General features: G+C 61.0%; 54 protein-coding genes and 1 other RNA gene (2 of these 55 only partly in view). 24 read left to right on the top strand and 31 right to left on the bottom strand.

Annotation, left to right across the window (positions count from 1 at the left end):
• The 5 genes from ssuE to argE form a co-directional block, all read right to left on the bottom strand.
• Positions 1-214 carry the 5' end (the start) of an NADPH-dependent FMN reductase gene (gene ssuE, locus G7025_RS02715; protein ID WP_181076421.1) on the bottom strand. The gene continues 380 nt to the left of window position 1, outside the view, so 214 of the gene's 594 nt are visible here — the first part of the coding sequence; it begins with the start codon at positions 212-214; the stop codon falls past the left edge of the window.
• A 258-nt stretch (positions 215-472) separates the two neighbouring features.
• Entirely contained in the window at positions 473-1,111 is a 639-nt protein-coding gene (locus G7025_RS02710) for a peroxiredoxin (RefSeq protein ID WP_181076420.1), read from the bottom strand.
• Between the two features lie 269 nt (positions 1,112-1,380).
• The gene (locus G7025_RS02705; protein ID WP_034139726.1) at positions 1,381-2,751 is read right to left on the bottom strand and encodes an OprD family porin; all 1,371 of its coding nucleotides are present in this window, start codon (positions 2,749-2,751) and stop codon (positions 1,381-1,383) included.
• 620 nt (positions 2,752-3,371) lie between these two features.
• On the bottom strand, positions 3,372-4,673 hold the full coding sequence (gene argA, locus G7025_RS02700; RefSeq protein ID WP_034101368.1) for an amino-acid N-acetyltransferase: 1,302 nt from the start codon (positions 4,671-4,673) through the stop codon (positions 3,372-3,374).
• A 135-nt stretch (positions 4,674-4,808) separates the two neighbouring features.
• Positions 4,809-5,957 carry an acetylornithine deacetylase gene (gene argE / locus G7025_RS02695; RefSeq protein WP_181076419.1) on the bottom strand — a complete coding sequence of 383 codons (1,149 nt, stop codon included), beginning with the start codon at positions 5,955-5,957 and terminating at the stop codon, positions 4,809-4,811.
• Between the two features lie 158 nt (positions 5,958-6,115).
• Here argE and G7025_RS02690 point away from each other — a divergent pair, with 158 nt between their 5' ends.
• Positions 6,116-7,483: a CYTH domain-containing protein gene (locus G7025_RS02690; protein WP_181076417.1), complete on the top strand. Its 1,368-nt coding sequence runs from the start codon at positions 6,116-6,118 to the stop codon at positions 7,481-7,483.
• Between the two features lie 173 nt (positions 7,484-7,656).
• Here the strand turns inward: G7025_RS02690 and G7025_RS02685 are convergent, their stop codons facing one another.
• Complete coding sequence (locus G7025_RS02685) at positions 7,657-8,127, bottom strand: Lrp/AsnC family transcriptional regulator (protein WP_181076415.1); 471 nt, start codon at positions 8,125-8,127, stop codon at positions 7,657-7,659.
• A 126-nt stretch (positions 8,128-8,253) separates the two neighbouring features.
• Between G7025_RS02685 and G7025_RS02680 the strand changes: the two genes are divergently transcribed.
• The 6 genes from G7025_RS02680 (at position 8,254) to G7025_RS02655 (ending at position 13,498) form a co-directional block, all read left to right on the top strand.
• Positions 8,254-8,592 (top strand): hypothetical protein, encoded by a 339-nt coding sequence (locus G7025_RS02680; RefSeq protein ID WP_181076414.1) that lies wholly within the window; start codon positions 8,254-8,256, stop codon positions 8,590-8,592.
• 82 nt (positions 8,593-8,674) lie between these two features.
• On the top strand, positions 8,675-10,339 hold the full coding sequence (locus G7025_RS02675; protein WP_181076413.1) for a GspE/PulE family protein: 1,665 nt from the start codon (positions 8,675-8,677) through the stop codon (positions 10,337-10,339).
• A 92-nt stretch (positions 10,340-10,431) separates the two neighbouring features.
• Positions 10,432-11,352 (top strand): SPFH domain-containing protein, encoded by a 921-nt coding sequence (locus tag G7025_RS02670; RefSeq protein ID WP_181076412.1) that lies wholly within the window; start codon positions 10,432-10,434, stop codon positions 11,350-11,352.
• A gap of 10 nt (positions 11,353-11,362) precedes the next feature.
• Positions 11,363-11,809, top strand: a complete 447-nt coding sequence (locus G7025_RS02665; protein WP_181076411.1) for an NfeD family protein — start codon at positions 11,363-11,365, stop codon at positions 11,807-11,809.
• A 69-nt stretch (positions 11,810-11,878) separates the two neighbouring features.
• Entirely contained in the window at positions 11,879-12,193 is a 315-nt protein-coding gene (locus G7025_RS02660; RefSeq protein ID WP_003176799.1) for a DUF2388 domain-containing protein, read from the top strand.
• A 162-nt stretch (positions 12,194-12,355) separates the two neighbouring features.
• Positions 12,356-13,498, top strand: a complete 1,143-nt coding sequence (locus tag G7025_RS02655; protein WP_181076410.1) for a DegT/DnrJ/EryC1/StrS family aminotransferase — start codon at positions 12,356-12,358, stop codon at positions 13,496-13,498.
• 55 nt (positions 13,499-13,553) lie between these two features.
• Here G7025_RS02655 and gcvH read toward each other — a convergent pair whose 3' ends face one another.
• From gcvH to G7025_RS02610, 9 genes are all read right to left on the bottom strand, one after another.
• Positions 13,554-13,937: a glycine cleavage system protein GcvH gene (gene gcvH, locus G7025_RS02650; protein WP_181076409.1), complete on the bottom strand. Its 384-nt coding sequence runs from the start codon at positions 13,935-13,937 to the stop codon at positions 13,554-13,556.
• 51 nt (positions 13,938-13,988) lie between these two features.
• A complete protein-coding gene (gcvT, locus tag G7025_RS02645) occupies positions 13,989-15,071 on the bottom strand; it encodes a glycine cleavage system aminomethyltransferase GcvT (RefSeq protein WP_181076408.1) in 1,083 nt (360 codons plus the stop codon).
• Between the two features lie 156 nt (positions 15,072-15,227).
• A complete protein-coding gene (locus G7025_RS02640) occupies positions 15,228-16,844 on the bottom strand; it encodes an ABC transporter permease (RefSeq protein WP_181076406.1) in 1,617 nt (538 codons plus the stop codon).
• 164 nt (positions 16,845-17,008) lie between these two features.
• Positions 17,009-18,013 (bottom strand): extracellular solute-binding protein, encoded by a 1,005-nt coding sequence (locus tag G7025_RS02635; RefSeq protein ID WP_181076405.1) that lies wholly within the window; start codon positions 18,011-18,013, stop codon positions 17,009-17,011.
• Between the two features lie 93 nt (positions 18,014-18,106).
• A complete protein-coding gene (locus G7025_RS02630; protein WP_181076583.1) occupies positions 18,107-19,324 on the bottom strand; it encodes a 2-octaprenyl-3-methyl-6-methoxy-1,4-benzoquinol hydroxylase in 1,218 nt (405 codons plus the stop codon).
• A gap of 9 nt (positions 19,325-19,333) precedes the next feature.
• Positions 19,334-19,819, bottom strand: a complete 486-nt coding sequence (locus G7025_RS02625) for a DUF4442 domain-containing protein (protein WP_181076403.1) — start codon at positions 19,817-19,819, stop codon at positions 19,334-19,336.
• Positions 19,812-20,999 carry a 2-octaprenyl-6-methoxyphenyl hydroxylase gene (ubiH, locus tag G7025_RS02620; protein ID WP_181076402.1) on the bottom strand — a complete coding sequence of 396 codons (1,188 nt, stop codon included), beginning with the start codon at positions 20,997-20,999 and terminating at the stop codon, positions 19,812-19,814. The genes G7025_RS02625 and ubiH overlap by 8 nt, the downstream gene beginning before the upstream one ends.
• Entirely contained in the window at positions 20,996-22,318 is a 1,323-nt protein-coding gene (gene pepP, locus G7025_RS02615) for a Xaa-Pro aminopeptidase (RefSeq protein WP_181076401.1), read from the bottom strand. Before pepP ends, ubiH begins: the two co-directional genes overlap by 4 nt.
• A gap of 20 nt (positions 22,319-22,338) precedes the next feature.
• Positions 22,339-22,896: a YecA/YgfB family protein gene (locus G7025_RS02610; RefSeq protein WP_181076400.1), complete on the bottom strand. Its 558-nt coding sequence runs from the start codon at positions 22,894-22,896 to the stop codon at positions 22,339-22,341.
• A gap of 137 nt (positions 22,897-23,033) precedes the next feature.
• Between G7025_RS02610 and G7025_RS02605 the strand changes: the two genes are divergently transcribed.
• The 4 genes from G7025_RS02605 (at position 23,034) to G7025_RS02590 (ending at position 24,454) form a co-directional block, all read left to right on the top strand.
• Entirely contained in the window at positions 23,034-23,243 is a 210-nt protein-coding gene (locus tag G7025_RS02605; protein WP_007982902.1) for a TIGR02449 family protein, read from the top strand.
• Positions 23,240-23,557 carry a cell division protein ZapA gene (locus G7025_RS02600; protein WP_181076399.1) on the top strand — a complete coding sequence of 106 codons (318 nt, stop codon included), beginning with the start codon at positions 23,240-23,242 and terminating at the stop codon, positions 23,555-23,557. The genes G7025_RS02605 and G7025_RS02600 overlap by 4 nt, the downstream gene beginning before the upstream one ends.
• A 30-nt stretch (positions 23,558-23,587) precedes the next feature.
• A non-coding RNA gene (gene ssrS / locus G7025_RS02595) (6S RNA) lies at positions 23,588-23,766 on the top strand.
• 58 nt (positions 23,767-23,824) lie between these two features.
• Positions 23,825-24,454 carry a 5-formyltetrahydrofolate cyclo-ligase gene (locus G7025_RS02590; RefSeq protein ID WP_181076581.1) on the top strand — a complete coding sequence of 210 codons (630 nt, stop codon included), beginning with the start codon at positions 23,825-23,827 and terminating at the stop codon, positions 24,452-24,454.
• Between the two features lie 7 nt (positions 24,455-24,461).
• Here G7025_RS02590 and G7025_RS02585 read toward each other — a convergent pair whose 3' ends face one another.
• Entirely contained in the window at positions 24,462-24,608 is a 147-nt protein-coding gene (locus tag G7025_RS02585) for a hypothetical protein (RefSeq protein ID WP_181076398.1), read from the bottom strand.
• A gap of 195 nt (positions 24,609-24,803) precedes the next feature.
• Here G7025_RS02585 and G7025_RS02580 point away from each other — a divergent pair, with 195 nt between their 5' ends.
• The 4 genes from G7025_RS02580 to G7025_RS02565 all read left to right on the top strand — a co-directional run bounded on the left by G7025_RS02580 (position 24,804) and on the right by G7025_RS02565 (position 30,189).
• Positions 24,804-25,253: an EVE domain-containing protein gene (locus G7025_RS02580; protein ID WP_181076397.1), complete on the top strand. Its 450-nt coding sequence runs from the start codon at positions 24,804-24,806 to the stop codon at positions 25,251-25,253.
• A 138-nt stretch (positions 25,254-25,391) separates the two neighbouring features.
• Positions 25,392-26,357 (top strand): HlyD family secretion protein, encoded by a 966-nt coding sequence (locus G7025_RS02575; protein WP_181076395.1) that lies wholly within the window; start codon positions 25,392-25,394, stop codon positions 26,355-26,357.
• Positions 26,354-29,071 (top strand): ribosome-associated ATPase/putative transporter RbbA, encoded by a 2,718-nt coding sequence (rbbA, locus tag G7025_RS02570; RefSeq protein WP_181076394.1) that lies wholly within the window; start codon positions 26,354-26,356, stop codon positions 29,069-29,071. The genes G7025_RS02575 and rbbA overlap by 4 nt, the downstream gene beginning before the upstream one ends.
• Complete coding sequence (locus G7025_RS02565; protein WP_181076392.1) at positions 29,071-30,189, top strand: ABC transporter permease; 1,119 nt, start codon at positions 29,071-29,073, stop codon at positions 30,187-30,189. The genes rbbA and G7025_RS02565 overlap by 1 nt, the downstream gene beginning before the upstream one ends.
• Positions 30,190-30,208: 19 nt before the next feature.
• Here G7025_RS02565 and G7025_RS02560 read toward each other — a convergent pair whose 3' ends face one another.
• The gene (locus G7025_RS02560; RefSeq protein ID WP_034101391.1) at positions 30,209-30,625 is read right to left on the bottom strand and encodes a flagellar basal body-associated FliL family protein; all 417 of its coding nucleotides are present in this window, start codon (positions 30,623-30,625) and stop codon (positions 30,209-30,211) included.
• Positions 30,626-30,774: 149 nt separating this feature from the next.
• Here G7025_RS02560 and G7025_RS02555 point away from each other — a divergent pair, with 149 nt between their 5' ends.
• The gene (locus tag G7025_RS02555) at positions 30,775-31,752 is read left to right on the top strand and encodes an NADPH:quinone oxidoreductase family protein (protein ID WP_181076390.1); all 978 of its coding nucleotides are present in this window, start codon (positions 30,775-30,777) and stop codon (positions 31,750-31,752) included.
• A gap of 184 nt (positions 31,753-31,936) precedes the next feature.
• On the top strand, positions 31,937-33,274 hold the full coding sequence (gene glpT / locus G7025_RS02550) for a glycerol-3-phosphate transporter (protein ID WP_181076389.1): 1,338 nt from the start codon (positions 31,937-31,939) through the stop codon (positions 33,272-33,274).
• Here glpT and G7025_RS02545 read toward each other — a convergent pair.
• Positions 33,258-33,923, bottom strand: a complete 666-nt coding sequence (locus G7025_RS02545; protein WP_181076387.1) for a gamma-glutamylcyclotransferase — start codon at positions 33,921-33,923, stop codon at positions 33,258-33,260. The genes glpT and G7025_RS02545 overlap by 17 nt on opposite strands.
• A gap of 324 nt (positions 33,924-34,247) precedes the next feature.
• Here G7025_RS02545 and G7025_RS02540 point away from each other — a divergent pair, with 324 nt between their 5' ends.
• Positions 34,248-34,730, top strand: a complete 483-nt coding sequence (locus G7025_RS02540; protein ID WP_181076386.1) for a sn-glycerol-3-phosphate transporter — start codon at positions 34,248-34,250, stop codon at positions 34,728-34,730.
• A gap of 22 nt (positions 34,731-34,752) precedes the next feature.
• On the opposite strand, the gene G7025_RS02535 is transcribed toward G7025_RS02540, so the two are convergent.
• The 6 genes from G7025_RS02535 to G7025_RS02510 form a co-directional block, all read right to left on the bottom strand.
• Positions 34,753-35,721, bottom strand: a complete 969-nt coding sequence (locus G7025_RS02535) for a CDP-6-deoxy-delta-3,4-glucoseen reductase (RefSeq protein ID WP_181076384.1) — start codon at positions 35,719-35,721, stop codon at positions 34,753-34,755.
• Positions 35,721-37,187 (bottom strand): 4-hydroxy-3-polyprenylbenzoate decarboxylase, encoded by a 1,467-nt coding sequence (gene ubiD, locus G7025_RS02530; protein WP_181076382.1) that lies wholly within the window; start codon positions 37,185-37,187, stop codon positions 35,721-35,723. The genes G7025_RS02535 and ubiD overlap by 1 nt, the downstream gene beginning before the upstream one ends.
• Before the next feature lie 59 nt (positions 37,188-37,246).
• Entirely contained in the window at positions 37,247-39,229 is a 1,983-nt protein-coding gene (locus G7025_RS02525; protein WP_181076381.1) for an acyltransferase family protein, read from the bottom strand.
• 156 nt (positions 39,230-39,385) lie between these two features.
• On the bottom strand, positions 39,386-40,645 hold the full coding sequence (gene rho, locus G7025_RS02520) for a transcription termination factor Rho (RefSeq protein ID WP_003176825.1): 1,260 nt from the start codon (positions 40,643-40,645) through the stop codon (positions 39,386-39,388).
• 232 nt (positions 40,646-40,877) lie between these two features.
• Positions 40,878-41,207, bottom strand: a complete 330-nt coding sequence (gene trxA, locus G7025_RS02515) for a thioredoxin TrxA (protein WP_124379888.1) — start codon at positions 41,205-41,207, stop codon at positions 40,878-40,880.
• Positions 41,208-41,331: 124 nt separating this feature from the next.
• Positions 41,332-42,024 (bottom strand): FadR/GntR family transcriptional regulator, encoded by a 693-nt coding sequence (locus G7025_RS02510; protein WP_181076379.1) that lies wholly within the window; start codon positions 42,022-42,024, stop codon positions 41,332-41,334.
• Between the two features lie 260 nt (positions 42,025-42,284).
• On the opposite strand from G7025_RS02510, the gene G7025_RS02505 reads away from it, so the two are divergent.
• The 4 genes from G7025_RS02505 to G7025_RS02490 are packed head-to-tail and all read left to right on the top strand — an operon-like array spanning position 42,285 to position 45,127.
• Positions 42,285-43,070 (top strand): transporter substrate-binding domain-containing protein, encoded by a 786-nt coding sequence (locus tag G7025_RS02505; RefSeq protein WP_181076378.1) that lies wholly within the window; start codon positions 42,285-42,287, stop codon positions 43,068-43,070.
• Positions 43,071-43,087: 17 nt separating this feature from the next.
• Positions 43,088-43,756: an amino acid ABC transporter permease gene (locus G7025_RS02500; RefSeq protein ID WP_181076376.1), complete on the top strand. Its 669-nt coding sequence runs from the start codon at positions 43,088-43,090 to the stop codon at positions 43,754-43,756.
• Positions 43,753-44,403, top strand: coding sequence for an amino acid ABC transporter permease (locus tag G7025_RS02495; protein WP_181076375.1), 651 nt, complete (start codon positions 43,753-43,755; stop codon positions 44,401-44,403). The genes G7025_RS02500 and G7025_RS02495 overlap by 4 nt, the downstream gene beginning before the upstream one ends.
• Complete coding sequence (locus G7025_RS02490) at positions 44,390-45,127, top strand: amino acid ABC transporter ATP-binding protein (RefSeq protein WP_181076373.1); 738 nt, start codon at positions 44,390-44,392, stop codon at positions 45,125-45,127. The genes G7025_RS02495 and G7025_RS02490 overlap by 14 nt, the downstream gene beginning before the upstream one ends.
• Here G7025_RS02490 and G7025_RS02485 read toward each other — a convergent pair.
• The 4 genes from G7025_RS02485 to G7025_RS02470 form a co-directional block, all read right to left on the bottom strand.
• Positions 45,099-45,611, bottom strand: coding sequence for a hypothetical protein (locus G7025_RS02485; protein ID WP_181076372.1), 513 nt, complete (start codon positions 45,609-45,611; stop codon positions 45,099-45,101). The two genes, G7025_RS02490 and G7025_RS02485, sit on opposite strands and share 29 nt — an antisense overlap.
• Entirely contained in the window at positions 45,601-48,102 is a 2,502-nt protein-coding gene (locus tag G7025_RS02480) for a fimbria/pilus outer membrane usher protein (RefSeq protein WP_181076370.1), read from the bottom strand. The genes G7025_RS02485 and G7025_RS02480 overlap by 11 nt, the downstream gene beginning before the upstream one ends.
• A gap of 7 nt (positions 48,103-48,109) precedes the next feature.
• On the bottom strand, positions 48,110-48,793 hold the full coding sequence (locus G7025_RS02475) for a fimbria/pilus chaperone family protein (RefSeq protein WP_308811951.1): 684 nt from the start codon (positions 48,791-48,793) through the stop codon (positions 48,110-48,112).
• Between the two features lie 142 nt (positions 48,794-48,935).
• On the bottom strand, positions 48,936-49,595 hold the full coding sequence (locus G7025_RS02470; protein ID WP_181076367.1) for a DUF1120 domain-containing protein: 660 nt from the start codon (positions 49,593-49,595) through the stop codon (positions 48,936-48,938).
• Positions 49,596-50,040: 445 nt separating this feature from the next.
• On the opposite strand from G7025_RS02470, the gene ppx reads away from it, so the two are divergent.
• Complete coding sequence (gene ppx / locus G7025_RS02465) at positions 50,041-51,543, top strand: exopolyphosphatase (protein WP_181076365.1); 1,503 nt, start codon at positions 50,041-50,043, stop codon at positions 51,541-51,543.
• A gap of 65 nt (positions 51,544-51,608) precedes the next feature.
• Here ppx and ppk1 read toward each other — a convergent pair whose 3' ends face one another.
• Both ppk1 and hemB read right to left on the bottom strand, forming a co-directional pair.
• Positions 51,609-53,831 (bottom strand): polyphosphate kinase 1, encoded by a 2,223-nt coding sequence (gene ppk1, locus G7025_RS02460; protein WP_181076364.1) that lies wholly within the window; start codon positions 53,829-53,831, stop codon positions 51,609-51,611.
• 18 nt (positions 53,832-53,849) lie between these two features.
• A complete protein-coding gene (gene hemB / locus G7025_RS02455; RefSeq protein WP_181076362.1) occupies positions 53,850-54,863 on the bottom strand; it encodes a porphobilinogen synthase in 1,014 nt (337 codons plus the stop codon).
• A 207-nt stretch (positions 54,864-55,070) separates the two neighbouring features.
• On the opposite strand from hemB, the gene G7025_RS02450 reads away from it, so the two are divergent.
• Entirely contained in the window at positions 55,071-55,706 is a 636-nt protein-coding gene (locus tag G7025_RS02450) for a DedA family protein (protein WP_181076361.1), read from the top strand.
• Here the strand turns inward: G7025_RS02450 and G7025_RS02445 are convergent.
• Positions 55,687-56,034: the final stretch of a sterol desaturase family protein gene (locus tag G7025_RS02445; protein WP_181076359.1), read on the bottom strand. It continues 888 nt past the right edge of the window; 348 of the gene's 1,236 nt are visible here — the last part of the coding sequence; its start codon lies beyond the right edge, outside the window; the stop codon is at positions 55,687-55,689. The genes G7025_RS02450 and G7025_RS02445 overlap by 20 nt on opposite strands.

Below are 56,034 nucleotides of genomic sequence, written 5' to 3'. Positions count from 1 at the left end.
TCACCAGACCGTCGGCATTGGCTACCTGCTCCAGCAGGTCGATGACCTTGGGGCTGTCGAACCGCGCGTGCAGCAGGTCTTCAGCCGGGAAGTCCCGTATCTGGTAACTCACTACTTCCACGCCTTTGTGTTGCAGCCACTGACGGGTTTTTTCCAGCAAGACCCCGGAGCGGGAGCGCTGGCTGGGACTGCCTCCTAGTGTTACGACCAACATGCAGGAATTCCTTGAGCAGGTGTCGGCGGTTCGCTGTGTGGCGATGGCGCCAAGATGGAACAGACCTTATCAGCTGATTTATATATCTATAAATCTTATTTTTTCATTTGTTTATTCCATAAAAATATATTGGCCCTATCAATCGCCAGGCGAAAAAAAAGGCCGTGGAAACGGCCTGAAAACCCCTGCTTTGATTCAGTTACAGATGCGGTGCATCGACGGTGGGAGGGGGGGCTTGCCCCCGAGGCGATATCCGCGTTAACGATTGGGCTGCGGGGTAAGCCGCAGGTACGGCTTCACTGCGCGATAGCCTTTTGGAAAGCGTTTCTTGATCTCGTCTTCGTCCTTGAGCGACGGCACGATCACCACTTCATCACCGTCCTGCCAGTTGGCGGGGGTGGCGACCTTGTGGTTGTCGGTCAGCTGCAGCGAGTCGATTACCCGCAGGATTTCATGGAAGTTGCGCCCGGTACTGGCCGGGTACGTGATGGTCAGGCGAATCTTTTTGTTCGGGTCGATGACAAACAACGAGCGCACGGTGAGGGTGTCGCTGGCATTGGGGTGGATCAAATCGTAGAGGTCAGAGACCTTCCGGTCGGCGTCGGCCAGGATCGGGAAGTTGACGGTGGTGTGCTGGGTTTCGTTGATGTCTTCGATCCACTTGTGGTGTGAGTCCACCGGGTCGACCGACAGCGCGATGGCTTTGACGCCGCGCTGGGCGAACTCGTCCTTGAGCTTGGCGGTAAAACCCAGCTCGGTGGTGCATACCGGCGTGAAGTCGGCCGGGTGGGAAAACAACACACCCCAGCTATCGCCCAGCCACTCGTGGAAACGAATCTTGCCGGCGCTGGAATCCTGCTCGAAGTCGGGGGCGATATCGCCCAGTCTTAGGCTCATGGTGTGGCTCCTGATGAGTGCTTATGGAGGCCACTGTGCATGGGTTGTGAATATTTTAAAAAGAATAAATATCGATTTATCTAGACGATAAAGGAATATTAAAAATCGTTCATTGGACGCTGAACCGGGCGCAGGGCACCATCGGTTTCAAGGTTCGAGAAGGCCTTGAGACGCTGTAAAAGAGGGGTTCAGGAAGGGCTTACGGGGGTGAGCCCGACTTGAAAGGCAACACACCTTGCCCGGCGTTGCGCCGGGCAAGGTTTACGCAGTTACTTGAACGCGTAGGTGTAGCTGACGATTACACGGTTTTCGTCCTGGTCGCGCGCGGCGGCAACATCGTTGCGCCACATAGCGTTTTTCCAGGCCACGCCGACGTTCTTGAACGGGCCTTCCGGCACCACGTAGGCAACAGTGATATCGCGCTCCCACTCGGACTGGCCGGTGAACTCTGCACGGCTACCGTTAACGGTGTCGATGTCAGTACCTTTGAGGTACACGACGCCCGCTGTCAGGCCAGGCACGCCGACCTTGGCGAAGTCATACGCGTAGCGAGCCTGCCAGGTGCGCTCGCCGGCACGGGCGAACTTGGCGATCTGCATGTCGGTGGTGATGTAAGCCGACGAACCGTCGCCCTGGTTCAGCCAAGGGAAGTCGCTGCTACCGTTGCTGACCTGATAACCACCACCGAAGGTGTGACCACCCAGGGTGTACAGGAACAGGCCGCTGTACAGGTTGTTATCGACCTTGCCGCGACCGGAGTTCACGCCGCTGTAGTTGCCCGAGGAGAAATAGGCCGACTCGTTGCCGTTCTTGCCGTCATCGGTGCTGTGGAAGTAGCGCAGGTCGGATTTCAACACGCCCGGGCCGATTGCCCAGTTGTGAGTCAGACCCAGGAAGTGCTGCTTGTAGAAGTCTTCCAGATTGCCGTAGTAGTACTGGGCAGTCAGGTCCTTGGTGATCTTGTAGTCACCACCGGCGTAGTAGAACTTGTTGCTGTCACGCCAGTTGGCGCCACGGGAGTTGGCACCGGAGATCGACAGGTTGTCGACGTTGCTGGAGTTACGACCTTTGGCTTTTTCGATCTGACCGGCAACCAGAGTCAAATCCTTGATGTCGTTGGTGGTGATCTGGCCACCCTGGAAGGTCTGCGGCAGCAGACGACCGTCGTTGGTCACGATGACCGGCAGCTTGGGCTGCAGAGTACCCAGCTTCAGTTCGGTCTGGGAAATCTTGGCCTTGGCGGTCAGGCCCAGGCTCGAGTAGTTATCAACGGCTTCGCCGTTGGACTTGCTCGGGAACACAGTGCCACCGTAGGAAGAGGCAGTAGCACCGTTGGTGCCGCCACCGGAATCCAGGCGAACGCCCAGCAGGCCGATAGCATCAAGACCGAAGCCTACGGTGCCTTGGGTGTAACCGGAGATGAAACGCAGGTCGAAGCCTTGGCCCCATTCTTCCTGCTTGCTTTGAACACCGGCGCGCTTGTTGGCAGCAGAGCCAGCAGCCGAATCACGGTTGTCGGTGTTGATGTAAAAGTTACGCAGCCCCAGGGTTACTTTACTGTCATCGATGAAACCAGCAGCGCCTGCTTGCTGAGCGATTGCGCCCAGGGCTACAGCCAGTGCCAAGGTGGACTTCTTCATGTACCGCTCCTCTCGTTTCTAATTTTTGTAGTTCTTAGGTCTCGGGTCTGACGCCCTCGATCCACAGATGCGCGATTAGCGCCAGATAGTGACTACCAAGTCAATCGTAACCTAGTGTGTCTACTACCTTCGTCTAACCACCGTTGATTTGGTCCCTGCAGGGTAATGAGTTTTTCATACACCCAAAAAGAATTGTTTCATTCTTTTTCATACAATTTCGGAATAAGCCATTACGTAGATCGGGCAGGTCAGGATAGACGAACCTCCCTAAAAGCTAATTCCTAAAGGGTATTTGTTTTCCACTTTTTAGATCATCGAATGCAGGTCTAAAGCCGCATACGTCACGTACGATCAAAAAAGCGACGCCATGATGGCCAAACGCATATCCTCCCGTCAATTTGTTACAGTTTTTGTATCGGAATAGTTTCTTTTGATGACAAGCCTGCCAAGGCTCATAGGCTGATGCCCCTGCCGTCACGCGCTCTACCCCTGCTCGCGCTCAGCGTATCGGCCTGATTCAACGGTTCTGAAGGGGGTGGTGTCGTTTGCCGGAGCACAAACAGGACGGGGAACAGGAAAAGGGTAGGAGCGCGTTCGCTCCTACCTTGGGAGAGGATTAGCTAGAGGGCCTTTTCGAAAATCTTCGAATTACGCTGGTAGTTGTACAACGAGGCGCGGGCGGACGGCAGGCGATCGACGCTGCTCGGCACAAAGCCCCGTTCACGAAACCAGTGGGCGGTGCGAGTGGTGAGCACGAACAAGGTCTTCAAACCCTGCGCCCGGGCCCGGGTTTCGATGCGCTCAAGCAGCTCATCACCGCGCCCGCCGTGGCGGTACTCGGGGTTCACCGCCAGGCACGCCAGCTCACCGGCATCCGAATCGGCGATCTGATACAGCGCCGCGCAGGCGATGATCATGCCTTCGCGCTCCACCACGCTGAACTGCTCTATTTCACGCTCCAGCACTTCCCGCGAACGACGCACCAGAATGCCCTGCTCTTCCAACGGGCTGATCAAATCGAGCAAGCCGCCGACGTCTTCAATCGCCGCCTCGCGTACCAGTTCGAATTGCTCCTGAGCCACCAGCGTACCGCCACCGTCTCGGGTGAACAGCTCGGTGAGCAACGCGCCATCTTCGGCATAGCTGACGATATGGCTGCGCCCTACCCCGCCCCGACAAGCCTGCGCCGCTGCGTCGAGCAACTCGGCCTGGTAGTTGCTGCTGCCCAGACGCTGCAAATGCGCCGGCACTTGCTGCGGGCGCAACTCACGCACCAGGCGCCCATGTTCGTCGATCAATCCAAGATCGGCACCGAACAGCAGCAACTTATCCGCCCCCAGGTCGATGGCGGCGCGGGTAGCGACATCTTCACAGGCCAGGTTGAAGATCTCCCCGGTCGGCGAGTAACCCAGCGGCGAGAGCAATACGATCGAGCGCTCGTCGAGCAGCCGATTGATGCCCTTGCGGTCGACCCGGCGCACTTCGCCGGTATGGTGGTAGTCCACGCCTTCGAGCACGCCGATGGGACGCGCGGTCACCAGGTTGCCGCTGGCCACGCGCAGGCGCGAGCCCTGCATGGGCGATGAGGCCATGTCCATCGACAGGCGCGCTTCGATGGCGATACGCAGATGACCGACCGCATCGATCACGCACTCCAGGGTGGCGGCATCGGTGATGCGCATACCTTCGTGGTATGCCGGGGTAAGGCCGCGCGCTTCAAGGCGCGCCTCGATCTGTGGGCGCGAACCGTGCACCAGCACCAGACGCACGCCCAGGCTGTGGAGCAGCACCAGGTCGTGGACGATATTGCCGAAGTTGGGATGGTCCACACCGTCGCCAGGCAACATGACCACAAAGGTGCAGTCACGATGGGCATTGATGTAAGGGGAAGCATGACGAAGCCAATTGACGTATTCGGGCATAACACCTGGGCCTGTAATAAAAAGCAGCCAAAAAAGGATGAATCGTGAAAGCGCACGGCGGGCTGATGGTTATCGTCGGAACAGGCTTGGCGACACGCTCACTCTCCTTCTATGTACGAACAGGCAGGGGTTAATTTATGCAGGATTGAGGCAGTAATGTTCGATCAATCCGCGCAATAGACGCACTGTAGGCGTCAAGCGTGACATTTCGAGGTATTCGCCCGGCTGGTGCGCACAGGCGATATCGCCAGGGCCGAGCACCAGGGTTTCACAACCAAGGCGCTGAAGATAAGGCGCTTCGGTGCCGAACGCTACTGCTTCGGCACGATGACCGGTCAAACGTTCCGCGACCCGCACCAGCTCGGCGTCTTCCGGCTGCTCGAATGGCGGCACGGCGGGAAACAGCGGCGCATAGTCGATCTTGACCTGATGGCGCTCGGCCAGGGGTTGGAGCTTCTGCCGGATGGCGTTGCGCAACACCTCAGGGTCCATGCCGGGCAGGGGTCGCAGGTCGAACTCCAGGGAGCACTGGCCACAGATGCGGTTGGGGTTGTCACCGCCGTGGATACAGCCGAAGTTCAGGGTCGGTTGCGGCACGCTGAATTGCGCGTTGCGGTATTCGCGCTGCCAGGCCAGGCGCAGGCCGCGCAATTCACCGATGGCATCGTGCATGGCCTCGAGGGCGCTGTGACCGAGACTGGGGTCCGACGAATGACCGCTGCGACCGAGGATGTCGATGCGCTCCATCATCACGCCTTTATGCAGGCGGATCGGCTTGAGACCGGTCGGCTCGCCGATCACCGCTACACGACCCAGGGGGCGACCGGCTTCGGCCAGCGCTCGCGCACCGGACATGGAGCTTTCTTCATCGCAGGTGGCGAGGATCAGCAATGGCTGCCTGAACGGTTGATCCAGCAGTGGCAACACAGCCTCAATGATCAGAGCGAAAAAGCCCTTCATGTCGCAACTGCCCAATCCTACCCAGCGGCCGTCAACTTCTGTCAGCGTGAGCGGGTCGGTTTTCCACAACGCGGGGTCATATGGCACGGTGTCGCTATGACCGGCCAGCACCAGGCCGCCGGGGCCGCTGCCGAAACTGGCAAGCAGGTTGAATTTGCCGGGGCTGACGGTCTGGATGTCGATGGCGAAACCCAGGTCGCCCAGCCAGCCGGCAAGCAGATCGATTACCGGGCGGTTGGTCTGATCCAGGGACGCCTGGGTGCAACTGACCGACGGCGCGGCGATCAACGCGGCGAACTGCTCTTTCATGGACGGCAACGGCATACACGGTCTCCCCACTTCCCGGATGAGCCTCACTATAGAGGCATCTGCACGACACAATAAACCGTTGCGGCGCGTTGCCGGGCTCAGTCCTGTACACTGCACGACCTTGGCAGCCACTCTTTTCCCCGGCTGCGCTCCCGATCCTGGATTTTCCGGCCATGCAGAAAGAAACCGAAATCAAGCTCCGCGTCAGCCGCGAAACACTCGCCGCGCTGCGTGAGCACCCGCTACTGAAAAAACGCAACAAAAGTGGCTGGGAACGCCGTGAGTTGATGAACCAGTATTTCGACACCCCCGAGCGCGACCTGGCCCAGGCCAAAGTCGCCCTGCGTCTGCGCAAGGACGGTGACGACATCATTCAGACCCTCAAGACCCGCGGCCAGAGCGTCGCCGGCTTGTCGGAACGCAATGAGTACAACTGGGACTTGCCCAAAGCCAAGCTCGACGTGAAGAAACTCGACGGCGAGTGCTGGCCCGAGCAATTGGCCGAGCTGGACAAAAAGACCCTCAAGCCAATCTTCACCACCGATTTCGTGCGCGAGCGCGCCGAAATCGCCTGGGGCCGTGGCAAGGCCAAAGTGGTGATCGAAGCCGCCCTGGACCTGGGCCACGTAGTGGTCGGCAAGCAGAAAGAAGAGATCTGTGAGCTGGAACTGGAGCTGCGCGAAGGCGAACCGGCGGCGCTGCTGGAACTGGCCGCCGAGCTGGCCGCCACCCTGGCACTGATGCCGTGTGACATCAGCAAGGCCGAGCGCGGCTATCGTCTCTACGACGCCAGCAGTTACTCCCTGAGCCTGCCGGCACCGCAGTTGCACGCCGAAATGCCCTTGGACGACGCCTTTGCCGCCATCCTGTGGCACCTGCTCGGCAGCAGCCAGCGCCTGGCTGAGCAGTACCGCTTCAATGGCCATTGGCGCCTGCTGCAGGAATGGGTCGACAACCTCGGCGAACTGCGCGCCCTGGTCGGCAGCCTCGGCCAGGCTGCGCCCCGCCAATCCACCAGCGAACTGCGCACTGCGCTGGATGCGCTGTTGGAAGACTGGCGCCCGCTGGTACAAGCCGGCGACGACGATGAAGACATCCGCAAGGCCGCGCCGGAGCAATTCGCCGAAGAATTGGACGACGTACGCTGGGGCCTGTTTTCACTCAACACCTCGCGCTGGCTGATGGCCCGCACCTGGACCGCCAACCGCAACGTGCGTGGCAACCGCCAGGGCGCCGCGCAAATCGCCAATTGGCTGCCGCGCCTGCTGGCCGACGACGCCGTCGCCTTGCAACTGCAGCGCTACCAGCAGCAGCCGGAAGACTTGGCCGAGCAACTGCCGCGCATCGAACGCATCCAGGCCTGGCTGCACCACGCCCGCCATGTGCTGGATATTCCGGAACTGGATCGTTTGTACGGCGAGCTGAACAAGCTGGCGCAACTGGCCAATCAGCCGATCACCGATGAATCGCTGGATGCGCGGATGCACCAGGCGATTGCGGTGTATCAGAACCGCGCGTGGAAGACCCTGTTGCGCCTGTAGTCAGCAAAGGCCCGATAAGCTCTACGCACATCTTGAAAGCTGAAAATAACTCCGTGGTGAGCAGGCTTGCCTCGCGCTGGGCAAGCCTGCTCATCACAAGTATGCAAAACCAGCCGATCTTGATCCTGCTGGTGTAAGCGCTGGATACCTCTGCCTCGATAGGGCGAGGCCGGTCAGCGCAATACTGGCAGGCTGGTGGTCGATTTGATTTCAGACAGCGCCACAATCGAATTGACCTCCTGGATCCCCGGTACCATCGACAGCTTCTCGAAGAAAAACCGCTCGTACGCCTCGATATCCGACGTCACGATGCGCAGCAGGAAATCCACCGCCCCCATCAGCACGTAACACTCCAGCACTTCGGGAAAGCCGCGAATCGACTCGGTGAATTCAGTGAAGTTGGAGCGGCCGTGGGCGTTGAGTTTGACCTCGGCGAATATCTGCGTGTTAAGGCCGATTTTCTTGCGGTCCAGCAACGTCACCTGGCTGCGGATTACTCCTTCCTCCTTAAGCCGTTGAATGCGCCGCCAGCACGGCGACTGGGACAAGCCCACCTGTTCGGCAATCTGCGCGCTGGAGAGCGAAGCGTCCTCTTGCAGCAACGCCAGAATGCGTCGGTCGTAGACATCCAGTTCATTTTGCATAGAAATACCTGATTCACCGCCATTCTTGAATTGATCTCGCTTAATAGTCGGCAGTAACCCGTATCTTAGATAAGAAATCTCCGTTAACGCATGTAAAAATTTCTGCGTCGAATCTGGAGCGAGAGCATGCACACCATCGAAGCCACCCCCTCGCTTACCCGCGTCGATGCATGGGCCGCCAACAGCCCCCACTGCCGCGCCCATTACCAGATCGTTGCCGAGGCTGAACCCGATGTGTTGTGCCGGGTGCTCAACTACTATGCCCTGCAGTTTCTGACGCCGGCGCAGGTCACGGTGAGTCGAGAAAAAGAGCTGCTGAATATCGAGATCGTGCTGGATGGCCTGAGCTGGCATCGGGCCCAGGTGATCGGTGAAAAGATTCGAAACCTGATCAGCGTCTGTTCGCTGGATGTATGGGCCATTGATGCCACGGGCCCCGGCGTACAGGTGGCGGTTGCCGGGTAAAAACCTGCAACACAGGCGGGCGGGAAGAAAGTCAGGGGCTGACTAGCCTGGGAGAACATCCAAGGTTGCCCAGGAACCCCTCATGGCTATTGATCACCGATTGAAGCTGCATTCGTTGCTGCCGGCCTTGCTCGAACGAGGGCTGATCTCGCCCGATATCGCGCGTCGCTTGTCGGCGCTGCCAGACGATAATGCCCAGCATCCCTTGGAACGCATCGCGGAACATGGCCCGGGCCTGGAGCTTTTGACCCAGTGGCTGGCCGAGCAGGCCGGGCAAGCCTATCTGCGCATCGACCCACTGAAGATCGATGTCGCGACAGTCGTGCCGCTGATGTCCCATACGTTTGCCCAGCGCCACGGCATCCTGGCCGTGGCCATGGATGGGCTGACGGTCACCGTCGCCAGCGCGCAGCCCTACGTGACTTGTTGGGAGGCGGGGCTGGCACAGGTGCTCAAGCGTTCGATTACCCGCGTTGTCGCCAACCCTCAGGCAATTCAACGGTATATAGGCGAGTTCTATCGACTGACGAAGTCGGTGAGCAGGGCTGATCAAAACGTCATCGGGCCTGCCCCTTTCGATCTGCTCAACCTCGGCGCCAGCGATCAGGAGCCGGACGCCAACGATGCGCACATCGTCACGATCGTCGATTGGCTTTTGCAGTACGCCTTTGCCCAGCGGGCCAGCGATATCCATATCGAGCCGTGTCGGGATCAGGGCCGGGTACGCTTTCGCATTGACGGGCTGCTGCATGATGTCTATCAATTCCCGCCACAGGTCGCGGTGGCCGTGGTCAGCCGCCTCAAGAGCCTTGGCCGCATGAATGTGGCGGAAAAACGTAAACCCCAGGATGGTCGGGTAAAAACCAAAAGCCCGGCGGGTACCGAAATCGAGCTGCGCCTGTCGACTTTGCCCACGGCCTTCGGCGAAAAACTGGTGATGCGGATTTTCGATCCCCAGGTGCTGCTCAAGGATTTTGACCAGTTGGGCCTATCGGATGAAGACCAGCGGCGCTGGCACGCCATGACACGCCAGACCAGCGGGATCATCCTGGTCACGGGCCCTACGGGCTCGGGCAAGACCAGCACCCTCTACACCACGCTCAAACAACTGGCGACCCGAGCAATCAACCTGTGCACGGTTGAAGACCCGATCGAGATGGTGGAGCCGGCGTTCAACCAGATGCAGGTCCGGCACAATATCGACCTGACCTTTGCCAGCGGTATTCGCGCCTTGCTGCGTCAGGACCCGGACATCATCATGATCGGTGAGATCCGCGACCACGAAACCGCGGAAATGGCCATCCAGGCCGCGTTGACCGGGCATCTTGTGCTGTCCACCCTGCACACCAACGACGCGCCCAGCGCCATCAGCCGGCTGCAGGAGTTGGGCGTTGCACACTATTTGATCAAGGCCACCTTGCTTGGGGCGATGGCGCAGCGCCTGGTACGGGTGTTATGCCCCCAGTGCAAGCGCGTGGAACATGACCGCCATGAAGCCGTGGGGTGTGCGGACTGCCGCCACAGCGGCTACCACGGGCGCGCCGGGATCTACGAGATCATGGTGCTGGATGAATCGCTCAAAACGCTTATTACCCCCGAAGCCGACGTGCTGGCGCTGCGCCGTGCAGCGATAGGGCAAGGAATGTGCAGCTTGCGCATGGCTGGCATGCAGAAGGTCATGAGCGGCCACACAACGCTGGCTGAGGTGCTGCGGGTAACGCCAGCAGATTCAGTAACAAATCCCTAATGGGTAACGCCGGGAAACCGTTCTTATCGGTGACAACCCCGTTACAATCGGCCGTAAGTCGCGCCACTGACATCATCAGATAGGGAATCGCCATGCAAATCGGAACCGTACTGCTGCTTTTTGTAGGATTGGCCATCGCCATTCTGTTCATGGGCTTCAAGGTCGTGCCCCAGGGCTATCAATGGACAGTCGAGCGTTTCGGTCGCTATACCAATACTCTCAAGCCCGGCCTGAATATCATCATTCCGGTCATGGATCGCATCGGCCGCAAGATCAACGTGATGGAGAGCGTGCTGGATATCCCGCCGCAGGAAGTCATCACCGCCGACAACGCCACCGTGCAGATCGATGCCCTGTGCTTTTTCCAGGTGGTCAATACGGCCCAGGCGGCTTACGAGGTCAACAACCTCGAACATGCCATTCGTAACCTGCTGCAAACCAATATCCGTACCGTACTCGGCTCGATGGAACTCGACGCCATGCTCAGCCAACGCGACGGCATCAATGAAAAACTGCTGAAGACCGTGGACGAAGCCACCGCGCCCTGGGGCATCAAGATCACCCGCATCGAAATCAAGGACATCAGCCCGCCTGCCGACCTGATGGCCGCGATGTCCGGCCAGATGAAAGCCGAGCGGATCAAGCGCGCGCAAATTCTTGAGGCCGAAGGGTTGCGAGCATCGGCGATCCTCACCGCAGAAGGTAAAAAGCAGGCCCAGATCCTGGAAGCCGAAGGTAGCCGGCAAGCGGCATTCCTTGAATCCGAAGCCCGCGAACGTCAGGCCGAAGCGGAAGCACGGGCAACCCAAGTGGTGTCGGAGGCCATCGCCTCGGGCAACGTGCAGGCGGTCAACTACTTCGTCGCGCAAAAGTACATCGACGCCCTGGGCAAACTGGCCTCGGCCAACAACAGCAAAGTCATCCTGATGCCACTTGAAGCCAGCCAGGTGATCGGTGCGGTCGGCGGCATCGGCGAGATCGTCAAAGCAACGTTCGATAACAAAAAGGGCTGAGGCCATCGCCATGTGGGATTTCCTGCTGCACCTGTCGTTTTGGGATTGGCTGGCTTTGGGCACAGTGCTGTTGATTCTTGAAGTTTTCGGCGCCGGCGGGTACCTGTTGTGGATGGGCATCGCAGCGGCTGCCGTGGGCGTAATCAAGTTTTTGATTCCGCCGCTGGGCCTGGAATGGCAATTGCTGCTGTTTGCCGTGTTGTCGATATTGACCGCTGTTTACTGGTGGAAACGCCAACGCAGCAGCGCCAAGGCCAGCGACCAACCGGGATTGAATGAGCGCGGCTCAGAACTGGTCGGTCGCACGTTCGTGGTACACCAGGCGATTGTGGATGGACGAGGCAAGGTGAAAGTCGGGGATGGCGTGTGGATGGTGAGCGGCCCCGATTGCCCTGTAGGCACTCAAGTGCGCGTGATTGCCCAGGAAGGCGTGGTGTTGAAGGTTGAAACTGTTTAGTCAGTGACGGAACTCGTTTGGATAAATTACGATCCAAACGTACAGATCACCCACCCGGAGTCACCCATCATGCGTCTCAAATATGCTGTCGCAACCCTCGCTGTGCTTTCCCTCCCTGTCGGTTCAGCCATGGCCGACAGTTTCTGGCGCAACGTCATCTCCTCAGGTGCTACCACCGGCTCGACGTACCTGACCTTCAAGGATCACAAGCTGGTGGTCGCCGCGCAAGACGATGCTGGTAGCTTTGTTGCGAGCGACGGCGGTATCCGTGGCCCGTATCTGGAAGCCGCAATGCAGAAAGTCCGCGCCGACAACCCAGGCCTGCAAGCCACGGATATGGAACTGGCCAACGCCATCCTCGCGAAGAATGCCGTCACCGAGTAATAGCCTCTCGCTGAAAAATGCCGCTTTTGAAGCGGCATTTTTTTGCCCGCACGGTGACGATTCATTCACAGGCGACAGGCTATATTCAGTCGAGCCGTGCCACCATGCCCGTGCTGACAAGCCTCACCACCATCGCCAATTTGAACGGATGCCATCATCGTCATGAGCCAACAGCCTTTCCTGCCGTTTTCCAAGCCCACCATCGATGAGGCCACCATCTCGGCGGTAGGCGACGTCCTGCGCTCGGGCTGGATCACCAGCGGGCCGAAGGTGCAGGCGTTCGAGGCGCAGCTGTCGGAATACTTTGGCGGCCGACCGGTGCGCACGTTCAACTCCGGCACCTGCACCATGGAGATTGCCTTGCGCATCGCCGGCATCGGGCCGGGCGATGAAGTTATCACCACGCCGATCTCCTGGGTCGCCACGGCCAACGTTATTCTGGAAGTCGGCGCCACACCGGTGTTTGCCGATATAGACCCTGTCACCCGTAATATCGACCTGGCCCAAGTGGAAGCCGCCATCACCCCACGCACCAAGGCGATCATTCCTGTCTACCTGGCCGGCCTGCCGCTGGACATGCCGATGCTTTACGCACTGGCCAACAAGTACAACCTGCGCATCGTCGAAGACGCCGCCCAGGCGTTGGGTTCCAGCTGGGACGGCGAGCGCATTGGCGCCACCGGGGATTTCGTGTCGTTCAGTTTCCAGGCAAACAAGAACATCACCTCTTCCGAGGGCGGTTGCCTGGTGTTGAACAATGCCGAAGAGGCGCGTCTGGCCGAAAAATACCGCCTGCAAGGCGTTACGCGTACTGGCTTCGACGGCCTGGACGTGGACGTGCTGGGCGGTAAATTCAATATGACTGACATTGCCGCCGCCATTGGGCTGGGACAATTCGCTCATATCGAGCAGATCACTGCCCATCGCCAGAATCTTGCGCGTCACTACTTCAACTGTTTTGGCAGTGACTTCGAAGAAAAGTACGGCGCTCAACTGCCGCCGGCCGACTTCGAAAACAGCAACTGGCACCTGTTCCAACTCGTACTGCCAGAACGCCAGGACGGTTTGCCCGCCCGCGCCACGTTCATGGAAAAAATGCAGGCTCTGGGCGTCGGCATTGGCTACCACTACCCGCCGATCCACCTGCTGAGCCTGTATCGGGCGCAGGGATTCAAGGAAGGCATGTTCCCGGTGGCGGAAAAGGTCGGGCGCTTGATCGTGTCGCTGCCGATGTTCACGGCGATGACGGAGGCGGATGTGGAGCGGTCGGTGGCGGCGGTAAAAGCAGTGTTGACGGCGAGCTGAACACTTGCGGTTCAATGTGGGAGGGAGCAAGCCCGCTCCCACATGGGCCTCGCGTTTATTCCCCGATGGCGGCTTTGTAGCCGGCAGCATCCAGCAGCTTGTCCAACTCAGCCGCGCTGCTTGGCTTGAGCTTGAAGATCCAGGCACCGTATGGGTCAGAGTTCAGCAGTTCAGGGCTACCGCTCAATTCCTCATTGACGGCGATTACTTCACCTGCAATCGGGGCGTAGATATCCGAAGCCGCTTTCACAGACTCAACCACCCCAGCCTGGTCTCCTGCCCCGAACGTGGCGCCGACCTCAGCCAACTCAACAAACACCACATCTCCCAACGCTTCCTGGGCATGATCGGAAATCCCGACGGTAACAGTACCGTCAGCTTCCAGACGGGCCCATTCATGACTTTCGGCAAAACGCAGGTCGGCTGGGATATTGCTCATTGTCTGTGTCCTCAAGAAGAAATGTCAGCGGCCATTAGCCCGCCGGAATAGTTAGATCAAGGTTTTGCCATGACGCACGAAGGTCGGTTTGACCACTCGAACCGGGTACCACTTGCCGCGGATTTCCACTTCGGCCCGATCGGCAGTCGCCGCCGGTACACGCGCCAGGGCAATGGATTTGCTCAGCGTAGGAGAGAAACTACCACTGGTGATCTCCCCTTCGCCAACATTGGCGATACGAACCACCTGATGAGCGCGTAAAACCCCACGTTCCTCCAGCACCAGCCCCACCAGTTTGGACTGCACACCCGCCGCCAGCTCTGCTTGCAGCGCAGTACGGCCGATGAAATCGCGCTCGGCAGGCTCCCAGGCGATGCTCCAGGCCATGTTGGCCGCCAGGGGCGAAACATTTTGGTGGATATCCTGGCCGTACAGGTTCATGCCAGCCTCCAGACGCAGGGTGTCCCGAGCGCCCAGACCGATAGGTGAAATACCGGCGCCCACCAGGTCGTTGAAAAAACCCGGCGCCTGATCGGCAGGCAGGACAATTTCCAGGCCGTCTTCGCCGGTATACCCAGTGCGAGCGATAAACCAATCGCCGTCGGCCTGGCCTTCAAAAGGCATGAGTTGATGGATCAGGGTGCCGCGCGACTGGGTTACCAACTCTGCAATCTTGTGGCGCGCATTGGGGCCCTGGATGGCCAACATCGCCAGTTCCGGGCGCTCATTGAGGTGCGCCTGATAGTTACCCAGTTGTGCCTGCATCCAGGCCATGTCCTGGTCGCGGGTGGCGGCGTTGACCACCAGCCGGTAACCGGCCTGGGTGCGGTAGACGATCATGTCGTCCACCACCCCGCCCTGCTCATTGAGCATGGCGCTGTACAACGCACGGCCGCAGCCATGCAAACGATCGACGTCATTGGCCAGCAGATGCTGGAGCCATTCCTTGGCCTCGGGGCCTGTGACATCGATCACGGTCATATGAGATACATCGAACACCCCGCAGTCGCGTCGCACCTGATGGTGTTCTTCAACTTGCGAGCCGTAATGCAAAGGCATATCCCAACCGCCAAAATCGACCATTTTCGCGCCGAGGGCGAGATGCAGGTCATACAGAGGCGTACGCTGTCCCATGGGTTTCTCCTTCCGGGCTTGGCGAAGGTGCGCAGCGTTGCCAAACGCGCTGGAAGCCTTGAATGACAAGGACTGCAGTCACGCTAAGCGCGCCGATCCGAAGGATGGACCGCACCGAATGCCGCGCATTGTAGCCGCAAGCCGTAGGACTGGCACCTAACCGATTTGTCGCGCCGAGCGTCGGATCAGCCCGATGACCGGCAGCAACCCCACCAGTACCAGCGTCAATGCCGGCAGGGAGGCGCGCGCCCACTCCCCTTCGCTGGTCATTTCAAAGATCCGCACCGCCAACGTATCCCAGCCGAACGGGCGCATCAGCAGGGTGGCGGGCATTTCCTTGAGCACATCGACAAACACCAGCAGCGCCGCGCTCAAGGCGCCGGGAAGCAACAGAGGCAGATACACTTTGCAAAACAGTCGCGGACCGCTCACGCCCAGACTGCGGGCGGCCTCCGGCAAAGATGGGCGGATTTGCCCTAGACTGTTTTCCAGCGGCCCATACGCGACCGCCAGGAATCGCACCAGATACGCCAACACCAACGCCAGCAGGCTGCCCAGCAGCAGCGGCTTGCCCGCGCCGCCCAGCCAGCCCGACAGCGGCACCACCAGTTCGCGGTCCAGGTAGCTGAACGCCAACATGATCGACACTGCCAGCACCGATCCCGGCAAGGCATAGCCAACATTGGCCAGGCCGATCCCGGAGCGAATCGCTCGGGTCGGCGACAGGCGGTTGGCGAAAGCGAGCACTAATGCCACGGCTACGGTGATCAACGCCGCGATACCGCCGAGATACAGAGTGTGAACGATCAAGCCGGCGTAGCGCTCATCGAGGTCGAAGCGGCCGCGCTGCCAGAACCAGGCCACCAGTTGCAGTACCGGAATCACAAAGGCGCAGGCGAACACCAGGCCGCACCACGCGCTCGCGGCCGCCGCCTTGAACCCACGCAGGTGATACAACGCCTTACCTCGCGGTCGCTCGTTGCCGGGGCGGCTCGCGCCTCGCGCACGGCGCTCGCCGTAAAGCACCAGCATCACCACCAGCAGCAACAGGCTCGCCAACTGGGCTGCGCTGGACAGGCTGAAAAAGCCGTACCAGGTCTTGTAGATGGCCGTGGTGAAAGTATCGAAGTTGAACACCGAGACAGCACCGAAATCCGCCAGGGTCTCCATCAATGCCAAGGCCACACCTGCACCGATCGCCGGGCGCGCCATGGGAAGGGCTACGCGCCAGAACGCTTGCCAGGGCGACTGGCCCAGCACCCGTGCGGCTTCCATCAAGCCCTTGCCCTGGGACAGGAACGCCGTACGTGCCAGCAGGTAGACGTAGGGATAGAACACCAGCACCAACACGACAATCACGCCACCGGTCGAACGCACCCGTGGCAGGCGCAACCCCATACCGAACCACTCGCGCAGCAGCGTCTGCACGGGGCCGGAAAAGTCCAGCAGGCCGACGAACACGAAGGCCAGCACGTACGCCGGGATGGCGAAGGGCAGCATCAACGCCCAGTCGAGCCAGCGCCGGCCAGGGAACTCACAGAGGCTGGTCAGCCAGGCCAGGCTGACGCCCAGCAGCGTTACGCCCACGCCGACACCCAGCACCAACGTCAGGGTATTGCCCAGCAGACGGGGCATCTGGGTGTCCCAGAGATGGGACCAGATTTGCGCGTCGATACTTTGCCAGGACAACACCAGCACGCTCAGCGGCAGCAGCACCAGGGCGGCAACGGTGAAGACCGGCAGGTACCAGCGACGTTGGGCAGGGTGGGCCAAAGGTGGGTTCTCGGTAATGAATATCTTGAAATCACCGCAACCCAATGTGGGAGGGGGCTTGCCCCCGATGGCAGCGGATCAGTCACTGATCAGTAGACTGACACTCTGACATCGGGGGCAAGCCCCCTCCCACAGTTAGATCTGCGGCGTCCTACAAATTGTACTTAGTTCCAGCCGGCGCGATCCATCAACCGAATGGCCTCTGCCTGACGCTTGCCCGCGACCTCCACCGGCAGGGTATCCGCGACGAACTTGCCCCAGGTCGCCACTTCGGCCGACGGCGGCACTGCGGGGTTGGCCGGGAACTCCTGGTTCACATCAGCGAAGATCTTCTGCGCTTCTGGGGTGGTCATCCACTCCACCAGGGCCTTGGCGGCTTCCGGGTGTGGCGCGTATTTGGTCAGGCCGATGCCCGACAGATTCACGTGAACACCACGGTCGCCCTGGTTGGGCCAGAACAGCTTTACCGGCAGGTCCGGCTTCTTTTTGTGCAGCCGGCCGTAGTAGTAGGTGTTGACGATGCCCACATCGCACTGGCCGGCGTTGATAGCTTCCAGTACCGCAATGTCATCGGAGAACACGTCGGTGGAAAGGTTATTGACCCAGCCCTTGATGATTTCTTCGGTCCTGGCCGCGCCGTGGGTTTCGATCAGGGTAGCGGTCAGCGATTGGTTGTAGACCTTTTTCGCCGTGCGCAGGCACAGGCGGCCTTCCCACTGCTTGTCGGCCAGGGCTTCATAGGTGGTCAGGTCGGAGGGTTTGACCCGGTCGGTGGAGTAGGCGATGGTCCGCGCGCGCAGGCTCAAGCCGGTCCAGGCATGGGCCGATGAGCGGTATTGAAGGGGGATGTTCTTGTCGATCACCGCAGAGGTGAACGGTTGCAGGATGCCCATTTGCTCGGCTTGCCAGAGGTTACCGGCGTCGACGGTGAGCAGCAGGTCGGCGGTGGCGTTGTCGCCCTCGGCCTTGATGCGCTGCATCAGCGGGGCTTCCTTGTCGGTGATGAACTTGACCTTCACGCCGGTCTTCTGGGTGTAGGCATCGAACACTGGCTTGATCAGTTCGTCGATGCGCGAGGAGTAGACCACCACTTCGTCGGCAGCCTGCACGGCGCAGCTGCCGAACAGGGTGAGTGCCAGGGCAGTCAGAAGGCGTTTGGATGCCAACATAGGTGCGGTCTCTCATGAACGAAGGATCGCAAATGATAAGGACTCACATTTGCCGGCGCTCGGTAGAGGCGTTACCAGATGTTGCACGCCCCGTCAGGGCCTGGCCAACTCCGGCAAATCCCCGCTCAAGCCGAGGGCCTGGCGCACGAACAACGCCTTGGCCTGCGGCAGCCGGTCGACCATTTTCAGGCCCGCATTGCGCAACCAGCGCAGCGGCAATGGGTCGGCCTGGAACAGCCGCTCGAAGCCCTCCATCGACGCCATCAACGCCAGGTTATGCGGCATGCGGCGCCGCTCGTAGCGGCTCAGTACTTTCTGGTCCGCCAGGCGCTCACCGCGCTCGGTGGCCGCCAGCAGCACCTCGGCCAGTACCGCCGCATCGAGAAAGCCCAGGTTCACGCCCTGACCGGCCAGTGGGTGGATGACGTGGGCGGCGTCGCCTATCAGCGCCAGGCCTTCGGCCACGTAACGTTTGGCATGCCGCTGACGCAATGGCACGCAGACGCGCGGGTCAGCGCTCACCACGGTGCCCAGGCGCCCCTCGAATGCTCGCTCCAGTTCGCGGCAGAAGCTGTCTTCATCCAACGCCATCAAGCGTTCGGCTTCAGTCGGAGTGGTCGACCAGACAATCGAACACCAATCCTGCTGGCCGTCGCGCTCCAGCGGCAAGAATGCCAAGGGCCCGGTATCGGTGAAGCGCTGCCAGGCCGTACGCTGGTGCGGCTGGGTGCTGCGCACACTGGTGACGATAGCGTGGTGCAGGTAATCCCACTCACGAGTGGCGGTACCGGTGAGGCGGCGCACGGCGGAATTGGCGCCGTCGGCCGCCACCACCAGCGGTGCACGCAGCTTGCGGCCGTCGGCCAGGGTCAGCAGCCACTCATCGCCGGAGCGACGCATCTGTTCGAGCCGCGCATTGGCCAACAGGCCCAGGTCGCAGTCATGCAGGCGGTCGAGCAAGGCGTCCTGAACCACGCGGTTCTCGACGATATGCCCGAGCGCCTCGGCATGCACACTGGCCGCAGAGAAGTGGATCTGCCCGGTGCCGCTGCCGTCCCACACCTGCATCTGGCCATAGGGGCTGGCGCGACGTGAGACGATGCCGTCCCACACGCCCAGTCGTTCGAGGATGCGCTGGCTGGCGGCGGACAACGCGCTTACACGAGGTTCGAAGGCCGCGTCACGGTCGAACGGCTTGACACTCAACGGGCTGCCATCGAGCAACAGCACCTGCAGGCCGCTGCCCTGCAACGCCAGCGCCAGGGCGCTTCCGACCATTCCGGCCCCGACAATCAGCACATCTGCGCGCATGTCCATGCTTTAAGCCTGTCTCACTGGCGGCTTGCGCCGCACATAAAGGGTTTTGTCGACCCGCGCCACCAGGGTGCCGGAGCCGTCATGAATCTGGACCTTAAGATGAGGCAGATATTTCTCGCCCCCTTCGGTCTGACGGCGCACCTCATCGAGCAGGGTGTCGTCGATAAAAAATTCGGCATACACCGGGCCTTTGCCCGGCGAGATGAAGTCGATGCTGGCGGCCTTGTCCCAGACAATGTAATCGCGCCCCAGGTTCTCCATGAGCATCAGCATGTAGAACGGATCGACCATCGAATACAGGCTGCCGCCGAACTGCGTCCCTACGTAGTTGCGGTTGTACCAGCCCAGGCCCATGCGCACTTTGACGTGCCGAAAGTCGGCGCTCATGTGCTGCACGCTGATACCCGCGCCCAGGTACGGCGGGTACACCGTCATGATCCAGCGCAACAGGCGCGCCTTGCCCAGGCGCTCTATCAGCCACTTACGCATCGGGGCGCGTGCCCAGGCCCATGGCCTGCCGGGCGAACCAGCGCTTGGCCGGTGGCAACAGATCCAGGCCCAACAGCCCCATGTTGCGACCCATCGCCACTAACGGTTGTGCACTGCCAAACAGCCGCGTGACCTGGTCGGAAAAGCCCACGGTGAGCGTCTGATCCATGCGCTGGCGGTCACGGTAGGCTTGCAACGTTGCCAGATCTCCCGGCACCGCCGGCCCGGCCAGCAAGGCTTCGGCCAAGGCGTGCGCGTCACGCAGGGACAGGTTGAAACCCTGCCCGGCAATCGGGTGCAGGCTGTGGGCGGCATTGCCGATGATGGCCAGGTGAGAGCGCACTTGCTCTTCGGCTTCCACCAATGTCAGCGGATACAAATGTCGCGCACCGACTTGCTTGAGGGTGCCCAGGCGATAGCCGAACACGCTCTGCAGTTCGCTGAGGAAACTGCGTTCGTCGAGATCGGCCAGGCGCTGGGCGTCCATCCCGACGCGCGTCCACACCAGTGCACAGCGGTTGTCCGGCAGCGGCAGCAAGGCCATCGGGCCATCATCGGTGAAGCGTTCGAAGGCTTCGCCGTTGTGAGCTTCACTCGGGGTGATGTTGGCGATCAGCGCACTCTGGTTATACGGTCGGGTTTTCACGCCGATGCCCAGTTGTTCGCGCAAACCGGAACGGCCGCCATCGGCCAGGATCGCCAGGTCGCACGCCAACTCGGTTTCATCGTCGAGGGTCAGGCGATAGCCGTCGGGCAGTGGCGTCATGCGCGTGACATGCGCCGGGCAACGCCAGCTCACCACGTCGCTGTCCAGCCCTTGCCACAGGCATTGGCCCAGCCAGGCGTTTTCCACCACATAGCCAAGGGCCGGCACACCTTCTTCCATGGCGGACAAGCGCGCGGTGGAAAAACGCCCGCGGTCGGAGACGTGAATCTGCTTGATCGGCTCGGCGCGACGAGCGATGGCCTGCCACAGGCCCAGCCGCTGGTAGATCTGCCGGGCGCCAAACGACAGCGCCGAGGAGCGCGCGTCGTAGCTGGGCTGGTAGCTGTCGCCGGGAGCGAACGGTTCGATCAGCACGATCTTCCAACCGCGCGCCTTGGCCCCGGCCTGCAACGCCAGCGCCAGGCTGGCGCCCACCAGGCCGCCGCCGATAATCGCCAGGCTGACCCGGCTCATCGGGCAGCCGCCATCAACGCTTCGATGTCGGCGACAGTCTTGGGCACGCCGCCGGTCAGGATTTCACAGCCTTGCTTGGTCACTACCACGTCGTCCTCGATGCGCACGCCAATGCCACGCCATTTCTTTGCCACGTTCTGGTTGTCCGGCGAAATATAAATCCCCGGTTCCACGGTCAGCGCCATGCCGACTTCCAGCACGCGCCACTCACCGCCTACTTTGTACTCGCCTACATCGTGCACATCCATGCCCAGCCAGTGCCCGGCGCGGTGCATGTAAAACGCTTTATAAGCTTCGCTGGCGATCAACTCGTCGACTTCGCCCTGCAACAGCCCCAGCTTTACCAGCCCGGCGGTGATGACCTGCACGGTGGCCTCATGGGCCTGGTTCCAGTGCTTGTTGGGGGCGATCTGCGCAAACGCCGCCTCCTGGGAAGCCAGAACGATTTCGTAAATTGCCTTCTGCTCCGGCGAAAACCGACCATTGACCGGCCAGGTGCGCGTGATGTCGCTGGCGTAGCAGTCGATTTCACAACCGGCGTCGATCAACACCAGATCGCCGTCCTTGAGCGGTGCGTCATTCTGCTGGTAGTGCAGGATGCAGCTGTTGCGCCCGGCGGCGACGATGGACCCGTAGGCCGGCATTTTCGCGCCCCCCCTGCGGAATTCGTAGTCCAGCTCGGCCTCCAGGCTGAATTCGTACAGGCCGGCGCGGCTGGCCTGCATCGCCCGCACATGGGCGGCGCAGGAAATCCGCGCGGCTTCGCGCATCACCTTCAGTTCCGCCGCCGATTTATACAGACGCATGTCGTGGAGCAAATGATCCAGGGCAACGAATTCGTTCGGAGGCTGCGCGCCCAGGTGGGCCTTGGAGCGGATCACGTTGATCCACTCCATCAAATGCCGGTCGAATTCGGCATTGCTGCCCATGGCCGAGTACACGCGGTCGCGACCTTCAATGAGGCCGGGCAGGATGTCGTCGATGTCGGTAATCGGGAAGGCATCGTCGGCACCGAACTCACGGATTGCGCCTTCGGTGCCGGCGCGCAGGCCATCCCACAGCTCACGTTCGGCATTGCGTTCGCGGCAGAACAGCACGTACTCGCCATGCTGGCGACCGGGCATCAGCACGATCACCGCTTCGGGTTCGGGAAAACCACTCAGGTATTGGAAGTCGCTGTCCTGGCGGTACACATGCTCCACATCACGGTTGCGGATCGCCACGGCAGCGGCCGGCAGGATCGCGATGCTGTTGGGTTCCATCTGCGCCATGAGCGCCTTGCGGCGTCGGGTGTATTCCGCTTTGGGGATATGGATCATGGGCAGATGGGTGTCCTTTCTCAGTGCAGCGACGGCTTGGGCGCGGCAGGTTCAGCGGATTTTCGGGTCTCGGTGAACAGCAGCAGCGGCGCGACGCGCAGGTATTCCATGACTTCCATGTAATCGCCTTCGCCGTCTTCGGACTCTTCCAGCGCGTCTTGCACTTGGGAGATGGCGGCCAGGTCCTGCAGCACTTCCTTGGCGTCGGTGCTCAGCTCCAGGCCGCCGGCGTTCACGCCGAAACCATGGAGGAAGCCCTGGCACCATTGGCCCAGCGCGGCGGCGCGCTCGGTGAGCGGCGCGTCGTCGGTCGGCAGCAGCAGAACCACGGTGATGTCATCACCGGTCAGCTCGCCCTTGACCATTTCCTGCAGGCCGATCAGCGCATTGCGCACGTTGTCTTCGGGCTCTTTTTCCAGCAGCTCGGCCACATCGGCGAGCCAGTTGTCGGCGTCGAAACCAACACCGGTGCAGCTACGACCCAGCAGTACGCCGTGGAGCTCGGCGGGGGAGCAAGGGTGACCGCTGGCGTTCAGCAGAGTGGAAAAAGCGTCGTACGGGGAGTTCTTAGTGGGCATGATGAGCTAGGCGCCAGGCGGCGCGATGTCTAGAATGAAGCGCTGTATCCTAGCACCGGCAGACGCACCCGACTATCAAGGGCGTCAGATCGTTTATCCTGCAGTCGCCATTCATCAGACAAATCCAGTGGAACCCAATGGAAGACACCGACCTGCAAGCGCTGATGGCCAGACTTGAGCTGCTAATTACTCGGGTCGAGCAACTTAAGAGTCAAAACGGACTCCTATTAGCTCAGGAAAAGACCTGGCGCGAGGAACGCGCTCACCTCATTGAAAAAAACGAAATCGCCCGGCGTAAGGTCGAATCGATGATTTCGCGCCTGAAGGCCCTGGAGCAAGACTCATGAGTTCAAGCAATAGCGTCACCGTGCAGATCCTCGACAAAGAATATTCGATCATCTGCCCCCAGGAAGAGCGCAACAACCTGGTGAGCGCCGCCCGCTACCTGGATGGCAAGATGCGTGAAATCCGCAGCAGCGGCAAAGTCATCGGCGCCGACCGTATCGCCGTAATGGCCGCGCTGAACATCACCCATGACCTGCTGCATAAGCAGGAACGCCCGGATGTACAGGCCAGCGGCTCGACACGCGAGCAGGTGCGCGACCTGCTCGAACGCGTGGACCTGGCGCTCTCCAGCGACTCGGATGCACCCAAGGGCTGATTGCCGCGTCTGTTTAAGGTATACTCGCCCCACTCCCTGGCGTGTTTGCCAGTCGGCGATGTCCCTGAGCCGATTCGCACTACCCTGGAAGTTGCACGTTGGGCTGGTGTGCATGTCCGCTAGACGGAAAGCCTTAAAGCCTACTGCTTCTTCCACCTTGAACTTTCGGGTTCAAGGGCTAAGTCGACAGCGGCTCTGTCGGGGAGCCTGAATTCCCAAACTCAATGCCAGTCCCAGGACTGGCATTGTTTTATGAGCCGAACAGCCATGACCGAACCTGCGCCGCTTTCCCGCCCGCAACTTCGACGCCTGTTGCGCAAAGCCCGCCGCGCCCTGACGCCGAGCAAGCAACGCGAGGCCGCACAGGGCCTGTATCGGCAACTGGCACAGCATCCGCTGTTTCGCCGGTCCAGACATATTTCCTTGTATCTACCGACGGACGGTGAAATCGATCCGCGCCTGCTGCTGCGCGCCGCCCAGCGCCGGGGCAAAGCCACTTACCTGCCGGTGCTCAGTGCGTGGCCGCGTACGAAGATGGTGTTCCAGCGCGTGCGGCCTGGAGAAAAGCTGCTGCCTAATCGCTTTCGCATCCTGGAGCCACGGGTCAATATCCGCCAGCAACGCAAGCTGTGGGCGCTGGACCTGGTACTGATGCCGCTGGTGGGGTTTGATGATGAAGGTGGCCGCCTGGGCATGGGGGGAGGCTTCTATGACCGCAGCCTCGCTTATCTTGCCCGACGCCAGCATTGGCGCAAGCCGACCTTGCTGGGTCTGGCCCATGAATGTCAGAGGGTTGATCGCTTGGCGCAGGCAAGTTGGGATGTGCCGATGGCTGGCACGGTGACGGATAAGCAGTGGTATATCGCGGAAGCGTCGCTGGAATCAGCGACGCCTTGAAGCCAGATTAACGCTTGTACTGTTGTTGCACAGGTGACAATTCAACCGGCGCATCGGTCTTGGTCGACCACAAGCTCTGCGCATACCCGGTGGTCACGACGCCCAGACCAAACAAAATAACCAATATCCATAGTAAATCCGGTTTACGTTGCATCGATTGCCCCCCTTCAGGCACCTCGTACACGATGACAACAACGTTCCAAAGTAGTCCGTTGCAGCGGCGTCAAGCTTAAAATCCCGGCATTTTGCGTTAACGTGAACCAACACGCAAACCTTGACGCCAACCGACTGTCGGTTTGTCCGGTAATTGCCCGACAACTTGCCCAATGCCTGTTTGAGGAGCCCAAGAATGGCCTACTGGCTGATGAAATCCGAACCCGATGAACTCTCCATCAAAGGCCTGGAAAAGCTCGGCGAAGCTCGCTGGGACGGCGTGCGCAACTACCAGGCGCGCAATTTCCTGCGCGCTATGGCGGTGGGCGATGAGTTCTTCTTTTACCACTCCAGTTGCCCCGAACCGGGCATTGCCGGCATCGGTAAAATCATCGAGGCCGCCTACCCGGACCCGACCGCACTGGAACCCGACAGCCATTACTTCGACGCCAAAGCCAGCCCGGAAAAAAATCCGTGGAGCGCGATCACCGTCGCTCATGTCCAGACCTTCCCCAAACTACTGGGCCTGGGTTACCTGAAACAGCAGACAGCGCTCGCCGAACTGCCTCTGGTGCAAAAAGGCAGCCGGCTCTCGGTAATGCCGGTCACCGCCGAGCAATGGGCCGCCGTACTGGCGCTGCGCTAGGCACAGAACCCTACGGTCACGCTCACGCCGCAAGCATCTTCGCCGCAACCACGTTAGGCTTGCCCTTCATTTGACCGGTATCAACGCCCGCAGCGGCGATACCGTCAAACTAGGACGCTAACGCAGCAGGATGCTTCCATGTCGACGAACCCTCGCACTTCTCAGCTGTTTGCCACCCTTCTGATCGCATTGCTGGTCGCCGCCGGCGGGTTCGGTTATTGGAAATCCACCCAGGACCGGTTGCCCGACGGTCTGAGCATGGGCAACGGTCGTCTGGAATCCACCGAAGTGCAGATCGCCGCGAAAATCCCTGGGCGCCTGGCCGATGTGCGGGTGGACGAAGGCGACAAGGTGCTCAAGGGTCAATTGCTGGCGCGCATGGACACCCGCACCCTGGAGGCCCAGCGTGCCCAGGCCGAAGCCGAAGTGGTGCGCGCCAGGGAAAACCTCGCCGCCGCTGAAGCCAACGTGCAACTGCGCCAGAGCGAACAACTGCTGGCCAACCAGGAACTCAAGCGCACCCAGGAGCTGTACAAGCGCGGCTTCGCCAGCAGCCAACTGATCGATCAGCAGCAGGCGCGGCACAACACCGGCAATGCAGCGGTGGTCGCCGCGCTGGCGCAGGTCAATTCGGCCAAGGCCGCCATTGGCGCTGCCCAGGCGCAAGTGGCTCAGCTCACCAGCGAAATCGATGACAGCAGCCTGCGCGCGCCTATCGACGGCATCATCCAACTGCGCCTGGCCGAGCCCGGCGAAGTGCTCGGTGCCGGCGGCCGCGTGTTGCTGCTGATCGATCCCGAGGATCAATACATGAACCTGTACTTGCCCGCCTCGGTGGCCGGTCGCCTGACAGTCGGCAGTGACGCCCGCATCCTGCTCGATGCCCTGCTCCAGCAGGCGCTGCCGGCGAAAATCACGTTTGTCGCGGCCAAATCGCAATTCACCCCCAAAGAAGTGGAAACCCGCGATGAGCGGCAAAAACTGGTGTTTCGCGTCAAGCTGCGCCTGACCCAACCCAGCGCCGTGCCGCAGGCCAAGCCCGGCATGCCGGGCGCCGGTTACGTGCGCACGGCCGACATAGACTGGCCGGCCAACCTGCAATGACCGGCCTGGCGCTGCACGCCACGGGGATCAACCACCGCTACGGCCAGCAACAGGCGCTGGTCGACATTGCGTTCAGCCTGCCCGCCGGCACGCGTTGCGGGCTGATCGGCCCGGACGGTGCGGGCAAATCCAGCCTGCTGGGCCTGATCGCCGGGGTCAAGAAGCTGCAGGCCGGCCAGCTCGAGGTCCTCGGCGGTGCAATCACCGACCGCCGCCATCGCAATAGCCTGTACCCGCGCATCGCCTTCATGCCCCAGGGCCTGGGCGGCAACCTGTACCCCGAGCTGTCGATCCGCGAAAACATACGCTTCTTTGCCACGCTGTTCGGCTTGTCGAAAACCGAGTGTGATCGGCGCATGCACAGCCTGCTGCTGGCCACCGACCTTGAACGCTTCGCCGAGCGCCCCGCCGGCAAGCTGTCCGGGGGGATGAAACAAAAGCTCGGCCTGTGCTGCGCGCTGATCCACGAGCCCGACCTGCTGATCCTCGACGAGCCCACCACGGGTGTCGACCCGCTGTCGCGCCGACGCTTCTGGGAGCTGGTCGAAACGGTGCGCCGCGAACGCTCGCAACTGACCTTGCTGGTCGCCACCGCCTACATGGAAGAAGCCGAGCAATTCGAACACTGCCTGATGCTCGATCGCGGCACGCTGATCGCCAATGGCTTGAGTCGTGACCTCGCCGCCGCCACCCCCAGCGGCAAACTGGATGAGGCGTTCACCCACTTCCAGGGCGACGGCGCTCACGACAAAGCGCCGCTGGTGATCCCTCCGAGGGAAAGCACCAGCACCGACATCGCCATCGAGGCCCACGACCTGACCCTGCGCTTTGGCGACTTCACTGCAGTGAACAAGGTCAGCTTCGCGATCGGCCGTGGGGAGATCTTCGGCTTCCTGGGCTCCAACGGCTGCGGCAAGACCACCACCATGAAGGTCCTCACCGGGCTGATGCCGGCCACGGAAGGCAGCGCGACGCTGCTGGGCAAGACGGTGGACGCCAAAGACCTGGCCACCCGCAAGCGCGTGGGGTTCATGTCCCAGAGTTTTTCGCTGTATGGCGAACTCAGCGTGCGCCAGAACCTGGCGCTGCATGCGCAATTGTTCGACTTGCCCAAGGCCGACAGCGGCCCGCGCATCGACGAGCTGATCCAGCGCTTTGAGCTGACCAACGTTGCCGAACAGCCGTCTGGCGAGCTGCCGCTGGGCCTGCGCCAGCGCCTGTCCCTGGCGGTCGCGGTACTGCATCGCCCGGAAGTGTTGATCCTCGATGAGCCGACCTCCGGCGTCGACCCGGCCGCCCGGGACGATTTCTGGCGGTTGCTGATCGAGCTGTCCCGCGAGCAAGGGGTGACGATTTTCCTGTCCACCCACTTCATGAACGAAGCCCAGCGCTGCGACCGCATCTCACTGATGCACGCCGGCAAGGTGCTGGCCTGCGACACGCCGCACGCGCTGCAGCAACAATTTAAAGGAGATACCCTGGAGGCCGCGTTCGTCACGTGCCTGGAGCAGGCCCAAGGTCAAGCCGAACCCGTCGCGCCGAGCCAAACCGTCAGCGAAGCCAGCGCACCGCTGCAGGGCAAGCGCGGTTTCAGCCTGGCGCGCCTGTTGGCCGTGGCCAGCCGTGAAGGCAAAGAACTGTTGCGCGACAAAGTGCGCATGGCCTTCGCGCTGCTCGGGGCGATGTTCATGATGGTGATCTTTGGCTACGGGATTTCGCTGGATGTGGAAAAGCTGGCGTTCGCTGTCTACGACCAGGACCAGACCGCGCAAAGCCGCGCCTATCTGGAAGCGTTTCGCAGCTCGCGCTATTTCGCCGAACGGCCGCCCATTCAGGATGCGGATGAACTGCACCGGCGCCTGCAACGCTCGGAAATCAAACTGGCATTGGAGATCCCGCCGGGCTTTGGCCGCGACCTGTACGCCGGGCGCCAGCCCACGGTGGCCGCCTGGCTCGATGGCGGCATGCCGTTTCGCGCGGAAACCAGCCGTAACTATGTGGAAGCCGTACACCTGGGCAACCTTCAGCAATTGGCCGAATTGAGCAGCCTGCCGCGCAGCCCGCAAGCCGCCGCCAAACTCGAAACCCGTTTCCGCTATAACCAGGACGTGGTCAGCGTAAATGCCATCGGCCCTGGGGTGATGGCGCTGATCCTGGCGTTTATCCCGGCCATGCTCACCGCGTTGGGCATCGTGCGTGAAAAGGAGCTGGGCTCAATCACCAACTTTTACGCCACGCCGCTGACCCGCCTGGAATTCCTGCTGGGCAAACAAGCGCCATACCTGCTCGTGAGCCTGGTCAACCTGGCCCTGCTGGTGGCAATGAATCGCTGGCTGTTTGGCGTGCCATTCAAGGGCAGCGGCCTGGCATTGGCATTCGGTGGGCTACTGTATGTGCTGGCCACCACCAGCATGGGCCTGCTGATTTCAGCGTTCACGCGCACCCAGATCGCGGCGATCCTCGGCACGATGATCATCACCAGCCTGCCGACCATCCAGTTCTCCGGGCTGATCGTGCCGCGCTCATCCCTGGAAGGCGCCGCAGCGCTGATGGGCATGCTGTTTCCGGCCGGGCACTTTTTGGATATTGCGGTGGGCACCTTTACCAAGGCTCTGGACCTGCGCCAGCTGTGGCCGCAGTGCCTGGCGCTGTTCGGGTTTTTTGTCGGGTTCACCGGGCTGAGCCTGGTGATGCTCAAGAAGCAGGAGGTCTGATGCATAAGTTTGCGCATATCCTGCGCCTGGGCCTGAAAGAACTCACCAGCCTGCGCCACGACAGCGTACTGCTGCTGTTTCTGTTTTACGCCTTCACCGTGGCCATTTACATGCCCGCCGCCGGTTCGGTGATTGGTGTGCATAACGCTAGCGTGGCGCTGGTGGATGAGGACCATAGCGCCCTGTCCCGGCAACTCGGCGAGGCCCTGCAACCGCCGGAGTTCCAGGCGCCGGCGGCGTTGCCCTACAACCTGCTGGACCAAGCCATGGACAGCGGCGAGTACACCTTCGTGATCAATGTGCCGGCCAATTTCCAGGCCGACCTGCTGGCCGGGCGCCAACCCAGCGTGCAGGTCAACGTGGACGCGACGGCCATGAGCCAGGCGTTCATGGGCGCCGGTTACATTGGCCGGATTTTCCAGCGCGAGTTGCTGAGCTACAGCGGCCAGGCCGATGCCGCCGCACAGACACCGGCGCGGCTGACCACTCGCTCGCTGTTCAACACTAACCTGGAAGGCGGCTGGTTCCTGGCGGTGATCCAGATCGTCAACAACATCACCATCCTCGCCATCGTGCTGACCGGCACCGCCCTGCTGCGCGAGCGCGAGCACGGCACGCTTGACCATTTGCTGGTGCTGCCGCTGACTGCGCTGGAAATCATGCTGGCAAAAATCTGGAGCAACATGCTGGTGGTGGTGTTGTGTACCTGGGTATCACTGGAAGTGGTGGTCAAAGGCTTGCTGGGCGTACCGCTGGCCGGCTCGCTGGGATTATTTCTATTGGTGACGGCGTTGTACCTGTTCGCCAGTACCGCCCTGGGAATTTTCCTCGCCACCCTCGCCCGCTCGACCCCGCAATTCGGGTTGCTGGCGATTCCGGTGATTATCCCCATGCTGTTGCTGTCCGGCGGCAGCACGCCCCTGGACAGCATGCCCGAGTGGCTGCAGTGGGTGATGCAGGGCTCGCCGTCGACGCATTTTGTGAGCCTGAGCGCGGCGATTCTGTTCCGCGACGCGGGTGTGGGCGTGGTGTGGCCGGATTTGCTGGCGTTGACCGCGATCGGCCTGCTGTTTTTCGCCGTGGCGCTGGCGCGATTCAGGAAGAGCCTGGCGTCCTGAAACCGCGCACCTGGTGTGCTTACTGGATGATCAGGTTGTTGAACAACAGGTCTTCGACCATCGGCTTGCCGGTCTCATCGTTCATCACTTGCTGAGTTTGCTTCAAGGCTTCCTGGCGCAGTTTTTCCTTACCCTCAACGGTGCTCATCGCCTCGTTGGTCTGCTGTGTGAACAGCGCCACCAGTTGGTTGCGGATCAAGGCATCGTTGGCCTTAACGGCGGCGGCCGCTTCGGTACCGGTCACGCGCAGGGCGATGTCGGCCTTGAACACTTTGAGTTTTGCCGTGCCATCCAGGCCATAGTTACCCACGAACGGCGGGCTCAGGCTGATATAGCTGACCTTCGGCGCCTCGCCTTCTTTGCCTTCCTTGGCTTCTTCGGCCTGTACCGCCATCGGCAGGATCAAGGCCAGCATCAACAGAATCCGCGCTTTCACAATTCATTCCTCACATTCGGTGCCCGGTAGCATAACGCTAGCAAGGCTGAGCACAAGCTTATGGCGACTTATCAGGCCGGGGCATGCTTGTTGACCCAGGGGCCTGCCCTCCTACACTTATCGGCCACGACGCCAAAAGGAATAGTCCGATGAAAGCTGTGCTGTGCAAAGCCTTCGGCCCCGCCGAAACCCTGGTGCTGGAAGATATCGCCAGCCCGGCGATCAAGAAAAACGAAATCCTGCTGGACGTGCATGCCGCCGGGGTCAACTTTCCCGACACCCTGATCATCGAGGGCAAATACCAATTCAAACCGCCCTTTCCGTTCTCGCCGGGCGGTGAAGCCGCAGGCGTGGTCAGCGAGGTGGGAGAAAAAGTCAGCCATTTGAAGGTGGGCGATCGCGTCATGGCGTTGACCGGCTGGGGCAGCTTTGCCGAGCAGGTCGCGGTGCCGGGCTACAACGTGCTGCCGATCCCGCCGAGCATGGACTTCAACACCGCCGCCGCCTTCAGCATGACTTACGGCACCTCGATGCATGCGCTCAAACAACGGGCTCACCTGCAACCCGGCGAGACCCTGCTGGTGCTCGGTGCCTCCGGTGGGGTGGGCCTGGCCGCGGTGGAAATCGGTAAAGCCATGGGTGCCCGGGTGATCGCCGCCGCCAGCAGCGCCGACAAGCTCGCAATCGCCAAGGCCGCGGGTGCCGATGAATTGATCAATTACAGCGAAGCCAGCCTGAAGGATGAGATCAAGCGCCTCACCGACGGCAACGGCGCCGACGTGATCTACGACCCAGTGGGCGGTGACCTCTTCGACCAGGCCGTGCGCGCCATCGCCTGGAACGGCCGCCTGCTGGTGGTGGGATTTGCCAGCGGGCGCATCCCCGAGCTGCCGGTGAACCTGGCGCTGCTCAAGGGGGCGGCGGTGGTCGGGGTGTTCTGGGGGTCGTTTGCACAACGCCAGCCGCAGGATAACGCGGCGAACTTCCAGCAACTGTTTAGTTGGTATGCCGAGGGCAAGCTCAAGCCGTTGGTGTCGCAGGTGTATCCGCTGGAGCAGGCTGCCCAGGCCATCAATGACCTCGGCCAGCGCAAGGCGGTCGGCAAGGTCGTCGTGCAGACCCGCTGACTAACCTGAAATGCAATCAAACGTGGGAGGATCAAGCCCCTCCCCATTTGATCTCTGGTGTTCGTAAGAGAACATGCAATTGCTCTCATTTTCCTGTGGTGGCGCTTAAGCGGCGATGCTATTTTCGGTAACGAAACTGTAACATTCGCATCCGCAGTCAAAACAAGAAATCTGGAGCTCTTGAATGTTTGCTTTCTTTCGTCCTGCCGCGCACCAGGCGCCCCTGCCTGAAGAAAAAATCGACAGTACCTACCGACGTCTGCGCTGGCAGATCTTCGCCGGTATTTTCTTCGGGTACGCCGGTTACTACCTGCTACGCAAAAACTTCTCCCTGGCCATGCCTTACCTGATCGAAGACGGGTACAGCCGTGGCGAACTGGGCCTGGCGATGTCGGCTATCGCGATTGCCTACGGCCTGTCCAAGTTCCTGATGGGCCTGGTGTCCGACCGCTCCAACCCGCGCTACTTCCTGCCCTTTGGCCTGTTGGTCTCGGCGGGCGTGATGTTCATTTTCGGTTTCGCGCCTTGGGCGACGTCCAGCGTGACCATGATGTTCATCCTGCTGTTCATCAACGGCTGGGCCCAGGGCATGGGCTGGCCGCCGAGCGGACGGACCATGGTGCACTGGTGGTCGCAGAAGGAACGCGGCGGCGTGGTGTCGGTGTGGAACGTAGCGCACAACGTCGGCGGCGGCCTGATCGGCCCGCTGTTCCTGTTGGGCATGGCCTGGTTCAACGACTGGCATGCGGCGTTCTATGTACCGGCTACCGTGGCCCTGGCGGTGGCGGCGTTCGCCTTCATTACCATGCGCGACACCCCGCAATCGGTCGGCCTGCCGCCTATCGAGCAATACAAGAATGACTACCCGGAAGGCTACGACGCCAGCCACGAAGACGAATTCAGCGCCAAGGAAATCTTCGTCAAATACGTGCTGCGCAACAAAATGCTGTGGTACATCGCCTTTGCCAACGTATTTGTCTACCTGCTGCGCTACGGCGTACTGGACTGGGCGCCGACCTACCTCAAGGAAGCCAAGCACTTCACGGTGGATAAATCGTCGTGGGCTTACTTTTTCTATGAGTGGGCGGGCATCCCGGGCACGCTGCTGTGCGGCTGGATGTCGGACAAGATCTTCCGTGGCAATCGAGGCCTGACCGGCATCGTGTTCATGGGGCTGGTGACCGTTGCGACCCTGGTGTACTGGTTGAACCCGCCAGGCAATCCGACCGTGGACATGATCGCGCTGGTGTCGATCGGTTTCCTGATCTACGGCCCAGTGATGCTGATCGGTCTGCAGGCGCTGGAACTGGCACCGAAGAAGGCCGCCGGCACTGCCGCGGGTTTTACAGGGTTGTTCGGTTACCTGGGTGGTTCGGTGGCGGCAAGTGCGGCCATGGGCTACACCGTTGACCATTTCGGCTGGGACGGCGGTTTTGTGCTGCTGATCGGCGCGTGTCTGCTGGCCATCGCATTCCTGATCCCGACCCTGTGGCACACCAACAGTGTCAGCTCGGCCCGTTAAGCGCCTGAGCCCCTTTTGCACACCGCTTGAGCCGCGCCTCCAGGTTCTTATCTGGCATGGCGTGGCTGCGCAGGGCGTTGACGGTTTGTTCGACATAGTCGCGCGTCGTACCGTAACGCCCGCTCGCGCTTTGCAACACATGGTTGAGCACGATGTCGGGCAGGTTGCCGGCGTAGCTGGGCAGGTGCCGCTCCAATACAAACCCCAACGCCTGCACCTGAGTACCATCCTCCAGCCGGCAACTGAGCCAGTGCGGTCGGTACGAGGGATAGGGCATCTCGCGCTGCCATAAGGCATACAGCGAGGCTTCCAACTGATCCTCGGGCAAGCGATAGGCAAACCCGCTGCACGATCCGCCTCGATCCAAGCCAAAGACCAACCCCGGCAACTCCGGCGTACCACGGTGCTCGTGGGACCACAAATACAGGCCGCGGTGATAACCGTGGACCCGCGCCCGTACCCGCTCGGTCGACGAGCATTCAGGTCGCCAGATCAATGAACCATACGCAAACAGCCAGACCGGCCCGCCCTTATGCCGGGCCATCGTGGCCTGCATGGAGCTCATTAACTGTTCGTGAGTGAGTTGCGGTCCCAGATCGAGCCGCGGAGGGTAAGCCAACTGCAGAAGATCGGTTTCAATGACGGTCATGGCGAAAAGCGGTGCGCCTCCTGTGTAACCAGTTGTAAGCGACTTTAGCGTAATAAAACGCGCCGCAGGAACCGTTAAGGGAAAAAGTCCGGGCCGCGCTGAGCCAGCGACCTCGCGGGTGTAGCTTAGGGACATCCACTGGCGACACTAAATACCGGAAGTGAATAAGCACGGATATAAGCCCAACGGCCGCTCGTCAGGATTGGAGCGGCTAATCTCGCTACCTTCAGCCCCGGTTCAGCCTGGGGCACGATCCTGCCGTCAAAATAGCGCGCACAACGACCCACTTAGCCGCCCTTCATATCGACTATCGAGGTCACACCCATGAAAAAAATTCGATTGCCCGGCCTGGTGTTCCTGGCTCAGGCCACCACCGCGCTGGCCGCCGAAGCACCGCCCGCCGGGGATGAAAAAAGTTTCTGGCACGCCCAGACCAGCGTCTACACCCGGCACTTTTCTCCCGACCCAGGCCACAATAACAATCAGGACCTGATCGGCCTGGAACGCAATGAAGCCTCAGGCCTTGTTTATGGCGGGGCGACTTTTCGCAACTCGTTCAGCCAGCGTTCGTATTACGTCTATGGAGGCAAACGCTATGACATGGCGGATTACCCGGTGTACGTAAAACTGACCGGCGGCGCGCTCCAAGGCTATCGCGGCGAGTATCGCGACAAGATCCCATTGAATCGATTTGGCGTGGCGCCGGTGATCATTCCTTCAGTGGGTGCCCATTACGGACCGGTGGCGGCGGAGCTGGTGCTGTTGGGCTTCAACGCCGCGATGGTGACGACAGGCGTACGATTCTAAGCACAGGCAAGCCCCCTCCCACTCAGGGCCGGGGGGCGTAGGCAAATACGTCAGCGCGCATCTGGTGCGCGTCCATGCCGGCCTCCACCAGCGCATCCAACGTACCGTAGATCATCGCCGGTGAACCGCTGGCATAGACGTGTACGGTCTTCAGATCGTGGATGTCCTCGCACACCGCTTCATGCAAAAGACCGCAACGCCCTTCCCACCCGCACAGGTCGCTGACAACCTTGTGCAGGAACAGATTGGGCAGTTGCTGCCATTGAGCCCAGTGCTCGATCTCATAGAAATCTTCCGGGCGACGCACTCCCCAGTACAGGTGCACCGGGTGTTTGAACCCGGAGGCCCGACAATGCTCGATCAGGCTGTGCATCTGCGCCATGCCGGTGCCCGCCGCGATCAACACCAGCGGGCCGTCGGGCAGCTCGGCCAGGTGGGTATCGCCAAACGGCAGCTCCACGCGCGCCATGCGGTCGCGCTGCAACTGGGCCAGCAGATTGCGTGCGCTGTCTTCGCGGGCCAGCACATGCAGTTCCAGCTCGCGCCCGGCATGGGGCGCGGACGCCAGGGAAAAGGCGGATTTTTCGCCGTTATCCCGTTCGATCATCAGGTATTGCCCGGCGTGGTAGCGCACCGCCTTGCCGGCCGGCGCACGCAGGCGTACCCGCCATACATCGCCGCCCACCTCCACGCACTCGCTCAATTGGCAGGCCAATTGGCGCAACGGTAATTCTCCTGGCGCGAGAACGCCGTCCCACAACACCACGCAATCTTCCAGCGGCTCGGCGATACAGGTGTAGAACTCACCATGGTCCCGCACCTCACCCGCCTGCCGCACCCGGCCTTCCACCAGCAGCGCGGCACACACGTGGCATACGCCGTTTCGACAGGCCTGGGGGCACTCGTAGCCCAGGCGGCGCGCGCCTTCGAGGATTCGCTCGCCGGGGACCAGCTCCAGTACGGCGCCGGAAGGTTGCAGGGTTACACGCATCAATCTATTCCCAATTCTTTCCAGATCGCATCGACACGTGCGGTCACGGCTGCATCCTTGACAATGACCCGACCCCACTCACGGGTGGTTTCACCCGGCCATTTATGAGTGGCGTCCAGGCCCATCTTCGAACCCAGACCGGACACCGGCGACGCGAAGTCGAGGTAGTCGATCGGCGTGTTATCGATCATCACCGTGTCGCGCTTGGGGTCCATGCGCGTGGTAATGGCCCAGATCACATCGTTCCAGTCCCGGGCATTGATGTCGTCGTCAGTGACAATAACGAACTTGGTGTACATGAACTGTCGCAAAAACGACCATACACCCAGCATGACCCGCTTGGCATGGCCTGGGTACGACTTCTTCATGGTTACGACGGCCATGCGGTACGAGCAACCTTCGGGCGGCAGGTAAAAGTCGGTGATCTCGGGGAATTGCTTCTGCAGGATCGGCACAAACACTTCATTGAGCGCGACGCCAAGGATGGCCGGCTCATCCGGCGGACGGCCGGTGTAGGTGCTGTGGTAGATCGGTTTGATCCGATGAGTGATGCGTTCGACGGTGAAGACCGGGAAGCTGTCGACTTCGTTGTAGTAGCCGGTGTGATCGCCGTAGGGCCCTTCGTCGGCCATCTCGCCGGGGTGAATCACGCCTTCCAGGATGATTTCCGCCGTGGCCGGCACCTGCAGGTCGTTGCCGCGGCACTTGACCAGCTCGGTGCGGTTACCGCGCAACAGGCCGGCGAAGGCGTATTCGGAGAGGCTGTCCGGCACCGGCGTCACGGCACCGAGGATGGTGGCCGGGTCGGCGCCCAGCGCCACGGACACCGGGAAAGGCTGGCCGGGATGTTTTTCGCACCATTCGCGAAAGTCCAGGGCACCGCCACGATGGCTCAGCCAGCGCATGATGACTTTGTTACGGCCAATGACCTGCTGGCGGTAGATGCCCAGGTTCTGGCGGTCTTTGTTCGGGCCCTTGGTGACGGTCAGGCCCCAGGTGATCAATGGGCCGACGTCGCCGGGCCAGCAAGTCTGCACCGGGAGCATGGCCAGGTCGACGTCATCCCCTTCGATGACTACTTCCTGGCATACGGCGTCCTTGACCACCTTGGGCGCCATGGCAATGATCTTGCGGAAAATCGGCAGCTTCGACCATGCGTCCTTCAAGCCCTTGGGCGGCTCGGGTTCCTTGAGGAACGCAAGCAGCTTGCCGATCTCGCGCAGCTCGCTGACCGACTCGGCGCCCATCCCGAAGGCAACCCGCTCAGGCGTGCCGAACAGGTTGCCGAGCACCGGGATATCAAAGCCGGTCGGCTTTTCGAACAGCAGCGCCGGGCCCTTGTTACGCAAGGTACGGTCGCAAATCTCAGTCATTTCCAGCACCGGGGAAATCGGCATCTGGATACGTTTCAACTCTCCGCGCTGCTCAAGTTGCTGCACGAAATCCCGAAGATCCTTGAATTTCATTAACCATGCCACCCGTAAAATAGGCGTACATCCTACCTGCTCTGAAGCAGGCTGGCAGCTTAATTGGCCGTAACCTCGCGTGATTGCAGGGAACGGAACAACGGCTCCAGGAACGCCTCGACGTGGCGCGCCCCGACCTCGGAAAGGTGGTTATCGTCGGTATAGAGGGCGCGCCCATTGAGTTCGACACGGCATAGACCGTCGGCACCGCAGAGCAAGGGCGCCGGGTCCAGCACCGTGACGCCGGTGTCCGCCGCCGCCAGCCCCTCGAACACACGAGCAATGAAAGCCTGGCGCTCCAGATGATCGGCGACCGGTAGCCCTTCGTCGGCCACGGGGCGGTTCATCATCGCCAGGCGACTCAGACGGTAAGGCACGATGATTTTCTGCAGCGGCACTTCCTTGACCAGCCACACCCGGTGTCCGGCGGCGCGCAATTGCCGCACTCGCTCGCGCAAGCCCTCGGCGAATCGCTGCTCAGCCACGGCACGCACATACTTGCCTGTGCTCGGGTCCTTGAGTGCGTGCTCCTTGTCGCCGGACATCTGCCCATAGACATACAGACTCCAGCGCGCCGCCAGCACTACATCGCTGAACCGTTTCTCGGCCATGGCCTTCTCGACGCGATGATTGAAATGCGCACAGCGGGCGATGTTCTCCAGGCCGTCCAACGGGATGCAGCCAGCAAAACTGGCCTCCACCAGACTGAGGTCATGCCGGTCGGCGCCGTCCTTGAGTGCTGGGATCAGTGCCGTGGCGTGGCTGTCGCCCCATACCAGCGCCGAGACGGAGCGGCCATTCGGGCCGAAATGGCAGAACAGTCGCTCATCGGGCGTGTCTTTGTCGGCCATGCAGGCCAGTAAATCCGGGCTCCACTTCTTGGCCTGGGCAAAACGCAACGCCTGCTCCGGCAACCGCGAAGGCACGCCGTCGGCTTTGCGGATCGCCAGGCCGGTCAGGCCGAGACACAAAATACCCACCAGGGCCGTCGTCAGAATCGCCTGGCGCCCGGCGAGCAAGCGCTTCTCCCGGAACGGCGTCTCAACAAAGCGCCAGGACAGGTAGCCCAGCACCAGCGAGAGCAGCATCAAGCCGGCCAGTTCCAGCGCGCTCAAACCATCCACGGCGGCATAGCTGGCGTACACGAATACTGGCCAATGCCACAGGTACCACGAGTACGAGATCAGCCCGATGCCTACCATCACCCGTGAACTCAACAGGCGAGCGACCCAGGTGTGTTGCTGCCCATTGGCCCAGATCAAGCCGACCACACCCAGCACCGGCAACAGCGCGGTCGCGCCAGGAAAGGGGGTCGTCGCGTCGTAGCCCAGTACCGCGATCAGGATCAACCCCATGGAAACCAGGCTGACGCCCTGCGCCAGCAGCGGCGAGGCGCGCCAGTCGCGCTTGGGCATCACCGCCAGCATCGCGCCGGCCAACAACTCCCAGGCCCGTAGATGCAGCAGGAAAAACGCTTTCTGCGGTTGATGCTCGACCGCCCAGACACTCATGCCAAACGACACCAGCAGTACCGCAAACAGCGCCAGGCGCCAATGCTTGAGTCGACTCGAAAGCAGCATCAGCAGGAGCGGAAACACGATGTAGAACTGTTCTTCTACCGCCAGCGACCATGTGTGCAGCAAGGGCTTGATGTCGGAGGCCGCTTCGAAATACCCATGCTGGCGCGAGAACAGCAGGTTGGAGGTAAAGGTCACTTGATAATGCGCAGATCGCCCCAGCTCTTCGTAATCCTTGGGAGCCAGCAGAAACCAGCCGAGGATCAGCGTGGCCGCCATCATGACGAACAGCGCGGGCAGAATGCGACGCGCGCGCCGCGCCCAGAAGTCGATAAAACTGAAGCGCCCGGCCTGACGCTCACGCCAGATAATCGAAGTAATCAGGAAGCCGGAAATGACGAAAAACACGTCAACTCCAACGAAACCGCCCGTGATGCCAGGCACTCCGAAGTGAAACAACACGACTGCAAGGACAGCGATGGCACGCAGGCCGTCAATGTCTCTGCGGTAAGCAAGAGTGGTCATAAGAAATAGGGTCAGTCTGTGACGAAAGGAATGAGCGTAGTCGCGCGTACAAATTTTGTTACTTAACGGACACTTATGCCATAAAAAAGACTGAATCTCGACGCAAAAAAATGGCGCCCTGTGTGGGCGCCATTTTTTCGGACCTGAAACGTCGGGTTACTTACGCTTCATCGACAGGAAAAACTCGTCGTTGGTCTTGGTGGTTTTCAGTTTGTCGATGAGGAACTCGATGGCGGCCACTTCATCCATCGGATGCAGCAACTTGCGCAGGATCCACATGCGTTGCAGTTCGTCGTCGGCGGTCAACAACTCTTCGCGGCGGGTGCCGGAGCGGTTGATATTGATGGCCGGGAAAACGCGTTTTTCTGCAATACGGCGATCCAGGGGCAGTTCCATGTTGCCGGTGCCCTTGAACTCTTCGTAGATCACTTCGTCCATCTTCGAGCCGGTTTCAACCAGCGCGGTGGCGATAATGGTCAGCGAGCCGCCTTCTTCGATGTTGCGCGCGGCGCCGAAGAAACGCTTCGGTTTCTCCAGGGCGTGGGCATCGACACCACCGGTCAGCACCTTGCCGGAGCTCGGGATCACAGTGTTGTAGGCACGGGCCAGACGGGTAATGGAGTCGAGCAGGATCACCACGTCTTTTTTGTGTTCTACCAGGCGCTTGGCCTTCTCGATCACCATTTCGGCAACCTGCACGTGGCGGGTCGGCGGCTCATCGAACGTCGAGGCGACCACTTCGCCGCGCACGGTGCGCTGCATTTCGGTCACTTCTTCCGGACGCTCATCGATCAGTAGCACGATCAGGTGAACTTCAGGGTTGTTACGTGCAATGTTCGCGGCAATGTTCTGCAGCATGATGGTCTTGCCGGCTTTCGGCGGCGCGACGATCAGGCCGCGTTGGCCCTTGCCGATCGGCGCGCACAGATCAATCACACGGCCGGTCAAGTCTTCGGTGGAACCGTTACCGGCTTCCATCTTCATGCGCACGGTGGGGAACAGCGGCGTCAGGTTCTCAAAGAGAATCTTGTTTTTCGCGTTCTCGGGACGATCGAAGTTGATCGTATCGACCTTGAGCAGGGCGAAATACCGCTCGCCTTCCTTAGGAGGACGGATCTTGCCAACGATGGTGTCACCGGTGCGCAAGTTGAAGCGGCGGATCTGGCTCGGCGAGACGTAGATATCGTCAGGGCCGGCGAGATAGGAAGCGTCTGCAGAGCGGAGGAAGCCGAAGCCGTCCTGGAGAATCTCCAGCACGCCATCACCGGAGATTTCCTCGCCGCTTTTCGCGTGCTTTTTCAGCAGGGAGAAAATCACGTCCTGCTTGCGCGAACGGGCCATATTTTCTATGCCCATTTCTTCGGCCAATTGGAGCAGGTCGGTAATCGGCTTTTGCTTGAGTTCAGTCAGATTCATATAGGAATGACGTAATCATTTATGGAGGGGGAAATTAAGCTTTTGGCTTAATGAGGCCGCGCCGCGGAGAAGGCGACAGGATCGCGTACTAATCGAAAGGAATGCGTCGGCGACGGCTTGCAGGGGGCAGTGGAGAAACCAGTGCGGGGCCGAATGTAACACCTGAATTTCGGAGCGTCTAGCCCTGCTTTACGAAAAAGCCCCGCCAATTGCGGGGCTTTTTTGACGACGCTTAGATGTTGGCGTCGAGGAAAGCTTGCAACTGAGACTTCGACAGCGCGCCGACTTTAGTGGCTTCAACGTTGCCGTTCTTGAACAGCATCAGCGTAGGAATACCGCGCACGCCGTGCTTGGCCGGGGTTTCCTGGTTTTCGTCGATGTTGAGTTTGGCAATGGTCAGTTTGCCTTCGTAGGTCGTTGCAATGTCGTCCAGGACCGGAGCGATCATTTTGCAAGGGCCGCACCATTCAGCCCAGTAGTCAACCAGCACCGGGCCTTGAGCCTTGAGTACTTCAGCGTCAAAGGTCGCGTCCGTGACGTGCTTGATAAGATCGTTGCTCATGGATGTCTCCGGATTGTAAGCAAAAAAAACGTTGCCCATCATAGCCGCCCTTCCCCCGTTCAGGAAGCCGCCTCTGATTGAGTCTTGCTATGGTGGTAAGTGAGTTTGCACATTGCCCGGCGCATTAAATGGCAGGGGTCACGAAAGCGATGCCGGTGCGTAACGCCGCGTTGCGTACATGCTCCTGCATGGTTTTCTGTGCCGCGGTACTGGCACGCCGCGCCAGGGCGCGAAGGATCCTGCGGTGCTCCTGCCAGGTTTCCATGGCTCGTTCCGGCCGGATGAACGGTAGTTTCTGACTTTCCAGAAAAACCTCCGCGCTGGCACTCAGAATACTGACCATCGCCCGATTGCCGCTGGCCTGCAGGATGCACTGGTGGAACTCGAAATCCAGCCGCGCGGCCGCGTCGAAGTCACCGGTCTTGAGCACCTTGCGCATCGCCTCGACGTTATCTTGCAGGCTGTCCAGTTCATCGATGCTCAGCGTGACCGCCGCCAGGCCCGCGGCAAACCCTTCAAGGGCATAGCGCAGCTGGAAAATCTCCAGCGGTGTGACCTGCGCCGCAAAAGGCCAGACAACTCCCGGGGTCTCCTGTGAGGTGTGTACGAACACCCCTTTGCCCGGCTGCACACTGACCACACCCAGGGCACTGAGGGTCGACAACGCTTCGCGCAACGACGCTCGGCTCACCCCCAACCGCACCGCCAGGTCACGCTGGGACGGCAGCGCATCGCCCGGGCCGAAGCCTTGCTCCTTGATGAGTTTGCGGATGGCCTGCAGAGCCGCTTCCGGAACCGCTTGGGCGATGGAATTCATAAAAACTCAAGGTTTCAGTCGACTGAGCGGCTAGTTGTAAAGCTATTCGCAGTCGGCGGCAAGCCACGCCCCAAAGGCGCTCGCGTGGTTTTGCCGGCGCTCGAAAAGGGTGCGAAAAATCCGCTCACTGTTCAGACCAGTAAGACCACTGCGCGCCAGCAAAACCCAGCCTTGCAGGACGATCGGCCACGGCTGGCATGGGCTGTGCACTTGGCATATGCCACTTACAGAATATTCCTTCGCCTTCTCGGAGAGTTGCCATGACCCAGCGCTACCGCGCCCTGCTCACTGCCCTGTTTGCCAGCCTGGTGCTGAGCCAGGCGCCTGCCATGGCCGACGGGCTGGACGATATCGTCGCCCGTGGCACCCTCAAGGTCGCGGTACCGCAGGACTTCCCGCCGTTCGGCTCGGTCGGCCCGGACATGAAGCCCCGCGGCCTGGACATCGACACCGCCAGGCTGCTGGCCGATCAACTCAAGGTCAAGCTGGAGCTGACCCCGGTCAACAGCACCAACCGCATTCCCTTCCTTACCACCGGCAAGGTCGATCTGGTGATCTCCAGCCTGGGTAAAAACCCCGAACGCGAGAAGGTCATCGATTTCTCCAAGGCCTATGCGCCTTTCTACCTGGCCGTGTTCGGCCCGCCTGAGGCAGCCATCGGCAGCACCGATGACCTCAAGGGCAAGACCATCAGCGTGACCCGCGGCGCCATCGAAGACATCGAGCTGACTGCCGTGGCGCCCAAGGAAGCCACGATCAAGCGCTTCGAAGACAACAATTCGACCATCGCCGCCTATCTGGCCGGGCAGGTCGACCTGATCGCCAGCGGCAACGTGGTGATGGTGGCGATCAGCGAGCGCAACCCCAAACGCGTACCGGCGCTGAAAGTGAAGCTCAAGGACTCGCCGGTATACGTGGGCGTGAACAAAAACGAGCCCGCGTTGCTGGAGAAGGTCAATCAGATCCTGGTCGCGGCGAAGGCTGACGGCAGCCTGGAGAAGAATGCGATGCAATGGCTGAAAGAGCCGCTGCCCGCCGATCTCTGAAGCGACGGAGCTGACTGATGGCGTACCAATTTGACTTTGTGCCGGTACTGGCCAATACCGACCTGCTGTTGCGCGGCGCGCTCTTTACCCTGGAGCTCACGGCCATCGGCGCAATCCTGGGGGTGGCACTGGGCACCGTCGGCGCCGTGGTGCGCGCCTGGAAAATCCAGCCCTTTGCCTGGGTCTTTGGCGTCTACGTCGAGTTGATCCGCAACACACCGTTTCTGGTACAGCTGTTCTTCATCTTTTTCGGCCTGCCTTCACTGGGCCTGAACATCACCGAATGGCAAGCCGCCGTGCTGGCGATGGTGATTAACCTGGGAGCCTATTGCACGGAGATCATCCGTGCCGGCATCCAGGCCATCCCTCGCGGTCAACTGGAAGCCGCCGCCGCGCTGGCGATGACCCGCTTCGAAGCCTTCCGCTACGTCGTGCTGCTGCCCGCGCTGGGCAAGGTGTGGCCGGCCCTGAGCAGCCAGATCATCATCGTCATGCTGGGCTCGGCGGTGTGTTCGCAGATCGCCACCGAAGAACTGAGCTTTGCCGCCAACTTTATCCAGTCGCGCAATTTCCGTGCGTTTGAAACCTACGCCCTCACCACGCTGGTGTATTTGTGCATGGCATTGATGATTCGCCAGTTGCTCAATTGGATCGGCCGCCGTTTTGTGATGAGGAACAGCCGATGAGTGATTTTTCCTTCTGGGACATCGTGCGCAACCTGCTGACCGGCCTGCAATGGACGCTGTTGCTGTCGCTGGTGGCATTCGTAGGGGGTGGCGTGATCGGTATGCTGGTGATGATCCTGCGCATCAGCCGCACGGCGTTTACGCGCAATATCGCGCGCCTCTATATAGAACTGTTCCAGGGCACGCCGCTGCTGATGCAGTTGTTCCTGGTGTTTTTCGGCATAGCCCTGCTCGGTGTGGATATATCGCCCTGGCTGGCGGCCGCGATTGCCCTGACGCTGTTTACCAGCGCCTACCTCGCCGAGATCTGGCGCGGGTGCGTCGACTCCATCGCCCATGGGCAATGGGAAGCATCGGCCAGCCTGGCCCTCAACCCGCTTGAGCAACTGCGCTACGTGATCCTGCCCCAGGCCCTGCGCATTGCCGTAGCGCCGACGGTGGGATTCTCCGTGCAAGTGGTCAAAGGCACGGCGGTCACCTCGATTATCGGCTTCACCGAACTGACCAAGACCGGCGGCATGCTCGCCAACGCCACATTCGAACCCTTCATGGTGTATGGCCTGGTGGCCCTTGGTTATTTCCTGCTCTGCTACCCCCTGTCCCTCAGCGCGCGCTACCTGGAAAGGAGACTGCATGCCTCTGCTTAGAATTTCCGCCCTGCATAAATATTACGGCGATCATCACGTCCTCAAGGGCATCGACCTGACGGTGGAAGAAGGCCAGGTGGTGGCGATCATCGGCCGCAGTGGCTCGGGCAAATCCACCTTGCTGCGCACCCTCAATGGCCTGGAGTCGATCAACGATGGGGTGATCGAAGTCGACGGTGAATACCTCGACGCCGCCCGCGCCGACCTGCGCAGCCTGCGGCAGAAGGTCGGCATGGTATTCCAGCAATTCAACCTGTTCCCGCACCTGACCGTGGGGGAGAACGTCATGCTGGCGCCGCAGGTGGTACAGAAAGTGCCCAAGGCCAAGGCGGCACAGCTGGCAAGGCAGATGTTGGAGCGCGTGGGCCTGGGCGAGAAGTTCGACGCTTTCCCTGATCGGCTGTCCGGTGGCCAGCAACAGCGCGTGGCTATCGCGCGCGCCCTGGCCATGTCACCCAAGGTGCTGCTGTGCGATGAAATCACCTCGGCCCTGGACCCGGAATTGGTCAATGAAGTGCTCAGCGTGGTGCGCCAACTGGCCAAGGACGGCATGACATTAATCATGGTGACCCACGAAATGCGTTTTGCTCGGGAAGTCGGCGACAAGCTGGTATTCATGCACCAGGGCAAGGTGCATGAAGCAGGCGACCCGAAGCAGCTATTCGCCCACCCCCGAACCCCCGAGTTCGCCAACTTCATCGGCTCAGTGGAACAGTCGGGCTGACCAGTTCGAAACTGCCACGCCCCTCCAGCACGACATGGTTGCGTACCTGCAAGGCGTCGGCGGGCAAGTCGACCTCGATTTCGACCTGAGCGATCAAGCGCTTCCCAACTGCCCGCGCCACCAGCACCTGGCCCGGCGGCAACGGCGCAACGCTGGACTCACCGGGTAGATGGGCGCCCGACCAATCGATGGCGCGCCCGTCCACTTGGGCATGTTTAAGCGTCAATCGGAACCGCCCCTGCTGCCCAAAGCGGAAACCTTCCGCATCGCCCGCGCCGCTGAAACGCAGGGCAATGGCGGAAGGCTGCGTACACAGGACACTCAAGTGCAGCAGGCGTTTGCCCAGTACGGCTTCATGGCGAATCACACCGTAGTCGAGCGTCGATTGGTTCAATGACAGCCGACAGTCCTGCGCCTGCGCCACCGGAGTCATCAACGCCGCAAAGAACAGGGCGCCGCCCAACGTTTTAAGCTTAACCACCATGGCACACCGCCGATGTCGTTTCGTAGAACTTGTCCTGGTCCGGCTGGGTGCCGGGCGTGAGCTTGAGCAGGCACGTGGCAGCCTGCGACACTGAAACCCGCAGTTCCTGTGAGTCCTCCGCGTCATTCAGGAAAATCATGCCCTCGCCCACCACGCTGGTCAGGAAGCGGTTGTTCTTGTCGAACACCGAAGCCCCCTGGGGCAGCGGTCGGCCTTGCTCATCGCGACCGGTGACCAACATGCGACGCACTTTCACCACATCGAATGCCACGTTATTGACCGAGCCGCGGCTGGCGGCGAGTACTTTGGTGCCGTTCTTCAAATCCACCTTTTTTGGCAGGGACTGGGTCTGCACTTCGATTCGGCTATCGGTATAGGCCGGCAAGCCCGGGATCACCGCCTGCCCGCTGAAGTCGGTCCATACCGGCCCGTGCGGAGTGCTGATTCTGGCAGCGCCAATGTCGCCGACCGAGACAATGCCAAAGGTGTCCTGCACGGTGTAGGGCGAGAAGGTCACCCCGCCGCCGTGAGCGACGACACCGCCTTGCAACTGCCCGGAATAAGTACTGCCTTGCGAATCGTGGCTGACCCCAAGCCCCATCCGGGTAAACCGTGGCATCAGGTTCAACTGGCCATGCAGTGTTTGCTCGCGCGCACTGAGGTCACGCTCCACGCCTATGTCGTAGTTCACGTAATCGTTGACCCGCTCGGTGAGCGCCGAACCCGCCCGGGACTGCTGCCCACGGCGGCTGACGTAGCTGCTGACACGACGATCCCCACCCAGCGGCACGCTGACCTGCAGTCGCACGAACAGGTCATCGTCGAGCGTCGAGTCGCGCCGGTTGCCGCCGGTGCCGGCGTCACGACGTGCTCGGGTGCCGCCGACCTGCGAATCGGCGATCAAGCCAACGTCGGCGTATCTGAACGACTTGTTCCAGGAAGCGAACAGGTGCTCTGCCGCTTGCCCGTCAAATTGAGCGCCACGGGTGTAGCCCAGTGAAAAGGCGCCCAGCGTGGGATCGAGCCAACTCACGCCTGCCGTGTACTGATTCTTGAAGCGCGAATCCAAGTCGCCGGATTTGACCGGACGACCCGCCTCCAGCACCTCGCGATACCCCTGGGTCTGGGTGGTGGCGCTGAGGTTGAGGTCTATGTTGGCATGCACCGGGCTGCTCACGCTCACGCTGCTGCGAGACCCGGAAATGGCATTGAGGCTGTCTCGGGACTGGTTATGACGCGCGCCCACCGAAACCCGCTGGAAAAACACGCTGCTCAGGGTGCCACCGGCCGACCAGTAGTCCTCGGTGCTCAACAAACCAAAGCCCGCCGATGAATCGCGCCCCAGGCCCCAGGTGCCGCCGCCCATGGCAACAACCGGCGGCGGCGCTGCGTCAGCGGCCTGCTCACGCACCTTACCCAACGAAAAGTAATAGCCCGGCGCCGCAGGCGCAGCCCCGGCAAACGACGCTGCCGGCACCACGAAACTGCGCTTGCCACCGCGCACATCAATCACGCTGACTTCCAGGTCGCTGGTGCCGTTGAGCAACGGCAGCCCCGTGAGCCGGAAAGGCCCCTGGGGCACCAGCGTGCTGTGGATCAACGCGCCGGACTGGCGCACTTCAATCCGCGACTGACTTTGGGCCAGCCCCTCCACGACCGCATTGTTGCTGCCCGCCGGCACGCGCGATTGACCATCCGGCGAAAACTGCACGCCGGACAGCTGGAGCCCGCCGAACAGAGGGTTATTGCTGGATATCTGACCGGCTTGAAAAGTCGACTGCAGCGCCGCGATATCCCGCTGCACAAAGGCACTCTGGTGCTCGGTGCGGGCCTTGCCGTTGTCGGAAACGTAATATTGGCGACTGCGAACGATCCAGTCACCGACGTTGAAACCTGCTTCCGTGTACGCCGATACGAATTGGCTGGTGCCGCTGCGCGAGTGGCTATCGAAGCCTTGTACGTCATAGTTGAACAACCCTGCGGCACCGCCCGTGGCGAACTGCGCGCTCTCCCATTGCGGTTCGCGCAACGACTGCGTGGGCACCACCAATGCGACTTCATCGCTGCCGGGCCGCAGCCGCACCATGGTGGTGGGGAAATCGGAGAGAAAATCATGACAGCCCTGCTCCGCCTTGGCCCCTTCTCGAACGAGGGCGCGGGGCTTGACCAGCCCGGCCTTATCCAGCAAATCCGCGGTAAAGCACAACTGCCCCTGGGCGTCGAAACGAGCATCTACCAGCCCAAGCGGGTTGCCATTGACCCGCAGGCCGACCACCTGTACACCTTCGCGAAAACGCGCCGCCGTGCGGAAGTAATCGGAGACTTTCGGGTCAATACCGTGGGTGGTCAGCGCCGCCAGGTCGAATCCCTCGCCCAGTTCCAGTGCAGGCACAGCACCAGGCAAGCTCCATAACGTCGCGACGCCCACAAGCAGGCTCGGTCGACACGCCCAGGAAGGTGCCGCGCGCCGGTTATTCGACAGGTTGCTCATGGCTTGATCAACCCTCGTCGGCGCTGACCGACGCCTGGTAACTGTCCGCCGAAAAGCCGTAGACCGTGGCCGGCTGGATCTCGACAGCCGACACGCCTTCCAGGCGCCCCTCTACCGGTGCCGTCAGCACTTCGCCCGGCAGGATATAAGTGCGGGGCAATGTCGCCAGGGCCTTGTGTGGCAGCAGCAGCACCTCCGGCGCCAGGCGCACGACGTAGGCACTGTCATTGGACACCACGAGCTGCTCCGCCGAGCGCTTCCACTTCAGCAGTTCCCAGGGAGAGTGGTGCACCGCAAGCCCGCGCGGGTGCAGGATCAGCGGTAAATTCTGGCGCAGGGTGATACCGATGGTCGCACCGCCCGCTGCACGGGCCTGGGGGATACCTTCGAAAGACACGCGCTTCAACCGCTGGGTTTTCAGAGGCGCCGTGGCGGTGCTGATGAAGCGCACCAACTGGGTTTCACCTGCCTCCACCCGCGAAATGGGCGGCGTCACCACCAGCAGCGCTTCCCTGTCTTCGGGCACGTTTTCAATGACGGCGTGTAGCAGCGCTGGCGCCGCATCGGTATTTTTAATGTTGATCGTGGCCTCGCCCTGCTCTTCATGAAGCACAACTATTGTAGTTTCCGGCAACATACCGTCAGCTACCGCAGCGCCGGTAACCCACAGGCACAAACCGGCACATAACACGCGCGCACTATTTATTATCGAAAGACTAAGCACTCAGTGTTCCCCGCGTCGTTCAAGTTAACTATTGGCCGTCGAGCTCCCACACAAAAACAGTCGAACAGAAATACCGAAGGTGTCTGATCGACTGTTTTTAAATCGCTTTTTAGATGTAACTCAGCTCAAGCGTCGCACGCCCATCAATGACGGTATCGCGACCCAGATCCAAGTCCTGCCCCTTATTGATGACGGCCCTCACTTCCAGGGTTCCGGTCAATTGGGTGATCGACGCCGGAGTCACGGTCGTGCTATTGCGCCACGAGTACTGGCTGGGCGACTGGGCAACCTTGCCGTCCGAGTTCTGCCAGGTACCCGTTGTACCGACACGCATGATGGGATAAAGGGCGGTGCTGGACGTACGCAGGTCCTTGAGGTTAATCGCGAAACCGCCGGTCCTGCGACCAGCTACGGTGCCCAGGCCATAGTTGTGCGCCTCGGTATAGCCCGTACCCAGAGCCCCCAGGATGCCCGTCACCTTGCTGCTGGCCTGCAGATCGACGAATCTCAAGCCGAACTTGGCTGGAGTGGTGCCGCAACTGACACTCAGGGGCGCGGTTTTTGGCGACAGTGGGTTGAATGCCGTTGGCAGCAATGAGCCGGAAGGGATATTGCCGTAGTCAATAATGCCACCTGCGCTCAGGCTGAGATTACATGCGGCCGGTTTGATCGTACCCCTGACGATCAGTTCGGCGCCGGTGGTTGCGTGAGCATTGAGGGCCGCAGCCAGGCATGCGATCCCGAAAGTCAATCCAACAATTCTTTTCATAGTTGACCTGTCACTGAAAGTTGTCAGGCGCATTTATTGTTGTAATTAGAAAAAACAACAAATAAATAACGCCACGGCAAAATTGCCGAGTGACAGTCTGTTCCTTTAGCAACGGGGCGAAAAATAAGACGAGACTTCAATAACTGTGGGAGTGATAAAAATAAATCGTCGGCTTAAAGCCCCACGGCAGTAGGCTTAAACAAAACAACAAACGGAACACTGTCCTTCCAGCTGTAGGTGAAATCATAAACAGCACTATCACCCGTCAAAGTAAAAGATTCCTACAACACCGAACGAAGACGTAACAGAGTTACGAAAGGAAGACCTATAGGTCCTACGGCAAGTTCTTACAGACCGCCTCTGTGACATTCCCGCAGCGCTACGCGTTGGCGTCAGCGGTCGATCGTGGCACGATGGTCAGGTTATCGACCGAGACCCCCAAACCATGCCGCAATCCCAAGCCAAGAATCTGTCCCTGATCGCCGCCATCGACCTGGGCTCCAACAGCTTTCACATGGTCGTGGCCAAGGCCCAGAACGGTGAGATCCGCATCCTCGAACGGCTCGGCGAGAAAGTGCAACTGGCTGCCGGGATCGACGATGCCCGCCAGCTCAATGAAGAGTCCATGCAGCGCGGCCTCGATTGCCTCAAGCGCTTTGCTCAATTGATCAACGGCATGCCGCTGGGCGCCGTTCGAATCGTCGGTACCAATGCCCTGCGCGAAGCGCGCAACCGTGTCGAGTTCATCCGCCGCGCCGAAGAGATTCTCGGCCACCCGGTGGAAGTCATCTCCGGTCGTGAGGAAGCACGCCTGATCTACCTCGGCGTGTCGCACACCCTCGCCGACACTCCCGGCAAACGCCTGGTGGCGGACATCGGTGGAGGCAGCACCGAGTTCATCATCGGCCAGCGTTTCGAACCGCTGCTGCGCGAAAGCCTGCAGATGGGCTGCGTCAGCTACACCCAACGTTATTTCAAGGACGGCAAGATCACCCCGGCGCGCTACGCCCAGGCCTACACGGCGGCGCGCCTGGAGATCATGAGCATCGAGCACGCGCTGCACCGCTTGACCTGGGATGAGGCGATCGGCTCGTCCGGCACCATCCGCGCCATCGGCCTGGCCCTCAAGGCGGGTGGGCATGGCACCGGCGAGGTCAACGCCGAAGGCCTGGCGTGGCTCAAGCGCAAGCTGTTCAAGCTGGGGGATGCCGAGAAGATCGACTTCGATGGCATCAAACCCGACCGCCGCACGATTTTCCCGGCCGGCCTGGCGATTCTGGAGGCGATTTTCGACGCCCTCGAACTGCAACGCATGGATCATTGCGACGGCGCCCTGCGCGAAGGCGTGCTGTATGACCTGCTGGGGCGCCACCACCATGAAGACGTGCGCGAACGCACCCTCAGCTCATTGATGGAGCGTTATCACGTCGACCTGGAGCAAGCGGCCCGTGTTGAACGCAAGGCGCTGCATGCCTTCGACCAGGTGGCCGAGGACTGGGACCTGCAGGACGGCGTCTGGCGCGAACTGCTGGGTTGGGCGGCGAAGGTGCATGAGGTGGGCCTGGATATCGCTCACTACCATTACCACAAGCACGGCGCTTACCTGATCGAGCACTCGGACCTGGCCGGCTTCTCCCGGGAAGACCAGCAGATGCTCGCGCTGCTGGTGCGCGGCCATCGCCGTAATATCCCCAAGGACAAATTCGCGGAGTTCGGTGACGATGGCATCAAACTGATTCGACTGTGCGTGCTGCTGCGCTTTGCGATCCTGTTCCACCACATCCGCGGTACCCAGGAAATGCCCCAGGTAAAACTGCGGGCCGATGGCGACAGCCTGGAAGTCATGTTCCCCAAAGGCTGGCTGGATGAAAACCAGTTGACCCAGGCCGATTTTGCCCAGGAAGCGGAGTGGCTGACGCGGGTGGGGTTCAGTCTGAACCTGCGCTAGAGAACACCGAAAATAAATGTGAGAGGGGGCAAGCTCCCTCCCACATTTTCAGACCCTATTGTCTGCTAGTTCACCGCCAGAATCGGGCTACCCAACTTCTCCAACAACGTCGCCTGCGCGCTGCGCGGGTTCTGGTTGCCGGTCGGGGTGTTGCGCACGTAGCGCCCGTCGGACTGCAGGCTCCAGCTGTGAGTGTTATCGGTCAGATAACTTTCCAGCTCCTTCTTGACCCGCATGATCAGCTTCTTGCCTTCCACCGGGAAACAGGTCTCGACGCGCTTATCGAGGTTACGCTCCATCCAGTCGGCGCTGGAGAGGAACATCTGCTCTTCGCCGCCGTTGAGGAAGTAGAACACGCGGGTGTGTTCCAGGAAGCGGCCAATGATCGACCGCACATGGATGTTGTGCGAAACCCCGACGATCCCCGGACGCAGGCAGCACATGCCACGCACCACCAGGTCGATGCGCACGCCGGACTGGCTGGCCTTGTACAGCGCACGAATGATTTTCGGGTCGGTCAGCGAGTTGAACTTGGCAATGATGTGCGCCGGCTTGCCGTCGAGGGCGAACTGGGTTTCGCGGGCAATCATGTCGAGCATGCCCTTCTTCAGCGTAAACGGCGCATGCAGCAGCTTTTTCATGCGCAAGGTCTTGCCCATGCCGATCAGCTGGCTGAACAACTTGCCGACGTCTTCGCACAAGGCGTCGTCGGAGGTCAGCAGGCTGTAGTCGGTGTAGAGCTTGGCGTTGCCGGCGTGGTAGTTACCCGTGCCCAAGTGGGCATAGCGCACGATTTCGCCGGCCTCGCGACGCAGAATCAGCATCATCTTGGCGTGGGTCTTGAAGCCCACCACGCCGTAGATCACCACCGCGCCTGCGGCCTGCAGGCGGCTGGCCAGTTGCAGGTTGGACTCTTCGTCGAACCGCGCACGCAGTTCGATAACAGCGGTGACTTCCTTGCCGTTACGCGCGGCGTCTACCAGCGCATCGACGATTTCCGAATTGGCGCCGGAGCGGTACAGGGTCTGACGCACCGCCAATACATGGGGGTCTTTGGCGGCCTGACGCAGCAGGTCGACCACCGGCGTAAACGACTCGAAGGGGTGCAGCAGCAGAATGTCCTGCTTGCTCACCACGCTGAAAATGTTCTCGCTGTTTTGCAACAGCTTGGGGATCTGCGGAGTGAATGGCGTGTATTGCAGCTCCGGGTGGCTGTCCAGGCCGGTGATGCTGAACAGGCGCGTGAGGTTGACCGGGCCATTGACCTGGTACAGCTCGCTCTCGCCCAGGTTGAACTGCTTGAGCAGGTAGTCCGACAGGTGCTTGGGGCAGGTATCGGCCACTTCCAGACGCACCGCATCGCCGTAACGCCGCGAAAACAGCTCGCCGCGCAGCGCGCGCGCCAAGTCTTCGACATCTTCGGAATCCAGCGCCAGGTCGGCGTTACGGGTCAGGCGGAACTGGTAGCAGCCCTTGACCTTCATGCCCTGGAACAGGTCATCGGCGTGGGCGTGGATCATCGACGACAGGAATACATAGTTGTCGCCAGCGCCCCCCACCTCTTCCGGTACCTTAATGATCCGTGGCAGCAAGCGCGGCGCCGGGATGATCGCCAGGCCGGAGTCGCGACCGAAGGCGTCGATGCCTTCCAGTTCGACGATGAAGTTCAAGCTCTTGTTGACCAGCAACGGGAACGGGTGCGTGGGGTCGAGGCCGATGGGGGTGATGATCGGCGCGATTTCGTCGCGGAAGTAGCGACGCACCCAGGTCTTGATCTTGGTGGTCCAGTGCCGGCGACGGATAAAGCGGACCTGATGTTTTTCCAGTTCCGGCAGCAGAATATCGTTGAGGATCGCGTATTGGCGATCCACATGGCCGTGGACCAGCTCACTGATGCGCGCCAGGGCCTGGTGCGGCTGCAAACCGTCGGCACCCGCCTGTTCACGGGCGAAGGTGATTTGTTTCTTGAGGCCGGCGACGCGGATCTCGAAGAACTCATCCAGGTTGCTGGAGAAGATCAGCAGGAATTTCAGCCGCTCCAGCAAGGGGTAGGACTCATCCAGCGCCTGCTCCAGCACGCGGATGTTGAATTGCAGTTGCGACAGCTCGCGGTGGATGTACAGGCTGCTGTCATCCAGGTTGACCACCGGCGCCACCGGGGCCGGCACCGGCACTTCAGCGGCGGCGACGGGGGCGAGCGGCTCATGTTCCGGCGGCGTCTCGGTGACTTGCTCCACCACCGGGTGGGCGTCTTTTACGGCAACTTCGGAGAGTCCTTCGGTATTCATCGAGTGTTCCTGTGAGGGCTATTGTTGCTCTCTAAGCAATTGGGCGGCGCGGGCGGCAAAGTAGGTCAGAATGCCATCAGCCCCGGCACGTTTAAAGGCAGTCAGGGATTCAAGGATCACCCCTTCACTCAACCATCCATTCTGTATTGCAGCCATGTGCATGGCGTATTCGCCGCTGACCTGATACACGAAGGTCGGCACCTTGAATTCCTCTTTGACCCGGTAAAGGATGTCCAGGTACGGCATCCCGGGCTTGACCATCACCATATCCGCCCCTTCGGCCAGATCGGCGGCCACTTCGTGCAAGGCCTCGTGGCTGTTGGCCGGGTCCATCTGGTACGAGGCTTTATCAGCCTTGCCCAGGTTCAACGCCGAGCCCACCGCATCGCGGAACGGGCCGTAGTAGGCGCTGGCGTACTTGGCCGAATAGGCCATGATCCGCACGTTGACGTGGCCGGCCAGCTCCAGGGCCTCTCGAATCGCCTGGATGCGGCCATCCATCATGTCCGACGGCGCCACCACCTGCGCGCCGGCCGCGGCATGTGACAACGCCTGCTTGACCAGTGCATCGACGGTGATGTCGTTCTCGACATAGCCGTCAGCGTCCAGGATGCCATCCTGGCCGTGGGTGGTGAACGGGTCCAGCGCCACGTCGGTGATCACTCCCAGCTCCGGGAAGCGTTCACGCAGTGCACGGGTGGCGCGCTGGGCTATCCCGTCCGGGTTCCAGGCTTCGGCAGCATCCAGGGACTTGAGTTCAGCGGGAGTCACGGGAAACAACGCCAGGGCCGGAATCCCCAGCTCAACCCAACCGGCCGCCTCTTCAAGCAGCAGGTCGATGGTCAGTCGCTCTACGCCAGGCATTGACGCCACCGCTTCGCGGCGGTTCTCACCGTCCAGCACAAACACCGGCAGAATCAGATCACCGGTCGTCAGCACGTTTTCACGAACCAGGCGGCGAGAAAAGTCATCACGGCGATTGCGACGCAGACGGGTGGCGGGGAACAGGCGATGGGCAGGGGTAAAGCTCACGACAGACTCCTGAGCCCGGGTTCACGGGCGAGCGTTGCAGTTATAAGCGGCCATTATGACGAAGGAATGACAGTTGTGCTTATCGATGCGACCTGTAGCCGCATTCGTCGTTTCCGTAGGAATTGTTCACTTCGTGACACATCTCGATACTTTCATGAATGTTCGCGAAGGCGTAGGCTGCGCGTTCATTTCGCCAGCACCCAGACCATGCTTCAACAATTTCTGCATGACTTCGGCTACTTTGCCCTCTTCCTCGGCACCTTCTTCGAAGGCGAAACCATTCTGGTGCTCGCAGGCTTTCTGGCGTTCCGTGGTTACATGGATATCAATCTGGTGGTGGTCGTTGCCTTCTTCGGCAGCTACGCCGGCGACCAGCTCTGGTACTACATGGGGCGCAAGCATGGCCGCAAGCTGCTGGCGCGCAAACCGCGCTGGCAATTGATGGGTGACAAGGCACTCGAACATATCCGTAAGCACCCGGACATCTGGGTGCTGAGCTTCCGCTTCGTCTACGGGCTGCGCACCGTGATGCCGGTAGCGATCGGGCTGTCCGGCTATCCGCCGCTGCGCTACTTGATCCTCAACGGCATCGGCGCCGCGATCTGGGCGGCCGCGCTGGGCGCAGCGGCGTACCATTTTGGCGCGGTGCTCGAAGGCATGCTGGGCAGCGTCAAGAAGTACGAGCTGTGGGTGCTGGGCGCGCTGCTGGTGCTGGGTTTCGGTCTGTGGCTGCGCCGTCGCTTCAAAAATGCGCGTATCGCCCGTCAGGCCTGCGCCGACGCGCAAGCCCAGCGCGCTGCCGAACCGGTGCCGAGCGAGCAACCTAAGACACCAGTCGAGTAAGCCGGCTTCTGCAGCAGTAAAGGCCGATCACGCTGAGCAGGCTGTAACTGGCCAGTCCCAGCCAGGCCAACGGGCTTGCCGGCCACAGCCCGACCAACGGCGCCAGCCATACCAGCGGCACGTTCAGCGCCAGGCGCACCAGCTCGGCCGTCAATGCCCAGGGACGATTCTCCAGGGCCACGCCCAAGGCAAACAAGCCCAGCGCCATCGCGCCCCAGCCCAGGATCAGCGCTGCCGTGGGCAGGCCTTGGCCGACGTTCATCAAGTAACTGCCAAAGCCTGCGTAGGCCACAAATTGCAGGGCCACGTACACCTGCTGACGTACATC

Source organism: Pseudomonas lurida (assembly GCF_013522705.1).
Classification (GTDB): domain Bacteria; phylum Pseudomonadota; class Gammaproteobacteria; order Pseudomonadales; family Pseudomonadaceae; genus Aquipseudomonas; species Aquipseudomonas quebecensis.
Note: the sequence above shows the minus strand (reverse complement) of the source record. Positions and strands in the feature narration are given on the sequence as shown.

Bases quoted from the DNA above. Each gene is read 5' to 3' on its own strand.
- G7025_RS02710 (WP_181076420.1), bottom strand. From the start codon at position 1,111: ATGAGCCTAAGACTGGGCGATATCGCCCCCGACTTCGAGCAGGATTCC.
- G7025_RS02705 (WP_034139726.1), bottom strand. From the start codon at position 2,751: ATGAAGAAGTCCACCTTGGCACTGGCTGTAGCCCTGGGCGCAATCGCT.
- argA (WP_034101368.1), bottom strand. From the start codon at position 4,673: ATGCCCGAATACGTCAATTGGCTTCGTCATGCTTCCCCTTACATCAAT.
- argE (WP_181076419.1), bottom strand. From the start codon at position 5,957: ATGCCGTTGCCGTCCATGAAAGAGCAGTTCGCCGCGTTGATCGCCGCG.
- G7025_RS02690 (WP_181076417.1), top strand. From the start codon at position 6,116: ATGCAGAAAGAAACCGAAATCAAGCTCCGCGTCAGCCGCGAAACACTC.
- G7025_RS02685 (WP_181076415.1), bottom strand. From the start codon at position 8,127: ATGCAAAATGAACTGGATGTCTACGACCGACGCATTCTGGCGTTGCTG.
- G7025_RS02680 (WP_181076414.1), top strand. From the start codon at position 8,254: ATGCACACCATCGAAGCCACCCCCTCGCTTACCCGCGTCGATGCATGG.
- G7025_RS02675 (WP_181076413.1), top strand. From the start codon at position 8,675: ATGGCTATTGATCACCGATTGAAGCTGCATTCGTTGCTGCCGGCCTTG.
- G7025_RS02670 (WP_181076412.1), top strand. From the start codon at position 10,432: ATGCAAATCGGAACCGTACTGCTGCTTTTTGTAGGATTGGCCATCGCC.
- G7025_RS02665 (WP_181076411.1), top strand. From the start codon at position 11,363: ATGTGGGATTTCCTGCTGCACCTGTCGTTTTGGGATTGGCTGGCTTTG.
- G7025_RS02660 (WP_003176799.1), top strand. From the start codon at position 11,879: ATGCGTCTCAAATATGCTGTCGCAACCCTCGCTGTGCTTTCCCTCCCT.
- G7025_RS02655 (WP_181076410.1), top strand. From the start codon at position 12,356: ATGAGCCAACAGCCTTTCCTGCCGTTTTCCAAGCCCACCATCGATGAG.
- gcvH (WP_181076409.1), bottom strand. From the start codon at position 13,937: ATGAGCAATATCCCAGCCGACCTGCGTTTTGCCGAAAGTCATGAATGG.
- gcvT (WP_181076408.1), bottom strand. From the start codon at position 15,071: ATGGGACAGCGTACGCCTCTGTATGACCTGCATCTCGCCCTCGGCGCG.
- G7025_RS02635 (WP_181076405.1), bottom strand. From the start codon at position 18,013: ATGTTGGCATCCAAACGCCTTCTGACTGCCCTGGCACTCACCCTGTTC.
- G7025_RS02630 (WP_181076583.1), bottom strand. From the start codon at position 19,324: ATGCGCGCAGATGTGCTGATTGTCGGGGCCGGAATGGTCGGAAGCGCC.
- G7025_RS02625 (WP_181076403.1), bottom strand. From the start codon at position 19,819: ATGCGTAAGTGGCTGATAGAGCGCCTGGGCAAGGCGCGCCTGTTGCGC.
- ubiH (WP_181076402.1), bottom strand. From the start codon at position 20,999: ATGAGCCGGGTCAGCCTGGCGATTATCGGCGGCGGCCTGGTGGGCGCC.
- pepP (WP_181076401.1), bottom strand. From the start codon at position 22,318: ATGATCCATATCCCCAAAGCGGAATACACCCGACGCCGCAAGGCGCTC.
- G7025_RS02610 (WP_181076400.1), bottom strand. From the start codon at position 22,896: ATGCCCACTAAGAACTCCCCGTACGACGCTTTTTCCACTCTGCTGAAC.
- G7025_RS02605 (WP_007982902.1), top strand. From the start codon at position 23,034: ATGGAAGACACCGACCTGCAAGCGCTGATGGCCAGACTTGAGCTGCTA.
- G7025_RS02600 (WP_181076399.1), top strand. From the start codon at position 23,240: ATGAGTTCAAGCAATAGCGTCACCGTGCAGATCCTCGACAAAGAATAT.
- G7025_RS02590 (WP_181076581.1), top strand. From the start codon at position 23,825: ATGACCGAACCTGCGCCGCTTTCCCGCCCGCAACTTCGACGCCTGTTG.
- G7025_RS02585 (WP_181076398.1), bottom strand. From the start codon at position 24,608: ATGCAACGTAAACCGGATTTACTATGGATATTGGTTATTTTGTTTGGT.
- G7025_RS02580 (WP_181076397.1), top strand. From the start codon at position 24,804: ATGGCCTACTGGCTGATGAAATCCGAACCCGATGAACTCTCCATCAAA.
- G7025_RS02575 (WP_181076395.1), top strand. From the start codon at position 25,392: ATGTCGACGAACCCTCGCACTTCTCAGCTGTTTGCCACCCTTCTGATC.
- rbbA (WP_181076394.1), top strand. From the start codon at position 26,354: ATGACCGGCCTGGCGCTGCACGCCACGGGGATCAACCACCGCTACGGC.
- G7025_RS02565 (WP_181076392.1), top strand. From the start codon at position 29,071: ATGCATAAGTTTGCGCATATCCTGCGCCTGGGCCTGAAAGAACTCACC.
- G7025_RS02555 (WP_181076390.1), top strand. From the start codon at position 30,775: ATGAAAGCTGTGCTGTGCAAAGCCTTCGGCCCCGCCGAAACCCTGGTG.
- glpT (WP_181076389.1), top strand. From the start codon at position 31,937: ATGTTTGCTTTCTTTCGTCCTGCCGCGCACCAGGCGCCCCTGCCTGAA.
- G7025_RS02545 (WP_181076387.1), bottom strand. From the start codon at position 33,923: ATGACCGTCATTGAAACCGATCTTCTGCAGTTGGCTTACCCTCCGCGG.
- G7025_RS02540 (WP_181076386.1), top strand. From the start codon at position 34,248: ATGAAAAAAATTCGATTGCCCGGCCTGGTGTTCCTGGCTCAGGCCACC.
- G7025_RS02535 (WP_181076384.1), bottom strand. From the start codon at position 35,721: ATGCGTGTAACCCTGCAACCTTCCGGCGCCGTACTGGAGCTGGTCCCC.
- ubiD (WP_181076382.1), bottom strand. From the start codon at position 37,187: ATGAAATTCAAGGATCTTCGGGATTTCGTGCAGCAACTTGAGCAGCGC.
- G7025_RS02525 (WP_181076381.1), bottom strand. From the start codon at position 39,229: ATGACCACTCTTGCTTACCGCAGAGACATTGACGGCCTGCGTGCCATC.
- rho (WP_003176825.1), bottom strand. From the start codon at position 40,645: ATGAATCTGACTGAACTCAAGCAAAAGCCGATTACCGACCTGCTCCAA.
- trxA (WP_124379888.1), bottom strand. From the start codon at position 41,207: ATGAGCAACGATCTTATCAAGCACGTCACGGACGCGACCTTTGACGCT.
- G7025_RS02510 (WP_181076379.1), bottom strand. From the start codon at position 42,024: ATGAATTCCATCGCCCAAGCGGTTCCGGAAGCGGCTCTGCAGGCCATC.
- G7025_RS02505 (WP_181076378.1), top strand. From the start codon at position 42,285: ATGACCCAGCGCTACCGCGCCCTGCTCACTGCCCTGTTTGCCAGCCTG.
- G7025_RS02500 (WP_181076376.1), top strand. From the start codon at position 43,088: ATGGCGTACCAATTTGACTTTGTGCCGGTACTGGCCAATACCGACCTG.
- G7025_RS02495 (WP_181076375.1), top strand. From the start codon at position 43,753: ATGAGTGATTTTTCCTTCTGGGACATCGTGCGCAACCTGCTGACCGGC.
- G7025_RS02490 (WP_181076373.1), top strand. From the start codon at position 44,390: ATGCCTCTGCTTAGAATTTCCGCCCTGCATAAATATTACGGCGATCAT.
- G7025_RS02485 (WP_181076372.1), bottom strand. From the start codon at position 45,611: ATGGTGGTTAAGCTTAAAACGTTGGGCGGCGCCCTGTTCTTTGCGGCG.
- G7025_RS02480 (WP_181076370.1), bottom strand. From the start codon at position 48,102: ATGAGCAACCTGTCGAATAACCGGCGCGCGGCACCTTCCTGGGCGTGT.
- G7025_RS02470 (WP_181076367.1), bottom strand. From the start codon at position 49,595: ATGAAAAGAATTGTTGGATTGACTTTCGGGATCGCATGCCTGGCTGCG.
- ppx (WP_181076365.1), top strand. From the start codon at position 50,041: ATGCCGCAATCCCAAGCCAAGAATCTGTCCCTGATCGCCGCCATCGAC.
- ppk1 (WP_181076364.1), bottom strand. From the start codon at position 53,831: ATGAATACCGAAGGACTCTCCGAAGTTGCCGTAAAAGACGCCCACCCG.
- G7025_RS02450 (WP_181076361.1), top strand. From the start codon at position 55,071: ATGCTTCAACAATTTCTGCATGACTTCGGCTACTTTGCCCTCTTCCTC.